The sequence below is a fragment of the Nitrincola lacisaponensis genome, from assembly GCF_000691225.1.
Taxonomy (GTDB): domain Bacteria; phylum Pseudomonadota; class Gammaproteobacteria; order Pseudomonadales; family Balneatricaceae; genus Nitrincola; species Nitrincola lacisaponensis.
Genome location: NZ_JMSZ01000016.1, coordinates 284,585 through 340,587 on the forward strand (window position 1 = coordinate 284,585; position 56,003 = coordinate 340,587).

The 56,003-nt window shown below is 54.1% G+C and carries 55 protein-coding genes, 5 tRNA genes and 1 riboswitch (2 of these 61 running past the window's edge); of the genes, 27 read left to right on the plus strand and 33 right to left on the minus strand.

From position 1 onward, the window contains the following. Positions 1-73, plus strand: partial view of a rhodanese-like domain-containing protein gene (locus ADINL_RS04630; RefSeq protein ID WP_036544423.1) — the 3' portion only. It extends 470 nt beyond the left edge of the window; 73 of the gene's 543 nt are visible here — the last part of the coding sequence; the start codon falls outside the window, past its left edge; it ends in the stop codon at positions 71-73. Here ADINL_RS04630 and ADINL_RS04635 read toward each other — a convergent pair. Continuing rightward, positions 70-2,739, minus strand: coding sequence for a DUF2339 domain-containing protein (locus tag ADINL_RS04635; protein WP_036544424.1), 2,670 nt, complete (start codon positions 2,737-2,739; stop codon positions 70-72). The two genes, ADINL_RS04630 and ADINL_RS04635, sit on opposite strands and share 4 nt — an antisense overlap. A gap of 197 nt (positions 2,740-2,936) precedes the next feature. Here ADINL_RS04635 and ADINL_RS04640 point away from each other — a divergent pair, with 197 nt between their 5' ends. Genes ADINL_RS04640 through ADINL_RS04650 form a run of 3 tightly spaced genes read left to right on the plus strand, consistent with a single transcriptional unit; the run spans position 2,937 to position 4,814 of the window. Further along, entirely contained in the window at positions 2,937-3,359 is a 423-nt protein-coding gene (locus tag ADINL_RS04640) for a ketosteroid isomerase-related protein (RefSeq protein WP_036544426.1), read from the plus strand. Then, on the plus strand, positions 3,346-3,933 hold the full coding sequence (locus ADINL_RS04645; RefSeq protein ID WP_036544427.1) for a GNAT family N-acetyltransferase: 588 nt from the start codon (positions 3,346-3,348) through the stop codon (positions 3,931-3,933). The genes ADINL_RS04640 and ADINL_RS04645 overlap by 14 nt, the downstream gene beginning before the upstream one ends. Then, positions 3,933-4,814 carry a carbon-nitrogen hydrolase family protein gene (locus tag ADINL_RS04650; RefSeq protein WP_239644333.1) on the plus strand — a complete coding sequence of 294 codons (882 nt, stop codon included), beginning with the start codon at positions 3,933-3,935 and terminating at the stop codon, positions 4,812-4,814. The genes ADINL_RS04645 and ADINL_RS04650 overlap by 1 nt, the downstream gene beginning before the upstream one ends. Here the strand turns inward: ADINL_RS04650 and ADINL_RS04655 are convergent. Both ADINL_RS04655 and ADINL_RS04660 read right to left on the minus strand, forming a co-directional pair. Continuing rightward, on the minus strand, positions 4,811-5,989 hold the full coding sequence (locus tag ADINL_RS04655) for a vWA domain-containing protein (protein ID WP_036544428.1): 1,179 nt from the start codon (positions 5,987-5,989) through the stop codon (positions 4,811-4,813). The genes ADINL_RS04650 and ADINL_RS04655 overlap by 4 nt on opposite strands. Before the next feature lie 17 nt (positions 5,990-6,006). Continuing rightward, positions 6,007-6,852 (minus strand): AAA family ATPase, encoded by an 846-nt coding sequence (locus ADINL_RS04660; protein WP_036544429.1) that lies wholly within the window; start codon positions 6,850-6,852, stop codon positions 6,007-6,009. Between the two features lie 173 nt (positions 6,853-7,025). Between ADINL_RS04660 and ADINL_RS04665 the strand changes: the two genes are divergently transcribed. Beyond that, a complete protein-coding gene (locus tag ADINL_RS04665) occupies positions 7,026-8,105 on the plus strand; it encodes an NAD(P)-dependent alcohol dehydrogenase (protein ID WP_036544430.1) in 1,080 nt (359 codons plus the stop codon). Here the strand turns inward: ADINL_RS04665 and ADINL_RS04670 are convergent. From ADINL_RS04670 to ADINL_RS04715, 10 genes are read right to left on the minus strand one after another with little or no spacing between them, the layout of a single operon-like run. Beyond that, positions 8,102-9,784, minus strand: a complete 1,683-nt coding sequence (locus tag ADINL_RS04670; protein ID WP_051632564.1) for a complex I subunit 5 family protein — start codon at positions 9,782-9,784, stop codon at positions 8,102-8,104. The two genes, ADINL_RS04665 and ADINL_RS04670, sit on opposite strands and share 4 nt — an antisense overlap. After that, positions 9,781-11,277, minus strand: a complete 1,497-nt coding sequence (locus ADINL_RS04675; RefSeq protein ID WP_036544431.1) for a proton-conducting transporter transmembrane domain-containing protein — start codon at positions 11,275-11,277, stop codon at positions 9,781-9,783. The genes ADINL_RS04670 and ADINL_RS04675 overlap by 4 nt, the downstream gene beginning before the upstream one ends. Then, a complete protein-coding gene (locus ADINL_RS04680) occupies positions 11,274-12,740 on the minus strand; it encodes a complex I subunit 5 family protein (RefSeq protein ID WP_036544432.1) in 1,467 nt (488 codons plus the stop codon). The genes ADINL_RS04675 and ADINL_RS04680 overlap by 4 nt, the downstream gene beginning before the upstream one ends. Further along, entirely contained in the window at positions 12,737-13,042 is a 306-nt protein-coding gene (locus tag ADINL_RS04685) for an NADH-quinone oxidoreductase subunit K (protein WP_036544433.1), read from the minus strand. Before ADINL_RS04685 ends, ADINL_RS04680 begins: the two co-directional genes overlap by 4 nt. Beyond that, a complete protein-coding gene (locus tag ADINL_RS04690; protein ID WP_051632565.1) occupies positions 13,032-13,985 on the minus strand; it encodes a hydrogenase subunit MbhD domain-containing protein in 954 nt (317 codons plus the stop codon). The genes ADINL_RS04685 and ADINL_RS04690 overlap by 11 nt, the downstream gene beginning before the upstream one ends. Further along, entirely contained in the window at positions 13,978-14,310 is a 333-nt protein-coding gene (mnhG, locus tag ADINL_RS04695) for a monovalent cation/H(+) antiporter subunit G (protein WP_036544435.1), read from the minus strand. The genes ADINL_RS04690 and mnhG overlap by 8 nt, the downstream gene beginning before the upstream one ends. Continuing rightward, a complete protein-coding gene (locus ADINL_RS04700) occupies positions 14,307-14,585 on the minus strand; it encodes an MrpF/PhaF family protein (protein ID WP_036544436.1) in 279 nt (92 codons plus the stop codon). The genes mnhG and ADINL_RS04700 overlap by 4 nt, the downstream gene beginning before the upstream one ends. Beyond that, complete coding sequence (locus ADINL_RS04705; protein WP_051632566.1) at positions 14,582-15,085, minus strand: Na+/H+ antiporter subunit E; 504 nt, start codon at positions 15,083-15,085, stop codon at positions 14,582-14,584. The genes ADINL_RS04700 and ADINL_RS04705 overlap by 4 nt, the downstream gene beginning before the upstream one ends. Positions 15,086-15,105: 20 nt before the next feature. Continuing rightward, positions 15,106-15,999 carry a ChaN family lipoprotein gene (locus ADINL_RS04710; protein ID WP_051632567.1) on the minus strand — a complete coding sequence of 298 codons (894 nt, stop codon included), beginning with the start codon at positions 15,997-15,999 and terminating at the stop codon, positions 15,106-15,108. Continuing rightward, positions 15,996-16,325, minus strand: a complete 330-nt coding sequence (locus ADINL_RS04715; protein WP_036544437.1) for a hypothetical protein — start codon at positions 16,323-16,325, stop codon at positions 15,996-15,998. Before ADINL_RS04715 ends, ADINL_RS04710 begins: the two co-directional genes overlap by 4 nt. A 106-nt stretch (positions 16,326-16,431) precedes the next feature. On the opposite strand from ADINL_RS04715, the gene parC reads away from it, so the two are divergent. After that, on the plus strand, positions 16,432-18,708 hold the full coding sequence (parC, locus tag ADINL_RS04720; RefSeq protein ID WP_036544440.1) for a DNA topoisomerase IV subunit A: 2,277 nt from the start codon (positions 16,432-16,434) through the stop codon (positions 18,706-18,708). A 4-nt stretch (positions 18,709-18,712) separates the two neighbouring features. Here the strand turns inward: parC and ADINL_RS15895 are convergent, their stop codons facing one another. Further along, the gene (locus ADINL_RS15895; protein WP_051632568.1) at positions 18,713-20,359 is read right to left on the minus strand and encodes a hypothetical protein; all 1,647 of its coding nucleotides are present in this window, start codon (positions 20,357-20,359) and stop codon (positions 18,713-18,715) included. A 184-nt stretch (positions 20,360-20,543) separates the two neighbouring features. On the opposite strand from ADINL_RS15895, the gene ADINL_RS04730 reads away from it, so the two are divergent. From ADINL_RS04730 to lipB, 10 genes are all read left to right on the plus strand, one after another. Next, entirely contained in the window at positions 20,544-21,800 is a 1,257-nt protein-coding gene (locus ADINL_RS04730) for a glutamate-5-semialdehyde dehydrogenase (protein ID WP_036544442.1), read from the plus strand. A 3-nt stretch (positions 21,801-21,803) separates the two neighbouring features. Then, positions 21,804-22,454 carry a nicotinate-nucleotide adenylyltransferase gene (gene nadD, locus ADINL_RS04735; RefSeq protein ID WP_036544444.1) on the plus strand — a complete coding sequence of 217 codons (651 nt, stop codon included), beginning with the start codon at positions 21,804-21,806 and terminating at the stop codon, positions 22,452-22,454. A 16-nt stretch (positions 22,455-22,470) separates the two neighbouring features. Beyond that, complete coding sequence (rsfS, locus tag ADINL_RS04740) at positions 22,471-22,818, plus strand: ribosome silencing factor (RefSeq protein WP_036544445.1); 348 nt, start codon at positions 22,471-22,473, stop codon at positions 22,816-22,818. Between the two features lies 1 nt (position 22,819). Then, positions 22,820-23,287: a 23S rRNA (pseudouridine(1915)-N(3))-methyltransferase RlmH gene (gene rlmH / locus ADINL_RS04745; RefSeq protein WP_036544447.1), complete on the plus strand. Its 468-nt coding sequence runs from the start codon at positions 22,820-22,822 to the stop codon at positions 23,285-23,287. A 9-nt stretch (positions 23,288-23,296) separates the two neighbouring features. After that, positions 23,297-25,195 carry a penicillin-binding protein 2 gene (gene mrdA, locus ADINL_RS04750; protein WP_036544449.1) on the plus strand — a complete coding sequence of 633 codons (1,899 nt, stop codon included), beginning with the start codon at positions 23,297-23,299 and terminating at the stop codon, positions 25,193-25,195. Further along, a complete protein-coding gene (gene rodA / locus ADINL_RS04755) occupies positions 25,182-26,324 on the plus strand; it encodes a rod shape-determining protein RodA (RefSeq protein ID WP_036544451.1) in 1,143 nt (380 codons plus the stop codon). Before mrdA ends, rodA begins: the two co-directional genes overlap by 14 nt. A gap of 19 nt (positions 26,325-26,343) precedes the next feature. Beyond that, on the plus strand, positions 26,344-27,222 hold the full coding sequence (locus tag ADINL_RS04760; RefSeq protein ID WP_084154394.1) for a septal ring lytic transglycosylase RlpA family protein: 879 nt from the start codon (positions 26,344-26,346) through the stop codon (positions 27,220-27,222). Between the two features lie 86 nt (positions 27,223-27,308). Further along, positions 27,309-28,466 carry a D-alanyl-D-alanine carboxypeptidase family protein gene (locus ADINL_RS04765; RefSeq protein WP_036544455.1) on the plus strand — a complete coding sequence of 386 codons (1,158 nt, stop codon included), beginning with the start codon at positions 27,309-27,311 and terminating at the stop codon, positions 28,464-28,466. Between the two features lie 18 nt (positions 28,467-28,484). Beyond that, on the plus strand, positions 28,485-28,760 hold the full coding sequence (locus ADINL_RS04770; RefSeq protein WP_036544458.1) for a YbeD family protein: 276 nt from the start codon (positions 28,485-28,487) through the stop codon (positions 28,758-28,760). Continuing rightward, positions 28,761-29,390, plus strand: a complete 630-nt coding sequence (lipB, locus tag ADINL_RS04775) for a lipoyl(octanoyl) transferase LipB (protein WP_036544461.1) — start codon at positions 28,761-28,763, stop codon at positions 29,388-29,390. 65 nt (positions 29,391-29,455) lie between these two features. On the opposite strand, the gene ADINL_RS04780 is transcribed toward lipB, so the two are convergent. From ADINL_RS04780 to ADINL_RS04815, 8 genes are all read right to left on the minus strand, one after another. Beyond that, on the minus strand, positions 29,456-29,842 hold the full coding sequence (locus ADINL_RS04780) for a CBS domain-containing protein (protein WP_036544463.1): 387 nt from the start codon (positions 29,840-29,842) through the stop codon (positions 29,456-29,458). A 15-nt stretch (positions 29,843-29,857) separates the two neighbouring features. Continuing rightward, positions 29,858-30,211, minus strand: a complete 354-nt coding sequence (locus ADINL_RS04785) for a P-II family nitrogen regulator (RefSeq protein WP_036544465.1) — start codon at positions 30,209-30,211, stop codon at positions 29,858-29,860. Then, positions 30,208-31,695, minus strand: coding sequence for a DUF1538 domain-containing protein (locus ADINL_RS16810; protein WP_036544467.1), 1,488 nt, complete (start codon positions 31,693-31,695; stop codon positions 30,208-30,210). Before ADINL_RS16810 ends, ADINL_RS04785 begins: the two co-directional genes overlap by 4 nt. 57 nt (positions 31,696-31,752) lie before the next feature. Beyond that, entirely contained in the window at positions 31,753-32,157 is a 405-nt protein-coding gene (locus tag ADINL_RS04795; protein ID WP_036544469.1) for a CBS domain-containing protein, read from the minus strand. A gap of 2 nt (positions 32,158-32,159) precedes the next feature. Further along, positions 32,160-32,516 carry a P-II family nitrogen regulator gene (locus ADINL_RS04800; protein WP_036544471.1) on the minus strand — a complete coding sequence of 119 codons (357 nt, stop codon included), beginning with the start codon at positions 32,514-32,516 and terminating at the stop codon, positions 32,160-32,162. Continuing rightward, positions 32,516-33,307 (minus strand): Na,Li,K/H(+) antiporter subunit UmpB, encoded by a 792-nt coding sequence (gene umpB / locus ADINL_RS04805; protein ID WP_036544473.1) that lies wholly within the window; start codon positions 33,305-33,307, stop codon positions 32,516-32,518. Before umpB ends, ADINL_RS04800 begins: the two co-directional genes overlap by 1 nt. A gap of 10 nt (positions 33,308-33,317) precedes the next feature. Continuing rightward, on the minus strand, positions 33,318-33,989 hold the full coding sequence (locus ADINL_RS04810) for a DUF1538 domain-containing protein (protein WP_084154420.1): 672 nt from the start codon (positions 33,987-33,989) through the stop codon (positions 33,318-33,320). Positions 33,990-34,091: 102 nt separating this feature from the next. Continuing rightward, positions 34,092-34,439, minus strand: a complete 348-nt coding sequence (locus ADINL_RS04815; RefSeq protein WP_036544475.1) for a P-II family nitrogen regulator — start codon at positions 34,437-34,439, stop codon at positions 34,092-34,094. Positions 34,440-34,647: 208 nt separating this feature from the next. Here ADINL_RS04815 and doeB2 point away from each other — a divergent pair, with 208 nt between their 5' ends. The 4 genes from doeB2 to ADINL_RS04835 all read left to right on the plus strand — a co-directional run bounded on the left by doeB2 (position 34,648) and on the right by ADINL_RS04835 (position 40,239). Continuing rightward, positions 34,648-35,817: a N(2)-acetyl-L-2,4-diaminobutanoate deacetylase DoeB2 gene (gene doeB2 / locus ADINL_RS04820; RefSeq protein WP_036544478.1), complete on the plus strand. Its 1,170-nt coding sequence runs from the start codon at positions 34,648-34,650 to the stop codon at positions 35,815-35,817. Between the two features lie 153 nt (positions 35,818-35,970). Further along, positions 35,971-37,245, plus strand: coding sequence for an aspartate aminotransferase family protein (locus ADINL_RS04825; RefSeq protein WP_036544482.1), 1,275 nt, complete (start codon positions 35,971-35,973; stop codon positions 37,243-37,245). After that, positions 37,242-38,612 (plus strand): NAD-dependent succinate-semialdehyde dehydrogenase, encoded by a 1,371-nt coding sequence (locus ADINL_RS04830; protein ID WP_036544484.1) that lies wholly within the window; start codon positions 37,242-37,244, stop codon positions 38,610-38,612. The genes ADINL_RS04825 and ADINL_RS04830 overlap by 4 nt, the downstream gene beginning before the upstream one ends. Before the next feature lie 136 nt (positions 38,613-38,748). Then, a riboswitch (glycine riboswitch) is annotated at positions 38,749-38,842 on the plus strand. A gap of 146 nt (positions 38,843-38,988) precedes the next feature. Further along, the gene (locus tag ADINL_RS04835) at positions 38,989-40,239 is read left to right on the plus strand and encodes a D-amino acid dehydrogenase (protein ID WP_036544486.1); all 1,251 of its coding nucleotides are present in this window, start codon (positions 38,989-38,991) and stop codon (positions 40,237-40,239) included. Here the strand turns inward: ADINL_RS04835 and ADINL_RS04840 are convergent. After that, complete coding sequence (locus ADINL_RS04840) at positions 40,236-40,730, minus strand: hypothetical protein (protein ID WP_036544489.1); 495 nt, start codon at positions 40,728-40,730, stop codon at positions 40,236-40,238. The genes ADINL_RS04835 and ADINL_RS04840 overlap by 4 nt on opposite strands. A 112-nt stretch (positions 40,731-40,842) precedes the next feature. Next, positions 40,843-40,928: transfer RNA gene (locus ADINL_RS04845), tRNA-Leu, on the minus strand. A 138-nt stretch (positions 40,929-41,066) separates the two neighbouring features. On the opposite strand from ADINL_RS04845, the gene queA reads away from it, so the two are divergent. The 7 genes from queA to serB all read left to right on the plus strand — a co-directional run bounded on the left by queA (position 41,067) and on the right by serB (position 50,151). Next, on the plus strand, positions 41,067-42,116 hold the full coding sequence (gene queA, locus ADINL_RS04850; RefSeq protein ID WP_036544493.1) for a tRNA preQ1(34) S-adenosylmethionine ribosyltransferase-isomerase QueA: 1,050 nt from the start codon (positions 41,067-41,069) through the stop codon (positions 42,114-42,116). Between the two features lie 14 nt (positions 42,117-42,130). Next, the gene (gene tgt / locus ADINL_RS04855) at positions 42,131-43,261 is read left to right on the plus strand and encodes a tRNA guanosine(34) transglycosylase Tgt (RefSeq protein WP_036544496.1); all 1,131 of its coding nucleotides are present in this window, start codon (positions 42,131-42,133) and stop codon (positions 43,259-43,261) included. A 46-nt stretch (positions 43,262-43,307) separates the two neighbouring features. Continuing rightward, positions 43,308-43,634, plus strand: coding sequence for a preprotein translocase subunit YajC (gene yajC / locus ADINL_RS04860; RefSeq protein ID WP_036544499.1), 327 nt, complete (start codon positions 43,308-43,310; stop codon positions 43,632-43,634). Between the two features lie 64 nt (positions 43,635-43,698). After that, positions 43,699-45,552 carry a protein translocase subunit SecD gene (gene secD / locus ADINL_RS04865; RefSeq protein ID WP_036544502.1) on the plus strand — a complete coding sequence of 618 codons (1,854 nt, stop codon included), beginning with the start codon at positions 43,699-43,701 and terminating at the stop codon, positions 45,550-45,552. A 9-nt stretch (positions 45,553-45,561) separates the two neighbouring features. Then, positions 45,562-46,488: a protein translocase subunit SecF gene (secF, locus tag ADINL_RS04870; RefSeq protein ID WP_036544505.1), complete on the plus strand. Its 927-nt coding sequence runs from the start codon at positions 45,562-45,564 to the stop codon at positions 46,486-46,488. Positions 46,489-46,543: 55 nt separating this feature from the next. Beyond that, positions 46,544-48,931, plus strand: coding sequence for a ribonuclease R (rnr, locus tag ADINL_RS04875; RefSeq protein WP_036544506.1), 2,388 nt, complete (start codon positions 46,544-46,546; stop codon positions 48,929-48,931). Further along, a complete protein-coding gene (gene serB / locus ADINL_RS04880) occupies positions 48,928-50,151 on the plus strand; it encodes a phosphoserine phosphatase SerB (RefSeq protein ID WP_036544508.1) in 1,224 nt (407 codons plus the stop codon). The genes rnr and serB overlap by 4 nt, the downstream gene beginning before the upstream one ends. Here serB and ADINL_RS04885 read toward each other — a convergent pair. The 9 genes from ADINL_RS04885 to ADINL_RS04925 all read right to left on the minus strand — a co-directional run. Next, a complete protein-coding gene (locus ADINL_RS04885) occupies positions 50,142-52,274 on the minus strand; it encodes an EAL domain-containing protein (protein ID WP_036544510.1) in 2,133 nt (710 codons plus the stop codon). The two genes, serB and ADINL_RS04885, sit on opposite strands and share 10 nt — an antisense overlap. A 154-nt stretch (positions 52,275-52,428) precedes the next feature. Beyond that, positions 52,429-52,504 (minus strand) — tRNA-Gln (locus ADINL_RS04890). A gap of 4 nt (positions 52,505-52,508) precedes the next feature. Continuing rightward, positions 52,509-52,585, minus strand: a tRNA-Met gene (locus ADINL_RS04895). A 6-nt stretch (positions 52,586-52,591) separates the two neighbouring features. Beyond that, positions 52,592-52,666: transfer RNA gene (locus ADINL_RS04900), tRNA-Gln, on the minus strand. A 23-nt stretch (positions 52,667-52,689) separates the two neighbouring features. Next, positions 52,690-52,766, minus strand: a tRNA-Met gene (locus ADINL_RS04905). Between the two features lie 96 nt (positions 52,767-52,862). Then, complete coding sequence (ychF, locus tag ADINL_RS04910) at positions 52,863-53,954, minus strand: redox-regulated ATPase YchF (protein ID WP_036544512.1); 1,092 nt, start codon at positions 53,952-53,954, stop codon at positions 52,863-52,865. A 20-nt stretch (positions 53,955-53,974) separates the two neighbouring features. Next, positions 53,975-54,562 carry an aminoacyl-tRNA hydrolase gene (gene pth, locus ADINL_RS04915; protein WP_036544515.1) on the minus strand — a complete coding sequence of 196 codons (588 nt, stop codon included), beginning with the start codon at positions 54,560-54,562 and terminating at the stop codon, positions 53,975-53,977. A 27-nt stretch (positions 54,563-54,589) separates the two neighbouring features. Then, positions 54,590-55,174, minus strand: a complete 585-nt coding sequence (locus ADINL_RS04920; protein ID WP_036544516.1) for a 50S ribosomal protein L25/general stress protein Ctc — start codon at positions 55,172-55,174, stop codon at positions 54,590-54,592. Between the two features lie 164 nt (positions 55,175-55,338). Further along, positions 55,339-56,003 carry the 3' portion of a ribose-phosphate pyrophosphokinase gene (locus ADINL_RS04925; protein WP_152547612.1) on the minus strand. The gene runs 277 nt beyond the window's last position, so only the last 665 of its 942 coding nucleotides appear in the window; its start codon lies beyond the right edge, outside the window — the gene reads right to left on this strand; the stop codon is at positions 55,339-55,341.

Here is a 56,003-nt window from a genome sequence, read left to right on the forward strand (position 1 = left end):
TGGCTGGCAGAATGCCGGGCTGCCCTGGAGCAGCCGTATGAATGCCGAGAAAATTTATCGTAGTCAACGTTAATCCTCAGGACTGGATGCAGAAACGTGCGCGGTACTCCTGCGAGTGCCCAGCCACTGATGCATAAAGGCCAGCCCCAGCAGGCAGAGCCCCAGTCCCATGAAAGAGGCGACTCTTAGCAGGCCGGTGAGATCCGACATGTCGACCAGGAAAATCTTGGCGATGGTGATCAGTAGCAGCAGCATACCGGCCTGATACAGGCGCTGCCATTGACGCAAGGCGCCTGCCAACATGGCCGCAGCAGCCATCAACAACCAGGCCAGCGAGTAGCTGTAGAGCTCGCCGCTGAGCAGGGGCTGGTTGATATCCAGCTGTCCCTGCCATAGATGGCGTACCTGCAGGGTCACAAATATCCAGCCACTGATGCCCGTCAGTCCCCAGAACAGCGTCCGATATTCTGCCAGATAGACACGGGCCGCCAGTGCAAAGAGCAGCACGGGTGCACCATAGGCAAGCAACAGGCTATTCAGGATGGGGGTGCTGCTCAGTGATAGCTGTGGATTGAAGAGCGGATTGAGGCTTGTGACCAGTAATGCATAGTTCAGACTACTGGCCAGGAGCAGCACTCGTGAGGCCAGCAGGCAAAGGGTGCGGGTGCTCTCTGCCAGAGCACTGCGGTAGTAATACACCAGCCCCAGTGCTCCCCAGATCAGGGTATTGAATGCCGCTTCGGTGAAGCTGTATCGACGGACAAACAGCGCACCGTCATAGAGCCAGTAGCGTAACAGCATGATCAGGAACAGCACCAGCAGATGCAGGCTGGCACCTTCCAGCCAGCGTGACAGATGGGCCTGTCGGTTCATCCGGCTGGCGATAACAACCAGGACCAAACAGCCAGCGTAGCTCAGTAGCGGCGTCTCATACTGGGGCACAATCCAGGGTTGTAGGGTCAGACGCGCAATAATCAGCATCAATAACAGTTTCAGGATACCGCTTAACAGTGGTTCAGGCTGTTGCTGATGCAACCAGGCCAGCGAGACTACCTGGGCTGCCAGTGCCAGTGTCAGATGAGCTGCATCAAGCAGAATGACCATGGACAGGGAGTAGCCTAAATGGCCAGCAAAAATCAGCCAGATGCGGCAGCGATCCCGCTGCTTGCGCAGCTGTGCCTGCCCTATATAGGCCAGGCCACACAGCAGTGATGCCGCTCCCCAGAACCAGTCCTGTAACAGGTCGCCTGTCAGTTGCCAGGCCAGTGCCAGCGCTATCAGTGGTACGATAATACCCAGCGACAGCACCAATGCCGGATAGCGGCTGGCGCTGCGGAGTTGCCAGAAGGCCTGTGCGATATACGCCAGGGTCCAGGCCAGCAGCAGTTGCAGGACCCAGGGTTGCTGCTCCGGTGGCAGACGTGAGAAATACAGCCGGAACTGCCAGTCACTGTGGAAATGAGCCAGCACCAGACTGCCAAACAGCAGTATGGCGCTGAACCAGGGCAGCAGTTTCAGGCTTTCATTAAAGCGGCTGGCAAACAGCAGCAACAGTAACAGCGGTGACCATAGCCAGAGTGCCGCTTGCCAGTCAGGATGCAGAAACAGACTGACGGCCTGTGCTGCCAGAATCAGCCCCAGCCCAATACAGACACGCTGGGCAGTCGGATTGTCAAAACGCAGGAACGCTCTGATGGAGTAGCGTTTCGGTTGGTCCTGAACCTGTTGTGTCAGACTGAAGTTCAGTTGAGGAATACTGAGCAGCAGATAGGCACTGACGGTGAGATACAGCCCTGTCCACTCGAGTGAGCGACCGCTGAGTTGTAAGAGCCACCACCAGCCCAGAATACCGGCCAGCGTCAGGCTGAACAGCCAGCTACGTTGTACGTAGCGCTGCAGATAGAGTGCAGAAGCGGTAATGATCAGAATATAGATCAGTACCGGTAGCAGGTCCTGACCGCTGCCACCCAACAGCAGAGGTACCAGGTATGCACCGAGGATGCCGATCAGGGCGAGCACCGGACCATGCCAGACAGCCAGCAGCATACTGCCGAGCGATACCAGTGCCAGCAGCACAAATACCAGCATGGGTGGCCAGAGCTGATACAGATGCAGTGCTGCCAGAATCACGCTGTAGAGCATCACACTGGCGCCTCCCGCCAGTGCCGCGACTGCGGCGTAGGCGGTTCCGGTTTTACGCCGCAGCCATTCAGCGCTGAACAGCAGTCCGAATCCAAGCAGAATGCCCAGTAGAATACGTGCCTGGGGGCCAAGCAGTCCCTGCTCGATGGAGTAGCGTGCCAGAAAAATCCCGGAGAGTGCCACACAAAGACCGCCTAGCCAGACCATCCAGTTCGCTTGCCACCCGGGAGGCTGTGAAGGTGGTTTGTCCTGCTTGACCTGTTTGGCTGGCTTCGCCGGGTGTCGGCTGCCCCAGGGATCTGGGGTGTTTTTGGCAGCAACAGCCGCGCTGACTTCGGCTTCATCTGAAGGGAAGTCTGCGTCCTCTGCCACTTCAATCGGGGGTGGTGTCTCCTGCGAGTCGACGGCGGTATGGTTGATAATCTCAGTGTTAGCAGTCGCAGCATCTTTGCCTGCGGCAGCTTTTAACTGCTGCAGTTCTGCCAGGGTTCGCTGCAGTTTGCGCAGCGTAAAAAAATTGGTCCAGCTCAGCACGATGCTGGAAAGAATCAACAGGCAGATGACGATCGCCATCAATAACCACGTCTGTGACACCATAACCGCTTCCCTAAGGTTTGTCCGAGGCTTAACTCTAGAGTGCCAGCCATTTAACTGCAAATGCTTTGATGAAAAACGACTTGGATATGGGTAAATGCGCCATGCAGGTGAAATCCAGTCAAAGGGTGGATTTTCAATCACCCTGAGGCTATGTCAGGATAACACTCAACCCTGGACCGATTGTTAGAGGATAGTGCATGCGTGAAACAACTGAAGCTTTATTAACCCGTTACTTTGAGGCCTTCAATGCTGGTGATACAGATGGCATGCTGGCATTGGTTGCGGATGATCTGCGCCATGATGTGAATCAGGGCGAAACCCGTCTGGGTAAAGAGGCCTTTACCGAGTTTAATGCACACATGACGGCCTGTTACAAGGAGCGCTTGAGTGATCTGGTGCTGATGACCGATGCAACGGGTGAACGTGCCAGTGCTGAATTTATCGTTCATGGTGAATATTTACGTACGGATGAGGGCTTGCCCGAAGCCAAGGGACAGACCTATTGCCTTCCGGCAGGAACATTTTTTGAGGTGTCGCAGGGTAAAATCCAGCGTATCACCACCTATTATAACCTGAGTGACTGGATTGTTCAGGTGGTGGGCCCCGATGGCGACTATTGAAATACGCTCACTGACAGGTGAGGATATCTGGCCCTGGCTGGATGCATTGGCATCCCTGCGAATTCAGATATTTCGCGATTTTCCCTATCTGTATCAGGGCAGTCATGCGTATGAGCATGAATACCTGAAACACTACCTCAACAGCCATTCCGTGATTGTTGGCGCGTTTGATGGCAAACAGTTGGTGGGGGCCGCGACTGCCGGTGTGTTGAGTGATCATGATGCATCTTTTGCTGAAACCCTGTCAGAGGCCGGATTCGATCCGCAAACGCTGCTCTATTGTGGCGAGTCGGTACTCTTGCCGGAGTACCGTGGTCAGGGCCTGGGACACAGGTTCTTTGAGCAGCGTGAGGCACACGGGCGGGCGTTGGGTTTGCAGTTCAGTTGTTTTGCTTCGGTAATCCGGCCTGAACAGCATCCACTGAAACCTTCCGACTATCAGCCTCTGGATGCATTCTGGTATAAACGTGGCTATATCCCGCTGGAAGGTGTCCAGGCCGGGTTCAGTTGGCAGGATATAGATCAGCCTTCGGAGACCGAAAAGCTGATGCAGATCTGGTTGAAGGTATTGTAATGCAGGTAATGACCCGTTATCGCGCAGCGGTGGCTGCCTATCCGCTTGACTGGCTGTCGGACTGGCAGGCATATGAGCGAAAACTGACTGACTGGGTCAGTGACGCCACGCGTCAGGGCGCGTCACTGCTGGTCTTTCCAGAGTATGCTGCAATGGAACTGGCGAGTCTGGCAGGTAAAGCGGTTGCCGCCGATCTGCAACAACAGATCGATGTGCTCAGTGAGCGGGCGGTGCAAATCGACGCGTTACACCAGGACCTGGCTCAGCGCTTTAATTGCTATGTACTGGCAGGCTCCTTGCCGTTACGCCTGTCGCCCAGCCGGGTCGTGAATCGGGCCCGGTTGTTTGGACCAGAGGGTTGTCTCGGCTATCAGGACAAACAGATCATGACTCGCTTTGAGCGTGAGCTCTGGCGGGTTGAATCGGGTGATGGGCTGCGTGTGTTCGATACCCCGTTGGGGCGTCTGGGTATCCTCATCTGTTATGACAGTGAATTTCCATTACTGGGACGACAGCTGGCTGAGGCGGGGGTGGAAGTCCTGCTGGTACCTTCCTGTACAGATACACTGGCAGGTTACTGGCGCGTCCGTATCGGTGCCATGGCACGGGCGCTGGAAAATCAGTGTTACGTGCTGCAGGCTCCGACCGTAGGCGAGGCAGACTGGTCTCCGGCTGTCGATGAAAATGTTGGTGCTGCCGCCATTTATGGTCCTCCTGATCGGGGATTTCCGGAAACCGGAGTGCTGGCTGAAGGTGAACTGAATCAACCTGGCTGGGTCATCGCCGAAATCGACCTGGAGGCAGTTGCCCAGGTCAGAGAGGCAGGCCAGGTACTAAACTTCAAACACTGGCCTGAGCAGTTCAAAAAAGACGAGCGTTAGTGCTTGCTCAACTCTCGCATTGCGGCATCCAGTCCTTCCAGCGTCATGGGAAACATCCGCTGCTGTACCAGCTCCTGGATCATGCCTATCGACTGGGTATAGCGCCAGTAGGCCGGATCAACCGGATTCAACCAGACCAGTGACGGCCATTGCTGGGTGAGCCGCTGTAGCCAGCGTTGTCCGGGTTCGGCATTCATGTGCTCAACACTGCCACCGGGTACGGCAATCTCATAGGGGGACATGGACGCATCGCCGACCAGAATGACCTTGTAGTCTGACGCATAGGTATTCAGCAGATCCAGTGTCGCAGTGCGCTGGTCAAAACGTCGACGGTTGTCGCGCCATACGGATTCATAGACACAGTTGTGAAAGTAATAGCTTTCCAGATGCCTGAATTCGGTACGGCAGGCGCTGAACAGGGCTTCAATGTGCTGTATATGTTCATCCATGGAACCGCCCACATCCAGTAACAGCAAGACCTTCACCGCATTGTGCCGCTCGCGTACCATCCGCAGGTCAAGGTGGCCGGCATTGCGTGCTGTGGCGCGAATGGTGGCATCCAGATCCAGCTCTTCGTGAGCACCGGTTCGGGCAAATTTACGCAGCCGTTTCAGTGCGACCTGAATATTGCGATTATCCAGATGCTGCTGATCGTCCAGGTTCCGGAATTCGCGGCGCTCCCAGACTTTGACAGCGCGTCGATGTCGGGACTGCCCGCCGATCCGTATGCCTTCGGGATGATACCCGCCATGACCAAAGGGTGAAGTGCCACCCGTACCGATCCATTTGTTTCCGCCAGCATGTCGTCCTTTTTGTGTTTCCAGCCTCTCCTTCAGGGTTTCCAGCAGTTTTTCCAGACTGCCCAGACTGCTCAGTTCAGCTTTCTCCGCATCACTCAGTTGGCGGGTAAAGGTCTGGCGCAGCCAGTCTTCCGGAATGAGCTGCTCCAGCGTCATCGGCAGTTCACCCAGACCGGAAAAATAATAGGCAAATGCCTGATCAAAACGGTCATAGAACTTTTCATCCTTGATCAGACAGGTGCGTGCCAGCAGATAAAAAGCATCCGTATCGGCAAAGGCCAGGTTGGCTTGCAGCGCTTTTAACAGGTCGAGAAATTCCCGTGGTGTGACGGGGATCTCGGCTTTGCGCAGGGTCTCAAAAAAGTCGATCAGCATGAACCGCTCCAGGGGGCTTAGCGTTGTTGGCGTCGGATCATAAACGCCAGACGCTCCAGCAACGAGGCATCCTGTTCATTCTTGACCAGTGCGCCACACAAGGGAGGCACGGCGCTGGCGGTATCCTGCTGCAACAGGACTTCACGTGCAAGGTCATCTGCCATCAACAGCTTTAGCCAGTCGACCAGCTCCGAGGTGCTGGGTTTCTTTTTCAGCCCGGAAATGTCGCGCAGGTCATAAAAAACTTCCAGCGCCCGTTCAACCAGTTGCTGTTGAATTGACGGAAAGTGTACATCGACAATACGGCGCATGGTGTCCCGGTCCGGAAAGCGGATGTAATGAAAGAAGCAGCGCCGCAGGAAGGCATCCGGCAGCTCTTTTTCATTGTTTGAGGTGATGATCACCAGTGGCCGGTGTCGTGCCCGGATCTGCTGCTGGGTTTCGTAAACATGAAATTCCATACGATCCAGCTCCAGCAGCAGGTCGTTGGGAAATTCGATATCGGCTTTATCGATTTCATCGATCAGCAGGACGGCTGGCTGCTCGCTGCTGAATGCCTCCCAGAGCTTTCCGGGAACAATATAGTTGCTGATGTCATGAACCCGATCATGGCCGAGCTGGGAGTCACGTAATCGGGAGACGGCATCATACTCATACAGACCCTGCTGAGCTTTGGTGGTTGATTTGACGTGCCAGGTGAACAGCGGTCGTTGCAGTGCGGTGGCGACTTCTTCGGCCAGCAGTGTTTTGCCCGTGCCGGGTTCGCCCTTGATCAGCAGCGGCCGTTGCAGGGTTAACGCCGCATTGACGGCGAGCTGAAGTTCATCAGTGGCCACATAACGTTCAGTGCCGGTGAATTGCATACGAATCTTCCATTCAGACGGTGACAGTAAACGGCCAGTTTACTGCGCTACATGATCCAGCTCAAATCGATATCAGGTCGCCATGGCAGCTCTCTGAACGCTGATCTACAGTTAAGGTATCGGGCCTGAGCGCTCGTCAGGAAGGATGAATTCTAAAAAATCAGGAGAACGAGATGGCGATGATGATGAAAGCGGCAGTGTTTGTTGAACCTGGCCGTATTGAACTGGATGATAAGCCGATCCCGGATATCGGACCCAATGATGCGCTGATCCGTGTGACCACCACAACGATCTGTGGTACCGATGTACACATACTTAAAGGTGAGTACCCGGTTGCCAAAGGGCTGACTGTGGGTCATGAACCCGTAGGGATTATTGAAAAACTGGGCAGTAATGTGCAGGGTTACCGTGAAGGCCAGCGTGTCATAGCGGGTGCGATCTGTCCCAGCTTTACCTCCTATGCCTGCCAGGATCACTGCAGTGCACAGGATGGTGGTAGCCATTCGCACGGTTATAAACCCATGGGTGGCTGGCGTTTTGGTAACAGCATCGATGGTGCGCAAGCAGAATATTTACGGGTCCCGGATGCCCAGGCCAACCTGTCACCGGTACCGGATGGGCTGACAGATGAGCAGGTGCTGATGTGCCCGGATATTATGTCTACCGGGTTTGCCGGTGCCGAATCGGCCAATATCCGCATCGGGGATACTGTGGCCGTGTTTGCCCAGGGACCGATTGGACTCTGCGCCACTGCTGGTGCCAAATTGCGTGGCGCCAGCAAGATTATTGTGGTGGATGGTATCGATGAACGGTTACAGATGGCCCGCCAGATGGGCGCAGATATTACCCTCGACTTCCGTAAAGTGGATGTGGTTGCCGAAATTCTGAAGCTGACCGGCGGGCGAGGGGTGGATGCATCCATTGAAGCGCTGGGGCTGCAATCGACTTTTGAAGCTGCGCTGCGTGTACTGAAACCGGGTGGCACTCTGTCCAGTCTGGGGGTTTACTCGACCGATCTGCGTATCCCGCTGGATGCCTTCTGTGCTGGTCTCGGAGATCATAAAATCGTTACCTCCCTGTGTCCCGGCGGCAAGGAGCGTATGCGCCGTTTGATGGATGTGATTGCGTCAGGACGCGTGGATCTGGGTCCTATGGTGACACACCGTTATCCACTGGAGAAAATCGTGGAGGCCTATGATCTGTTTTCGCATCAGCGAGATGGTGTGCTGAAGGTAGCGATCCAGGCGATCTAAAACCACCAGATCAGCAAGTTGGCCAGCAGTAGCAGCAGGCCAAATAGTGCTGCAATCTGACTTCTGCACCGGGGTTCAAGCCTGGCTAGCCAGGCTTGAACCGCCTTGGTTGACATCGCCGGTGCTGGCGCTTTATGACTGAAAGCTGTAGCTGTCAGTGCAGAGGCCAGCCATCGGCTGGCCTGCTCGAATACAATCACCATGTCTCCCTGGAGGATCTGCCAACGGGGGGCGTGGTGGCGCAGCCACAGACTGATCAACAGGGTCAGGGCGGGAACCCACCAGAGCTCAGCATACGCCAGGGGTTGTTGATAAAGTGGTGTGAACAGGTCAGCAGCAAACCATTGTGGCGCAAAAAAGCTGCACAGAACCAGTGCGGCCCAGCTCAGTTGCATCCAGGTATTGGTTGATTCAGTCGTATCCTGCTGGCGCTGCTGTTTAAGTAACCAGAGAAAGCGCAACATCAGACTGGTTGTCGCGGCGGCGCTCAGGGTGATCGCCAGAATCAGGCTGTTCAGCGGCAGGTCATAGAGTCCTGCTTTCAGCAGCAGTTTGGCGTGTGCACCACTGCCCAGTAAACCAATCAGTGACAAGGCAGGCAACAACATTCCCAGGGAAAAGAGCACGACTGGAATCGTCTGGTATTGTGCGTTGATGCCTGTGGATAGAAACAGTGCGCCTTTGGCCAGTGCATGGTGCAGAGCAAAGAATGTCAGCACGGGAAGCAAGGGTAGCAACAGGCTTGGCTGCAGGAAAATACACCCCAGTGTCAGTGTCATCAGCCCCATTTGACTAATACTTGAGTACGCCAATACAGCCTTGGGGGCGTTTTGCAGCACACCCAGCAATGCGGCACCAAAGGCGGCCGTAAAGCCCAGTATGATCAGTGTGGCCGCCCAGAGTGACGATTGAAATTCACCCAGCGGCAGTAATCCGAGCCAGGCAAAGAGTCCTGCCTTGATCATGGCACCACTGAGTACGGCACTGGCAGGAGTGGGGGCAACCGGGTGTGCCAGTGGCAGCCAGAGATGCAACAAGGGTATGCCTGCCTTGACTCCAAAACCAAAAAACAGACAGAACAGAATCAGCTGGGCATGGCTGGATTCGGGTATCGCGCGGGCCAGATCACTGCTCAGGATTGAAGTGTGTGCCGTTGCCGCACTGGCCAGAAACAGGCCGCTCAGAATCAACATTTCACCCATAATCGCCATGACCAGATAGATACGTCCCGCGCGCAGTGCCGAGGCACTGCGGTTGTGGATAACCAGGCCATAGCCTGCGAAGGTCATCAGAGCAAAGAACAGGTAGAAACTGATAATATCTGCGCTGACCAGCAAGCCAAGATTACCGCTCAGCGTCAGTAGCCAGAGGCGCCAGAAGCTCACTGCTCTGGAATCTTTTTGCAAATACCCCAGGCCGTAGAGTGCACTGAGCAGCCAGAGCAAGGCTGTAAACAGCAGGAAGGTCTGGCTGATCGGCAGCGTTTGCCAGACACTGCCCAGTAACAGGGTTGGCAGGCTGAGGTGAGTGTAGGCCAGTTGACTGAGCCACAGCGCCGGCAAGCATGCCAGTACTGCCGCCGTGCCTGCGTGTCTTTGTCCACCAGGTATGCAGGTGAGAGCGGCCAGCAGCAGAGGCCAGATGGGGGTGAGCAGCAGTAACCACTGGTCGAGTGTCATGGCAGATACTCCCTCAGGGTGATGAGTTCCGCCCAGCTCAGTGGGCTGAGCACCGAACTGGCAAATAATCCGGCCAACAGACTCAGGGTTGCAGTCACCAGCGCCGGAATCAGGAGAAGTGGTGTGGTATCCCGCCAGCGGGTAATCATTTCGTCTGGCCAGTCGCCCTGTTGCGGATTAAACCAGATGCGTTGCAGAACCGGAAGAAAATACGCCGCATTCAACAGGCTGCTGCTAATCAGCACCAGGATTACCCAGTCCATACCGGCTTCCAGTGCTCCGGTTCCCAGATACCATTTGCTGATGAAACCGGCAACAGGAGGCAAACCAATCATGCCCAAGGCACCCAGTGTAAAGGCTGCACTGGTCAGTGGCATACGCTTTCCGACGCCATCCAGCTCATGAATCTTGTGAATGCCCAGTGTTTCTGCATAGTTACCGGCGCAGAAAAACAGTGTGACTTTCATCAGCCCCTGATGCAGCAAATGCACCAGTCCACCAATGGTGCCCAGCGGACCAAACAGGCTGATGCCCAATATGATATAGGACACCTGACTGACCGTTGAGAAGGCCAGGCGTTTTTTGATGTCCACCTGCTGCAGCGCCCGCCAGGAACCATACAGGATAGTGAAGGAGGCGATCAGGGTTAAGGGCCATAGCAGACCCTGTTGCCAGGCCAGTTCGATACCATAAATATCGTATACCACGCGGACGATACCAAAGGCACCAGCCTTCACCACGGCGACAGCGTGTAACAATGCACTGACCGGTGCGGGTGCAACCATCGCTGTGGGTAGCCAGCCATGAAACGGGAAGATAGCGGCCTTGACTCCCAGACCGGCGATCAGCAGCGCAAAAATCAGTGCCATCCATCCGGGCCAGGTGCCAACCAGTGCTGCCGTCTGTTCGGTATTGCCAAAGGGAATATCACCTCCCAGCGCATAGAGTGCAGCGACGCCTACCAGTAACACCACTCCCCCACCGAGCGTATAGATCAGATAGGTACGACCTGCTCTTAATGATGCCTCTGTACCACGATGAACCACCAGTGGGTAGGTCGACAGGGTCAGGAGTTCATAAAAAATCAGGAAAGTGAACAGATTACCTGCCAGTGAAATCCCCATGGTGCTGGCGACACACAGGCTGAAATAACCGAAAAAACGGCTGCGGTTTGGTGAATTTTCCAGGTAGCCGATGGCATAGAGGGTGGTAAACAACCAGAGTACTGAAGATAAGCCAGCAAACAGCATCGCCAGGGCATCAGCCCTGAGAATCAGCGATAACCCGGGTAAGACTTCCAGACTGACTTCCGGATAATCCTGTCGCAGCACGACCTGCAGCAGCAGTATGATCAACACCAACTTCAGACAGGCGGCGGCAATATTAATACTGCTGCGTAACCGGTGGCGTGATTCCGGTAACATAAAGATGATCATGGCTGCCAGAAATGACGTCATGAGTACCGCCAGCGGCAGGCTGTTCGTCCAGTTCATGGCAGTGCCTCCATCAGCGGTCCGGGCAAGCTGATCAGCTGTAACGGCAACATGGCGGCAAAGCCAAGCAGAATGCTGGCCACAGAAAGCGTCAATGCAGTCAGCTCCATCGACAGAGCGGGACGGGCAAAGCGATCACCCTCTTCACCGGTTTCACGATAGGTGTAAGCAAACACGCGAAAAATATAGGCGGCAGAGAGCAGACTGCCGAGTACCAGTACAACCACCCACCACCATTGCCCGGACAGCAGGCTGCTTTGCAGTAACAGCCATTTGGCACTGAAGCCGCCACTGGGTGGTAATCCCATCAGGCTGACACCTGCCAGACCAAAGGCAAAAATTGTCAGGGGGCGGTAGCGGCTCATACCGGCCAGTGCCTGCAGGTCAGGTTTGCCGGTGCAGATCATCAGATTACCGGCAGCCAGGAACATACCGGCTTTGGCCAGCGCGTGTGCCAGCAGCATCAGTATGCCTCCCTGATACGCCAGCTGGCTGGCGTCGCTCTGTCCGGCGGTCAGCAGCGGGAACATCAGCAGCATATAGCCGATTTGCGCCACTGTGGAGTAGGCAACGACCCATTTCAGATGCTGCTGTCGCAATGCCATCCAGCCACCCCAGAAAATGGCACCGGCGCCCAGTATGCCCAGTAGCTGTGACAGGGAAGGCAGGTGGCGATAGATATCCAGTTCAATCCAGAAGCGTAACAGCATGTAAAAAGACGCTTTGATCACCAGTGCGGAGAGCAGTGCGCTGACAGGCGTTAACGCGCCTCCGTGAGCGGGAGGCAACCAGGTGTGTAGCGGAAATACAGCGGTCTTTAATAGCAGACCGCCGACAATCAGGGTCACCGCAACCTGACTGGTGGGTCCCCAATGCCAATGTTCGGCAAGACTGTCCAGTGCCAGGGTGCCATGAGCACCGTAGAGCAGCGCTACCCCGAGCAGATAGCCCATGGAACCCAGCAGGGCGGCATACAGATAGCGAATGGAGGCTTCCAGCGAACGTTCATCCGCCGCAAAGGCTACCAGCCCTACCGCTGCGAGGGTGAGCAGTTCCAGGCCGACATACAGGTTAAAGGTGTCGGCTGCCAGCCAGATGCCGTTCAGTGATGCCCAGAGAAACCAGAATAATGGCCAGAAGTTGGCGCGTTTCTCTGCTTTCAGATAAGACTGCGCATAGAGCGCACAGAGACTGCTGACCAGGGCACTCATGAGAATAAACAGCATTGCCAGACCATCGGCTCTCAGTGCAATACCCAAAGGCGCCTGCCAGTTACCCATGGCATAGATTTGCGGGCCCGATTGAATCACCTGATAGCTGAGCAGCAGGGCTGCCACTAATTGGCTGAGAATCCCCAGTGCCGAGGCAGCAGAGCGCCAGCGATCCGGTAGCAGCATAGTCAGTGTGGCACCCGCCAGCGGAATCACCAGAAGCCAGGGCATGGGGGACTGCATCAGACTCATGACTGGCTGTCCTCAGGTAGCTCAGTGGCCTGTTTAAGCTGAAACCAGCGGCGAATCAGGACCAGAGCCAAGGCCGTTGCAGCGACTGCCACGACGATTCCGGTCAGCACCAGTGCCTGTGGCACCGGATCACTGTTGCCTTGTCCTTGTTGTGCAAATCCGACCAGAATCAAAAAGGTGCCATTGCCAAACAGGTTAAAGGCGATCAGACGGCGCAGCAGATGCCGATGGTAGATAAAACCAAACAGTCCCAGGCCACACAGGCCAATGCCTCCAAAGGTGAAAATCAGGTCACTGCTCATCTTGCCTCCGTTTGCCTGGCAGTTGTGCAGGAGTGTGTGCAACTGTAAACAGGCTCAGCAGAATCAGCCCGATGGACAGCGTCAGAGCCAGCTCGATCAGCAGAATCAGCATGCCGGCGCTGCCATCCGGATATGTCAGGAAGGGGCGCCCGCCAATCAGGGTGCTGACCGCGACAGCGAGAAACACACCAAATCCCATCACCAGTCCTGCTTTCATCAGAAATTCACTGCGCCGGGGTGACAGACGGGTACCGGACAAGTGCAGCAGAATAAATGCCGCCGCCAGCATCGCACCAGCCTGAAAGGCACCACCTGGACGGTCAGCTCCAGCCCAGAGCAGGTAGGCCGCAGTAAGCAGCATGGCCGGAATAAGCAGTGTCAGGCAGGCATGCAGGAGCGGGTTGGGCAGCCCTGGCAAACTGTCTGGTGGTGCGTCCTTTGACTGCAGGGTGAGTCCGACCAGCACGGCCAGCACCAGTACACCAATTTCCAGTAGCGTGTCATAGCTGCGGAAGTTCAACAGTACCGCCGTGATGGGATGGTCTACACCGCTTTCCGGTAGTGCGTCAGCGACCTGCTGATGCAGGGCGATGGCTGGCTGAGGTTGATGTAGCACGGCCCATATCAGCAGGCCGACCAGCGTCAGGCTGGCCAGTAACGCCAGTCCCAGGCGTGCCCGACTCGGGCTGGGTTCTGTCGTCAGTTTGCCGGTTTTCTTCAGCTGTCCAAGCGTGTCCAATAGCAGAATGCCGGTGATACCTGCACCTATGACGGCTTCAGCCAGCGCGATATCAGGTGCATCCAGTCGTATCCACACCAGCGATAACAGCAGTCCCAGCAAAATAAAAAACACAACTGCCCGGAAAATACTTTGACTCATCAGGCTGGTAATAGCGACTGCACCCAGACCGAGCAACAGTAGCCAGTCGATCATTTCATTCATGGGTGCCCTCCGGGTTCTCTGTCTCTCCCGGTTGGCGTAATGGAACCTGCTGAGCACGAGCCTCCCAGGCAACCAGGTGACCACTTAACGCGCTGGCGAGCATGACCAGTAGCCAGATCAACAGTAACTTGAGGGTGATGCTGAGTGAAAAACTGGCCGGAATCAGTCCCAACACAATCAGTCCCAGTCCCAGGTTGTCGGCTTTGGTCAGGGCGTGGATGCGGGTGAAGGTATCCGGAAAGCGTACCAGACCGATAGAGCCAACCAGAAACATCAGTGCGCCACTGATCAGTAAGCCGCCCTGCAGCCATTCCAGCAGGCTCATTTGGTTTCCTCCCGCTCAGTGCCGGTTTGCCAGACCCTGCTGACAAATGCCACCGCTGCCAGCATTGCCAGCAGAGCCAATACCAGCGCTGTATCGCGGGCAGCGGGTAACTGCTGCAGCTCTGCCAGAATCAACAACAGCGCAACACCGGTCGTGCCGAACAGCTGTGCGGCCAGCAGTCGGTCTGCCAGGCGCGGGCCACGCAGTACCCTGATCACACCGACCAGTAGTGAACCGAGCAGAATCAGCAGCGTGGTGCCATAGATCAAGGTCATGTGCGCTTCTCCGAGATCAGCAACCGGGAGATCTGACCTTCCAGCTGTTGCAGGCTGTGATGGGTGGTTTCTGCATCATCCAGTGAATGAATCAGCAGGCCATCGGCCTCACTGCTGACGCTCAAAGTGCCGGGCATCAGACTCAGGCTGCTCATGAATAACCAGCGCGGCAGACCCTGGAGTTGGGTGTGGTAGGTGACATAGTGTGATTTCAAGGGTAAGGACGGGTGCAGGGTGCGGCGCGCAATATCTATTCCGGCAATCAGGGATGCCCAGAGAAAATAGAATAGAAATCCGGGCAATTCCAGCAGTCTCAAGCGGTGTTTGCTGGCCGGAGTCAGTTGAAAACTGATGATGACGGCCAGCGCAACAGCCGGGATGCCGATCAGCCAGCTGCCGGGTTCACCGCCTGTGAGGACCCACCAGAACGCCACGGCGCAGAACGTACGCCAGCCCAGTGCGGCTGGATGTGCGGCGAGTCGTGTGATCAGTCTGTCCATGGCGGTTAACTCCGTTGCGGTTACTGAAAGGCGGCACAATGATCCTGTTCAGGCATTGCAGGAGTAAAGAGTAGTAGATCGCTGCTGAGTTCCCCATTCGGGAAGTGCGGATACACTTCATCCCGATAATCGATGGCGTCTGTTGCCTGATCCAGAGGTGTCATAATCAGACTGGTATGCGCTGTAGATAGCCAGCGAGGGATGCCGAGATCCTTGCGGACATGCATGGCACCGGCGATCAACACATTGACCTTGAGAGGGTCTGCTGTCTCGATCATGCGTGCTGCCATATGCTGATCCCGACCCAGTTGTACCTGCAGCATCTGCACCAGGTTGGCACGAGGCAGGTGGCCGCAGTGGCTGGTGTAAATCAGTTCCATCATATAGCGACTGTGTGCATCATCCAGCTGGCCCTCAGCGGCACCCAGACGGTAGGCTTGCATTTGTGCTGACCTGGGCAGATCGGCTCCGACCACGCGTGAAGCCTGATTCAACGCCAGACGCACCTGAGATTCATAACGTTCCCAGGGCCAGCCCGGTGACCAGTTAAGTAGTTCGGCTGTCACCTCATCGCCACGCCCGGACCATTCATCCAGCTGGGTTTGTTGTTCAGTCTGTGCCATTTCCAGCGCAACCGTTCCCAATCTGCCGGTTTCCGCGAGCTGTTTCAGTATCCAGGTTTGCAGTTGATGATGGTCAGGGTTGTCGTGTCGTTCGCCCAGCAGCAGCCAGCTACCCTCGGGAAGCTGGTTCAAATACGTCTGCAGTGATTCAAAACGCTCTGTTTCTGTATGCCAGAGCTGACCTGCCAGCGGGTGCTCCCGGTGCTCCGGTGCCTGCCAGTCGATCTCCGTCTGTGCCACCAATGGCCAGGACAGCAGCGTGCAGAGCAAGATACACAGGCGTTTAATCATAGGCCACGGTCCCTGGATTTGACATCCAGATAGTCGCGTTGAATCACTGTTTCCAGTGCGTTGACTGCTTTGACCAGCTCATCGAAGGTTTCCCGACATTGACGCAGTTGCTTGATCTGGTCTGCAGAAGGCACTGTATCGGGCGATAGCTTGGCTATTTCCAGCAGCTCGGTGACATAGGCCGCACGCGAGTGGGCTACCATCGACAGCAAGGGTTTCAGATCTTCCAGACTTAATTCTGGAATCATTGGATTAATGATGGCGCGGTTGATTTCGCGACGGAATTTTTCCAGTTCCAACATCAGGCGGTTATTGCTGACGGTCATCGGGCTTTCCTCCAGACTAGTGATAGCCTTATTATGATGGCAGGGTTGCAATTGTGAAGCCTGTTTGTTGATATTTACGGAAAAAATGACTCCGATTGGAACTTAAATGGCCATAGAAACCACATTTAACGGTGAAACTGAAAGTCTTCCGCTGCGCACCTTCAGCGAGAAAGCGTATCTAGACTATTCCATGTACGTCATTCTGGATCGTGCCCTGCCGCATATTGGCGATGGCATGAAGCCGGTGCAGCGACGTATTGTCTATGCAATGTCAGAACTGGGTCTGAAAGCCACTGCCAAGTACAAAAAGTCGGCACGTACGGTCGGTGATGTGCTGGGTAAGTTTCACCCGCACGGAGATTCGGCCTGTTACGAGGCGATGGTGCTGATGGCACAGCCTTTCAGCTACCGTTACCCGCTGGTGGACGGCCAGGGTAACTGGGGTTCTCCGGATGACCCGAAATCCTTTGCGGCGATGCGCTACACCGAATCACGTCTGTCTCCCTATGCCGAAGTGTTGCTGAAAGAGCTGGGGCAGGGCACTGTGACCTGGCAACCCAACTTTGACGGCACGCTGGATGAGCCTGAAGTGCTGCCGGCACGCTTGCCGAACGTATTGCTCAATGGGGGTACCGGGATAGCGGTGGGTATGGCGACGGATATTCCGCCACATAATCTGCGAGAGGTAGCTTCCGCCTGTATTCACCTGCTGGACAATCCCCAGGCGGGCGTTGAGGAGCTGTGCGAAATACTGCCTGGACCGGATATGCCAACGGAGGCAGAAATCGTGACGCCGCGGGATGAGTTGCTGAAACTCTATACCACCGGGCGGGGCTCGTTGAAGATGCGAGCCATCTACACGCGTGAGGATGGCGATATCATTATTACGGCGCTGCCGTATCAGGTCTCAGGCAATAAGGTGCTGGAACAGATTGCGGCACAGATGCAGCAGAAAAAACTGCCAATGGTCAGTGATCTGCGAGATGAGTCAGATCATGAAAACCCGACGCGCCTGGTGATTGTGCCTCGCTCCAACCGAATCGATGCAGAGCAGTTGATGGCACACCTGTTTGCCTCGACCGATCTGGAACGCAGTTATCGCGTGAACATGAATATGATCGGTATCGATGGCCGTCCTCAGGTCAAGGATCTGCGTCAGATCCTCACCGAGTGGCTGAGCTGGCGTACCGAGATCGTGCGGCGTCGACTGCAGCATCGCTTACAGAAAGTGCTGGATCGTTTGCACATTCTGGAAGGCCTGATGATTGCGTACCTCAATATAGATGAGGTCATTCGCATTATCCGGGAGGAGGATAATCCCAAGCAGGCCATGGTCGCACGTTTCGGTATTACCGAGATTCAGGCGGATGCGATTCTGGACCTGAAACTGCGTCACCTGGCGCGTCTGGAAGAGTTCAAGATCCGCAGTGAGCAGAATGAGCTGGAAGAAGAGCGTCTGCGTCTGGAAGAAACGCTGGGCTCTGCCGAGAAAATGCGTCAGCTGATTCGTCAGGAAATTGAAGAAGCCGCTGCAGAGTTTGGTGATGCACGCCGCTCACCCCTGGTTGAGCGTGCTGAAGCGCAGGCTTTCAGTGAGAAAGATCTGTTGTCAGCTGATCCGGTGACTGTGGTGCTGTCCAAGCAGGGCTGGGTCCGTGCTGCACGAGGCCATGATATCGATGCGGCAGGGCTCAGTTATAAATCCGGCGATGCGTTCAAGCTGGCATGTCCGGGGCGCATGAATCAGCCGACTATTCTGCTGGATTCAACCGGGCGCAGCTACACACTGGATACCCATACGCTGCCCTCAGCACGTGGCCAGGGTGAGCCGGTGACCGGTAAGTTGTCGCTTCCCAAGGGCGCCACTATCGATGGCATGATCTGTGGGGCTGAAGGGGATCGGGTCTTGTTAGCCTCGGATGCCGGTTATGGCTTCGTCACCCGAATTGCCGACCTGAGCAGTAAGACCAAAAATGGCAAAGCTGCATTGAGCTTGCCGAAGAATTCCCAGGTGTTGAGTCCTGTGCGTATTCAGGATCCGCAACAGGACCTGTTAGTGGCGGTGACCAATGAGGGGCGTATGCTGGTGTTCCCGGTCAGTGAGCTGCCTGAGCTGGCCAAGGGTAAGGGCAACAAGATTCTCAATATCCCGTCAGCACGGGCGGCCAGCCGTGAAGAGTTGCTGGTGGCTGTTGCTGTTTTATCCCCGGATGATCAGCTGCAGGTGATTTCCGGACGTCAGCATCTCAAACTTAAAGGTGCGGACCTGGAACACTACCGTGGAGAGCGGGGGCGGCGTGGCAATAAGCTGCCACGCGGCTATCAGCGCGTTGACGGTCTGCAGGTGATCAAGTCAACAGCAGCAACCGAGGAATCAGCGTGAGGGCTTAAGCCTGCTCACGCTGGCTGAGTTTACTCATCAGGTGGCGCGACTGTTTCTCCAGTAGCGCCTGATAGGATTGGCTGATTTGCAGAATCAGCACCTTGTCCTCATCTTCCCGACGAATACTGGCACCCTCAAGCAGGGTGCCTTTCAGTTGAGGTGCCTCGGTCAGGGCGGTATGGCTGATCAGCTCGTTACTCTGGGTGGTGCGTGTCAGAAAACGTGCTTCTTCCAGCAAACGCTCCAGTTTGTCGGCCTTGCCGCGTACCAGCGCCATGTGCAAGTTCATCACCGGGCGGAACAGGCGTACGCGGGAGTGATTGTATTGCTTGTACAGATGTGTAAACAGCATGGCTGCACACATGGCATTGACACCATGGGTATCATCTTCCTGTGGCTGGTCAAAAATAATCTGCAGATCACCATTGCCTGCTTTGATGACCCGTCCGTTATAGATCACGGCCACTGAGTTGGCGAGCATGCGGTAGGTCTTGAGTAATGACTGATGTTCTTCTTCCTCAACCAGTTCGGAGTGTGCACTGGTGGTATCGATGAGCAGCAGATAGCCGGCTTCATTGGCTGGCAGCATCAACTCCAGATCTTGCTCAAACGCATAGAGATTCAACTGTTCTTCATCATCATCCAGAGCTGTCAGCAACGGATTGTGACGGCTGAGCGCGGGAGCAGCAGGCTCTGGCTGGCGCTCTTCCAGCTCGACCCAGGGCTCGTCATCAATAAACTCGGGTTCACGCGTACGACCCGCTGTGGCGGGGGTGAAGCGCGGCATAGGGGTTGTATCGCGCTCTGGCTTCAGCAGCGATACCAGTTCACTGTCATCCAGTTCTTCATCTCGTGCGCTCAGGTGTAGTGAGACTGTATCTGTACCGGCCGGTTTGTCGCGTTCGGCAACCAATTGCGGGCGTTGTACCGGTTGTGGTGCTGGCTTGGGTTGCTCAGGTACGGAAGGAGGGGGTGCTGGTACCATGGCTTCCAAGGGTTGTACTGGCGGTAAATCCAGATTGTCGAGATCGTCCGGGTCCAGAATAGGCAGACTGTCATCATCACTCTCACCGGGGTAGGCCTTTGCCAGTTCAGTGTCAAAGTCGGTTGCTGGCAGACTGTCGTCGGATTCGTCGCTGTGCAGACGGCGTGGTGCGCTGGCAAGCCAGAGCGCCAGTAACAGCGTTAACAGGGTGGCAGAGGCGCCGATAGCGACCAGAAACTGCTGGCGTTGCAGTAACAGCAGCAGGCTGCTGCTGTCTGCCCAGACCTCCAGCGTCCCGAGCGACTCATCATTGCGGATCAGTGCGACCTTAATCGATTCGCCCTGCTGCTCTCCACTGAGACCGAGGATGGTGCCTTCGGTGTCGGACAGGCGCATGCCCCGTATCACCGGCTGGCTGGTCATTTCGTTGAGCAGATAATTAATGCTGATGCGATCTTCATTGATCACCAGTGGCTTCAATAACAGGCTGGCACTTTCGGCCAGTGCACCGCTGCTCAGCAGCGCTTCCTCACCGGCGGTACGTGAATTATCCGTTTGTACCAGTATCCAGGTCGCGGCCAGGCCGATCAGGCAGATCAGCAGGGTAACCCAGATCAGGCGAAAACGGGGTGGTGCGATATCAGGCGTGACGGGTGCGGTATCCATGACAGAGTGTGTTCCGAAAGACCTCAGAGATTGTCTCGAATCATACCAGCTCATGGCTCAGAGTCACACAGAGGAATCGATACTTCTGTAAAGCACGGAAATGCGCATGACCCCCGCGGTCAGTCAGGCTATAATGCTGAGCTTGGATTAAGCACGAATATCACCGTTATCACGGACTCGCTGGATGAATACTGAAACCTACATGATCGAACTGGGTCAACAGGCCCGTCGGGCGGCCAATACCATGGCGCGCGCTGAAACCGGACAGAAAAATCGTGCGCTGCTGGCGATGGCGGCAGCTCTGGATGCAGCACGACCTCAGTTGCAGCAGGCCAATGCGGCAGACCTGCAGGCTGGTCGTGAAAAAGGATTGGATGCAGCTATGCTGGACCGTCTGGAACTGACGCCTGCGCGTATCGATAGCATGATCGAAGGTTTGCTTCAGGTGGCTGCGTTGCCGGACCCGGTGGGTGGTATCAATGCGATGAATTATCGCCCAAGCGGTATTCAGGTTGGCAAAATGCGAGTGCCGCTTGGCGTGGTAGGTATTATTTATGAGTCGCGCCCGAATGTGACCGTTGAGGCCGCCAGCTTGTGCCTGAAATCAGGCAATGCCACGATTTTGCGAGGCGGCTCTGAAGCGCTGCAATCGAATCAGGCGATTGCAGCCTGCATTGCTGCAGGCCTGCGTGAAGCCGGACTGCCTGAACAGGTGGTGCAGGTGGTGAATACCACAGACCGTGATGCGGTAGGGCAACTGATCACAATGCCTGAGTATGTCGATGTGATCGTACCACGTGGCGGTAAAGGGCTGATTGAGCGCATTGCCAAAGACGCACGTGTGCCGGTCATCAAGCATCTGGATGGTGTCTGTCATGTTTATATTGATCAGGCTGCAGACAAGGTCAAGGCGATCAATATCGCCCTGAACGCCAAAACACATCGTTATGGCACCTGTAACACCATGGAAACGCTACTGGTGCATCAGTCCATGGCAGCTGAAGTGCTGCCGGATCTGGCGGAGCGTTATCAGGCTTCTGGCGTCGAGTTGCGTGGTTGTGCGTTGACGCGTCAGTATCTGCCCTATATTCGAGAGGCTGATGAGCAGGACTGGTTTGCTGAATATTTGGCACCGGTTCTGGCTATTAAGGTGGTCGAGAATCTGGATGAAGCAATCCGGCATATCAACCATTACGGTTCACACCATACCGATGCGATTGTCACCGAAAACTATACCGATGCCAGGATCTTTTTGCGTGCGGTAGATTCCAGTTCGGTGATGGTGAATGCTTCAACCCGTTTTGCAGATGGTTTTGAGTATGGGCTGGGTGCCGAGATAGGCATCTCTACGGATAAAATCCACGCGCGTGGTCCTGTCGGGCTGGAAGGGCTGACGTCGGAAAAATATGTGGTGTTCGGTGACGGCCATGTACGGCAGTAATTCATGCCGTTGACAGAGCCTTTCGTGTTTATGGGCGGGACTTTTGATCCGGTCCATAATGGCCATCTTCGCACCGCGCTGGAGCTGCAGCAGTGGCTGAATGTCAGCCAGGTTACGCTGATCCCCACAGGGGAGCCGGTACACCGGCTGGCCCCGGGTTGTTCTGCAAAACACCGTTTGGCGATGGTTGAGCTGGCGGTTGCAGATGCCGCCAGCCTGTGTGTCGATGCGCGCGAAGTGGAAGCAGCAACACCCTCCTATTCTGCATTGACGCTGGCATCCTTGCGACAGTCATTGGGTCCGGACCGGCCTATCTGTATGGTGATGGGAATGGATGCCTATCTGGGGCTGCCGGGCTGGAAAGACTGGGATACTTTTTTATCACTCTGTCATATTATTGCCGTCGCGCGGCCAGGGTATACCTATCCCTCGGCAGATGCGATGGATGACTTTACCCGTCGTTACCGGGTGGAGTCGACAGAGGAGTTATGGCAGCGGCCCTGCGGAGCCGTCATGATTCATGAATTGACCCCTTTGGGGATCTCCGCAACACAGATTCGTGAACTGGTCGCACAGGGGCGCTCTCCGCGTTATCTGCTGCCTGATCAGGTCTGGGAATATATTAAACAACATCGGCTGTATGGCTATAAATGAGGTAAATGGATTAGTGATGCAAACAGAGCAACTGATCGACAAAGTGCAAACCATTCTGGAAGATATGAAAGCCCGTGATCTGGTCCTTCTGGATGTTAAGGGCAAATCCAGCGTGACCGATTACATGCTGATTGTCAGTGGTACTTCGCGCCGTCATGTGGTGTCGATGGCTGATGAGGTGATGCAGAAAATTAAAGCTGAAGGCGTGCGTCCACTGGGAACTGAAGGTCAGGAAAGCGGCGACTGGATACTGGTGGATCTGGGTGACCTGGTGGTACACGTGATGATGCCGGATGCGCGCAGCTTCTATGATCTGGAGCGTTTGTGGCGCCATTCCGCTGACGACGTGGAAACCTCTGCCTGAGATGCGGGTTCGGATACTGGCAGTTGGCCAGAAAATGCCAGCCTGGGTAGAGAGTGGTTATCAGGAGTACAGCAAGCGTCTGCCTGCTGACTTCCAGCTGGAGCTGATTGAACTGGCCCCGGGGTACCGTGGTAAAGGAGCAGATATCGCCCGTGCCATGCGCTCGGAAGGCGATGCCATGCTGGCCGCGATTGGCAAAAATGAACGTGTCATTGCACTTGATGTCAAAGGCAAGCCCTGGAGTACAGAGCAACTGGCCAGCCAGGCTGAAGACTGGCGCATGGCAGGAGCCAATGTCTGCTTGCTGGTCGGTGGCCCGGATGGTTTGGACCCGCGTTGTCTGCAACGTGCGGACCAGAAATGGTCCTTGTCCGCTCTGACCTTGCCACACCCGTTGGTACGGATTGTTCTGGCAGAACAGATTTACCGTGCGTGGACATTACTTCAGGGCCACCCCTACCACAAATAACAGGTCATTATGCAGCAGGAAACACTCAAGGATTACAGTCAGGATGCGCGTATATTCAAATTTCGCGCGGCCCTGGCGTTGGTCGTCGTAACGCTGGCATTTTCAGTGTTGCTGGGCCGGGTCTATTTTCTGCAAGTGATTGAACATGAGCGTTATGCGGCAATTTCAGATCGCAACCGCATACAGCTGCAACCGGTTGCGCCTCGGCGCGGGCTCATCTACGACCGTAATGGCATTCTGCTGGCTGACAATCAGCCAACCTTCAGTGTGACCTTGTTACGGGAAGAGATCCGTAACATTGATGAAACGCTGGAAGCGCTCGCTGAACTGATTGAGATTACAGACCGTGACGTGGAACGCTTTCGGCAGCGCCTGCAGCAACGTCGTCGCCCTTATGAATCTGTCCCGCTGCGTTTTCGTCTGACTGAAGAGGAAATTGCGCGTATTTCCCTGAACTATCATCAGTTGCCCGGCGTTCAGGTTGAGGCAGACCTGATCCGTTATTATCCCTATGGCGAATCGCTGGCACATGTATTGGGTTATGTCGGACGTATCAATGAACGTGACCTGGAAACACTGGACCCGGTCAAGTATGCCGGTACCCACTATGTTGGCAAGCTGGGCGTGGAGCGTTTTTACGAGCCGATCCTGCATGGCGATGTCGGATCGCGCAAGGTAGAAACCAATGCTCGAGGCCGTGTGTTACGCATTCTGGAGCAGGATGATCCGACCCCTGGTGTCGATATCCAGCTGAGCCTGGATTTGCGCTTGCAACAGTTCACGGAAAAACTGCTGGAAGGGCGGCGTGCTTCTGTTGTTGCACTGGATCCGAAAACCGGTGGCATCCTGGCGCTGGTCAGTACCCCTGCTTACGACCCCAACCTGTTTGTGATGGGCATTTCTGCAACGGATTACAACGCCTTGCGTGATGATATTGATTTGCCCTTGTTTAACCGTGCCGTACGTGGCGGCTATCCGCCGGGGTCGACCATCAAGCCGATTATTGCCATGGCCGCCATCGATTCGGAAACCGTACGACCGGACTACACCATCTGGGACCCGGGTTATTACCAGATTACACCGGGTGGACGACGCTATCGAGACTGGCGTCGAGGCGGGCATGGGCGCGTCAATCTGAATCTGGCGATCGCCCAGTCGGTAGACACCTGGTTTTATGATGTTGGACACCGCATGGGCAATGAGCCTATGGCACGTTATATGCGCATGTTTGGATTTGGTGAAATTACGGCACTCGATACGCCCGAGGCTATTCGTGGTGTTTTGCCGACTGTTGACTGGAAACGTGGAAGCCTCGGTGAACCCTGGTATCCAGGCGACTCAGTCAATATGAGTATTGGTCAGGGGTATATGGTCGCTACGCCGTTGCAGCTGGCGATTGCCGCTAATGTACTGGCCAACCGGGGACGCTGGCAGCAACCTCGAGTATTGAAAGGTGTGCTGGAAGAAACTGATGAAGGTAGGGTGTTAACTTTGCCGGATCTGGTCCATAGCCGCGAAGTGCCTGAAGATGTGGTAATTCGGCATCCGGAATTCTGGGACCCTATTATTCAGGGTATGGTCGACGTGGTTCACGGTCCAACCGGTACAGCGCGTCGCGTGGCTCAGGGGATGACCTATCGTATGGCCAGTAAGACCGGCACTGCGCAGGTGGTTGCAATACCGGATGATGGTCGTTATAACCCGGATGAACTCAGTGAGCGTCACCATGACCACGCCTTGTTTATTGCGTTTGCTCCTGTAGAAGATCCGCAAATTGCCATTGCAGTTGTCGTGGAAAACGGTGGTGGAGGCTCCAGTGTGGCAGCACCCATTGCGCGCCAGGTGATGGATGCCTGGTTGCTGAATGACTATGGTACTGAAGAGGAGCCTGATGATGACGGGGCGTGATTTTCAGCGAACCATGCCGGGTGCGAGCACTCACTTCCGCCAGGCACCCAGCTTGTGGAGCTACACGCATCTGGATGCCTGGCTACTGTTGCTGCTGATGCTGCTCTGTAGTTACGGCTTGTTTGTACTGTACAGTGCATCGGGTCAGGATATGGGTGATGTGACGCGGCAGGCGATCCGTATGGGGGCCGGTTTCTTTGTCATGATTGTGCTGGCACAAATGCGCCCGCGCATGTTGATGACCCTGACGCCCTGGCTTTACCTGCTGGGTGTCGGACTGCTTGTGGCGGTTATGCTGTTCGGGGTGTCCGCCAAAGGCGCACAGCGCTGGATTGCACTGCCAGGTTTTCGTTTTCAGCCATCAGAATTGATGAAACTGGTATTGCCCATGGCGATGGCCGCCTATTTGGTGCGGGATCAGTTACCGCCCAGATTTAAGCATATTCTGGTGTCACTGCTGATTATGGCGGTGCCGACGGCCCTGATCATGAAACAACCCGATTTAGGAACCAGTTTGTTAATTGCCTGCTCGGGCGTGTTCGTGTTGTTGCTGTCCGGCCTTTACTTGCGTTATGTTGTGTCCGCGCTGGTATTGATAGGTGCTGCACTGCCGGTGCTCTGGAGCTTTATGAAAGGCTATCAGAAACAGCGCGTCATGACGTTTCTGAACCCTGAGAGCGACCCGCTGGGTGCTGGCTGGAATATCATTCAGTCAAAAACAGCGATAGGCTCGGGCGGTGTCTCAGGTAAAGGCTGGCTGCAGGGCACACAGTCGCAATTGAACTTCCTGCCCGAATCACATACTGACTTTATTATTGCTGTTATTGGTGAAGAGCTGGGTATCTATGGTATCGGCTTCCTGATATTGCTGTATCTGCTGATTATTTTCCGTGGCATGTTGCTGGCTATGCGAGCACAGGATAATTTTTCCCGGCTGTTGGCGGGCAGTATCACGCTGACATTTTTTGTATATGTCATGGTCAATATTGGTATGGTGACAGGGTTGCTGCCTGTCGTCGGAGTACCCTTGCCGATGATCAGTTATGGTGGAACATCGATCGTGACACTGATGGCTGGATTTGGCATGCTTATGTCAGTTGCGGCCTACTCCCGGTCACCCAGGCGTTAATCCCTGATTGAGGTAGATGATGCGTTTTCTGTTGGTCCTGAGCCTGTTTTTTCTATTCTTGAGCGGATGTGCATCGCGCACCACTGATGCACCTCAATCCCGTCCGACAGATTCTTTTGGGCGTTACTCGATGCAGCATGACAAGGCACCGGTAAATCCGCCTGATGTCAGCAAGGTTCCAGATGCTGTGCCGCGTTATGAGCCTCATAGCCGGGGTGGTAACCGCAGCCCATATGAAGTATTTGGGCAAACCTATACGGTATTACCGAGTGCTGAAGGCTACCGTGAAACCGGCATTGCTTCCTGGTACGGGATGAAGTTCCATGGACACCTGACTTCCAATGGCGAAGTCTATGACATGTACGAAATGACGGCTGCACACAAAAGCCTGCCGCTGCCGACCTTTGCCCGGGTGACCAACCTGGATAATGGCCGTAGTGTGATTGTCCGGGTCAATGACCGTGGCCCTTTTCATGATGACCGGCTGATCGATTTGTCCTACGCGGCGGCCTATCGTCTGGATATTTTGCAGCAGGGTACCGGACGTGTGAAAGTTGAAGCGATTACCCCGCGGCCTGAAGCGCATATGCTGGCATCTGCCGGGCCGGTGTCACAAGCAAGCAGTTCAGTATCACCTGTCAGCCTGCGCGCATCACATGACCGGCGTTACCTGCAGGTAGGTGCCTTCGCTACCGAAGAGTCAGCCCGGCGGGCGCAGCAGCAGGTGCAATCTGTTGCAAATGGTCTGCCGGTAGGGATTTACACCGCAGCCCCCTCGGGTTCGGTGGTCTACCGTGTTAAGATAGGGCCTTTGACAGTCGGTGAGCCGCTGGATCAATTAATTGCCGGACTGGCTAATGCAGGCTTCCATAGTCCGCATCTGGTCAGCCAGCCCTGAGCTGCTCAGCATTGAACTTGAGCAGCTGGCAGTAGTCTATCAGCCGAACCCAAACAGTTGAGTCAATCGAAACGGATGCCTTACGGATGCTAATACGAACTTTCAGTCGCACTGTGTTATTGCTTTTGTTGAGCCTGCTGATCTTTGTACAGGTACAGGCATCGATGATCCCGGCACCGCCACAGATCGCCGCGCGCTCTTATGTGGTCATGGATGCTGCTACCGGTCAGGTGATTCTGTCGAAAAATGAGCATGACCGCTATCCGCCAGCAAGTCTGGTAAAAATCATGACCAGCTATATTGCTGAGCTGGAGCTGATTAACGGCAATCTGGCTGAAACCGATATGGTTAACGTCAGTGAAAAGGCCTGGCGTACAGGCGGCTCGCGCATGTTTATTCAGGAAGGTACACAGGTGCCTCTGATTGAACTGTTGCGTGGCATTATCATCTCATCAGGCAATGATGCATCTGTTGCTGTGGCGGAGCATATTGCTGGTAGTGAACGTGCTTTTGCTGACTTGATGAATCAGCATGCCCGCCGTTTGGGTATGCACAATACCCACTTCGAAAACTCTACTGGACTGCCAGCTGAGGATCAGTATTCATCTGCTTATGACCTGGCGTTACTGGCTCGGGCTCTGATTACCGACTCTCAGCAGTACTATCCGATTTATGCGGAAAAGCATTTTGAGTTCAATAATATCCGTCAGCCGAACCGGAACCGTTTATTGTGGCGGGATGACAGTGTTGATGGCATCAAAACCGGCCATACTAATGAAGCAGGCTACTGTCTGGTTGCATCAGCCGTACGTGATGGCATGCGTCTGATCAGTGTGGTCATGGGGTCAGCCAGTGAAGAAACGCGCGCTCAGGAAACCCAGCAGCTGCTAAACTATACCTACCGCTTTTATGAAACCAGCCAGCTTTATGCCGCGGGCCAGTCGATCAGCCAGCAAAGAGTCTGGGGTGGTGAACAGGATGAAGTTCAGTTGGGTGTTGCCGAAAATCTGGCGCTGACCTTGCCTCGCGGTCAACAGGAGCGTCTGGAAGTGGTGCTGGATCTGCCGCGCAATATAAAGGCACCTCTGCAAGCAGGTGAGAGTGTGGGCGCTGTGGTTGTGTCGCTGGATGGTGAGGTGTTGAGCGAGACGCCCCTGGTAGCCCTGCAAGCGGTTGAGCCCGGCAGCTTCTTTAAGCGCCTGTGGCACAGTATCTTGCAGTTTTTCATGAACCTGATCAGTTAAGACAACTGGGGTTGACGCATGACCGATTCGCCTGAAGCGCCAAAAATTATCTTTCCCTGTGCCGACTACCCGATCAAGGTGGTCGGCGATAACGCTGATGATTTCTATGGCTTTGTCGTTGAAACCGTCAAGGGCTTCGATCCACATCTGGATCTGGAAAAAGTGACCATGCAGGACAGCCGCAATGGTCGTTTCCGTTCAGTCCGTCTGAAAATGACCGCTACGGGTGAAGAGCAGTTGCAAGCGCTGTTCGAAAAGCTCAAGGCTTCGGGTCGCGTACACATGGTACTCTGAATGCCGGAACTGATTATTCGGCATTTGGGGTTGCAGCCTTATGCGCCGATCTGGCAGCAGATGCAAACCTTCACCGATCAGCGTCAGGCGGATACACCTGACGAAATCTGGTTGTTGCAGCACCAGCCGGTTTTTACGCAAGGCCAGGCTGGCAAGTCGGAGCATCTGCTTAACCCTGGTGATATTCCGGTGGTGCAGAGTGATCGCGGTGGGCAGATTACTTACCATGGTCCGGGTCAGCTAGTGGTCTACTTGTTGCTCGACTTGAGACGCCGCAAGCTGGGAGTGCGTGAGGTGGTCACGCTGATGGAAAATGCCATTATCCAGCTGCTGGCTGAGCTGGATATACCGGCTGAAGCGCGAGCTGATGCACCGGGTGTTTACGTCAAGGATTGTAAAATCGCTTCGTTGGGGTTGCGCGTACGCCGTGGCTGCTCCTTCCATGGACTGGCGTTGAATGTCGATATGGATCTGGAGCCTTTTTTGCGCATCAATCCTTGTGGTTACGCAGGAATGCAGATGACCCAGGTAAGTCAGCATGTATCGGGCGTTGAAATGGACCTGTTACAGACAGCTCTGCTGAGTCATCTGGTCACCCCGCTGGGTTATACCCAGATAGAGCACAGATAGAGCAGCAGCCTGTCATGCAGGGCGGATGTGCACAGCCATAGCCTGCACATCCATGCCTGAGCGGATTACTCGATATCGTTCATCAGTGTCTGAACAATATCATTCATGCATACCAGACCAATCAGATCGTTATCATTCAGTACCACAACACGTTTGACCCGATGACGGGTCATCAGGCTGGCTACATGCTTGACAGACAGACTCTGTCCGACTGAAATCACCGGCTTGGCACAAATGTCGTAGACATTGATGAGATCGATATCGCCACTTTCTGCAACTACCGTCTTGATAATATTGGTGTAGGTGATGAGACCATAGGCATCGTGCTCATTGGTTTTATCCACTACCAGTGACTTCAGTTGGTGGTGCTTCATCAGGCTGAGTGCTTCACGCAGGGTTGCAAAGGGTGATACGGTTACAACCTTGCTGATCATTACATCTTTTACCAGCATGAAATGCCTTCCTTTTTAAAAAGTGTCTTTCAGGTGTTGTTCAAATTTCGCCAGCTGTGACAGGTCGATACCACCGAGATGCTCCAGCGGAATAGTAAAGACTACACCATGAGAGTCATTGTGTTCCTTGTCGATGATCAGTGTCTGAATGGCTTTCAGAATCTCCAGCGACAAGCCTTTCTCCAGTACCATGATAATAATCGACTGACTGCCTTCATAGGTCATGCCAAAAAAGGTTTTCTTGGCATTGTTGCCGATACCACGGCCTGATAGCAGGGTGATACCGCCAGCACCTAGTTCTCTGGAAGCATCGATGACTTTTTGCTCATAGTCTTCGGAAACAATCGCGGCAAGCACGGAAAACTTCATGGTTCTGTCCTGTTGAATTTATTCAGCCAGTCCGCTGCAATGGCATAGCACATCACAGTGACAATGGGGAAAATAGACGCAAAGGCGATCAGGCCGAAGCCATCAATCAGTACATTACGCCCTTCGATGTGGGTTGCCAACCCGATACCCAGCGCCGTCACCAAGGGAACCGTAACCTCAGAGGTGGTCACCCCGCCCAGGTCGAAGGCCAGGGCGACAATATATTTGGGTGACAGTGCTGTCAGCAAAATCACCAGCGTGTAGCCGCCAATGATAAAGTAATGAATCGACCCCCCGGTAATCAGTCGGTAGACGCCGATCGTTATACCGACAGCCACGCCTGCTGCGACCAGAATGCGGATCATATTACCCTTGATTTTACCCGCCGCAGCTTCTTCGGCCTGCTGCCCCACGGCGATCAGAGCCGGTTCTGCCATGGTTGTGGCAAAGCCGATCATGAAGGCAAACAGGTAGATGAAGCCATAGCTGTTCAGGTTGATCAGCTGTTCCGCCATGCTGGTGCCGATCGGAAACAGACCGATTTTCAGCCCTACGACAAACGCATACAGGCCGATAATGACCAGGATAAAGCCAAATGCAATCTTTGGCGGGTTCGACAGCGGGCGTCGCAGAATAATATATTGGAAAAACAGGATGGTGATCAGGATCGGCAGTACATCCCTGAACATGGTGAGCAGATCCAGCAGACCCTGAACGACAGGGTGGGTGGTCGCCGCCTCGGCGGTTTGAATCAGTTGTGCTGAAGCGCTGTCGATTTCTGCGGCATAGACAAAAATACCGTACAACTGCACGCTGATCATCGGTACCATGACGGCCAATGCCACCAGACCAAAGCCGTCAATCAGCGGGTTTCGCCCACGAATGGAGGACGCTAGTCCGATGCCCAGTGCCGCAATCAGCGGTACCGTGACGATGTTGGTGGTGACGCCACCGGAGTCATAGGCCAGACCGACGATCTCTTCCGGTGCAAAAAATGTCACCCCGACCACAGTGATATAGCCAATAATCATGTACCAGTGTATCGGATGGCCAAAGATGATCCGGAATACACCCAGTGCGATTACCAGCCCCACGGAGGTGGCGACCAGTAGTCGCAACACCAGCGCATCAATTCGGCCCTCACTGATTTCCTGGGCCTGACTGGCGACAGCGATCAATGCAGGCTCTGCGACCACGGCCGAGAAGCCAAGAGCGAAACCGAAACTCAAGAGAACAGGGACAGAGCCTTTTTTGGCGAACTGGTTGGAGAGACTTTTGCCGACCGGGAAAATGCTGAGCTCAAGGCCTTGCAGAAAGAGTGCTACACCGACAGCAACAATCAGCAGGCCGAATGCCATGCTCAGGCTGTTATCCGGGACCTGTTGCAGAATCGCCAGCTGAAAAAACAGTACCACCACCAGAATTGGCAGTAGATTTTTCAATGCATGCAGAAAGGCATGGCTAAAACTTTTCAGATACAGCAAGTCGGCCTCACATCCATTCGGTGTTCAGGTCATCAGAGAGCAGGTGATCTGGATAAATCACAGGTTGGGCAGCCCACTCAAAACCAGATCATCATAATTAATAACCCCAATAATTTCATCCTCTTTGTTCACCACGGGAGCCAGTGTTAAACCAAATTTATCAAACAGCCGGGCGCAAAAGCGGATTTGCATTTGTGCCTTGATGGTCAGAGCCGGTTTGGACATGATCTCATAGAGGTTAACGCGTTCGGGCGACAGATTGCGTGCCAATACTTTTTTGGCGATATCTGACAGCAGTACAATCCCATACTCGTCCTGTGCGTCGCGCTTCTCCACAATTAATACTTGTGCCTGAGTACGGCGCATCAGCTCAACGGCATCCTTCACGGTGACCAGTCCATCAATAATGCGAAAGTTCTGATTCATGACATCGCAGACAAACTGTGCTTTAGGTTGTGACATGATCAAGTCTCCATATCCAGGTTCAGATGCTGTGCCAGGGATTTAATCTGATGCTTTACACCCAGGGCATCTTCAACATCCAGTTGCAGTGCAATGCCGGTTCCAGAGGTATCATCGAACTCACCGACTTCGGCTATTTTTTCCAGAATCTTGCGGCAGCGATGTTCCTCAACCAGCAGCAAGAGCACATCCCTGCTACTGGTAATTTCCAGACCAAAGACGCCGCGGGTTTTTTTCAAACCTTCACCTCGGGCATTATTGATGATTGTAGCTCCAGTGGCACCTGCATCACGTGCTGCATCCAGTAGGGCATCGGTTTTGTCATCTTCAACAAATGCGAGAATCAACTTGAAGCGCATCAGTTTTCTCCTTGAGTCCTGTGTGTTGACTCGCTGTATTGACGGTTACGTTTTTCCATCCATTCAGCAATTTGGGCATAGCCCATGACCGTAATAATTGGAAACAGGCATGCCAGTGCAATCATGCCAAATCCATCCAATAGTGGATCTCTCCCCGGAATCGAACTGGCAAGTCCCAGTCCCAGGGCAGCAATGATCGGTACAGTAATCGTGGAGGTGGTCACGCCACCGGAATCAAATGCCAGTGGAATAATACTGCGGGGTGAGCGCAGTGTTTGCAGTATCACCAGGACATAGGCTGCCAGAATAAAGCCGTGCAGCGGCAAACCCATGACAATACGCCAGCTGCCGAGGGTGATACCAATGGCCATACCCAATGCGACAGCTATGCGTAAAATAAACGGGTTGATGGTGCCACCGGATATCTCACCCGCCTTGATGGATACGGCAATGAGTGAAGGCTCGGCAATGGTAGTGCTGGCACCTATGGCGAATGCAAAAATATAGACCCAGTAATAGTCGCTCCAATGTCGCTGAGCTCCTTCAGCCAGCACTGGTAAAAAGGCTGCAGAGGTGAGTTGTTCGGCCATCATCCCGCCCATGGGGAAAAGTGCCATTTCCAGTCCGAGCAGGAACAGGCTGAGTCCGATCAGTACCAGGAAAAAGCCTGTGAGCACTTGAAACAGCCGTTGAACCTTTTTGCGAATTACCAGATATTGAAAGCCAAAGATGATTGCAATAATCGGCGCTATGTCCAGTGTGGTGCTGAAAAGAATCTTTATAAATTCCATTGTGTAGTTCTCACAGCATCAATAAGCCGAAGCCCAGTACAAAAATAATCGGCATGACTGAAGCCAGTGCGATTAACCCAAATCCATCCAGCATCGGGCTGCGCCCTTTGATGGAGGCAGCCAGTCCAACACCCAGCGCAGTGACCAGAGGAACTGTGATGGTTGAGGTAGTGACCCCGCCTGAATCATAAGCGATGCCAACTATCTCATCCGGCGCAACCAGTGTCAGCAGCATGACCAGTACATAGCCAGCAATAATCAGAAGGTGGAGAGGCCAGCCTTTCAGTATTCTTAAAACACCGAGTAATACAGCGCTGCCTACTGATACCGCCACTACCAGGCGCAACTGCAGGGCAAAGGCATTTTGGGAGGCCTCAGTTGTATCAATCAATCCACCCCCGGCAACCACTTCAGCGGCTTTACCTGCCACCGCAATCAGAGCGGGTTCTGCCACGGTGGTGCCAAACCCGAGGGCAAAGGCAAAGATCAGTAAACTGATGACAGATGATCTGCGTGCGAACGCGTGAGCCAGGCTTTCGCCCATAGGGAACAGACCAATCTGAAGCCCCTTGATGAACAGCGTCAGCCCAGCCAGAACACAGAGTAAGCCGATTATCAGATCAATGAAATCAATGCCTTCTGGCAAGGGTTGCCGTATGACAATTAATTGAAAAAACGCCATCACCAGTATGACTGGAATCAGGTCTCGAAAGCTGTCACGTGCTTGCCTGACAAATACCGATAGCAGGTTGGTCAAAAGGAGCTCCTGTACTGCAACGACCAATTAGTCGATAGGTAATTGTTTTTCCAGTGTTTCGATATGTTCCTTGAGTCCAAGGGCTTTATCCACATCAATCTGAATGGCGATGCCGGTGCTCAGCGATTCATCCAGCTGGCCAGCTTTTGCAATGGCTTCCAGAATAGCATCAGCTCGACGTGACTCAGCTAAAATCAATACAACAGCCCTGGGGTTGAGAATCTCAAATCCCAGAATACCTATCACCTTGTGAAGTCCCTGGCCCTGGGCGTTATTGATCACGGTTGCCCCGGTTGCCCCCGCATCACGTGCAGCGTGCATCACCTGATCAGTTTTGTCTGCATCGACAAATGCCATGATAAGTTTGAATTGCATAGTGGGCTCCTGTGTAGGTCTTTGTATTTACTGTACAGGTTAGCAGAGAACAACGCGTTAGGTATTGCGATAGCTCAACTTCTGCCTTCCGGCTTTAGCTGATTTTTTTGGAACTCGGGGCTGGTATGCGGAGTCAACTGTGCTACTTTTAGTGGTGAGAAATAAAATTTCACAAAAAGATGGGCCGACACCAATCAGGAGTTCAGATTTGACCGCACTCTGGGACCAGTATATTCAGCAAGCCATTTCGCTGCGACGTGATCTGCATAAACAACCCGAGCTGACCTGGCAGGAAGAAGCGACGGCGGCACGTATACGTCAGGAGTTGTCTGCGCTGGGTATTCCCTGGCAGGCCTGTGCCGAGTTCGGCACGCTGGGACGTCTGGCCGCAGATAAACCAGGCCCGCACATTGCGTTGCGTGGTGATATTGATGCATTACCGATTGTGGAAAAAAGCGGCATGCCCTGGAGTTCACAAAAGCAGGGCTGTATGCATGCCTGTGGTCACGATGGACATACCGCGACACTGATGATGGCTGCTTATTGGCTGAAGGCACATGAAGCGCAGTTGCCGGGTCCTGTTACCCTGCTGTTCCAGCCCGCAGAAGAGGGCGGGCATGGTGCATTGCGTATGATTGAAGAAGGTGCTCTGAAAGGTATCGATATGATTTATGGCTGGCATAACTGGCCTGCGATCCCTTTTGGTCAGGCGGTCTGCCCGGATGGACCGGTGATGGCTGGGAATGGCACTTTTCGTCTGACTGTAACTGGTCAGGGTGGTCATGCCAGTCAACCGGAAGTCTGCCATGATCCTGTATTGGCGGCCTCAGCAATTGTGTTGGCGTTACAGCAGATTGTCAGTCGGCGTTTGCCACCTCAGGACTCGACAGTGATCAGTGTGACTTCTATCGATGGTCGCAGCTCGCCTACCGTGACGCCGGATCAGGTGGTGATTGAAGGTGGATTTCGTATTGCCCAGCCTGAGAACCGTCAGCGTTTATCCGACTGGATTGAAGAAATCGCTGTGGCCACAGCCCGCAGCTATGCTACCCAGTGTCAGGTTGAGATGTTTCCCCGCTACGATGCAACTATCAATCATCCCGTGGCGGCTGCCAACTACCGGGAGCAGTTGCAAAGGGAATTGGGTGATCAGGTGCTGAGTCAGACAACTCCTCTGCCGATTATGGCGTCTGAAGACTTCAGTTATTACCTCAAAGAGATACCAGGGGCCTTTGCGCTAATCGGTAGTAATGATGGCCAGCTGCAGCACAGTCGGCCCTGCCACAATGCCCAGTATGATTTTAATGATGCCCTGATTTCACCGGTTGCCAGGGTCTTCGCCCGACTTGCAGGGGCTCCGCTACCGGAGCCATCCTGAGCCAGTTTGCAGTAGCCGCAGTGCTATTGCGAGACGTCCGGGTCTCTGAGTTCGCAGAGGCTCAATCCAAACCCTGCCGGGACAGAATAACGATAGCACGCCTGGCAGTTTCTATAACGGGTTCAACCCCAGTCATAATGAAGGAGGATTTCCATGCAGGTATTCGAGAAATGGGAATCAGAAATCCGCGGTTACTGCCGTATCTATCCAACCGTGTTCAAATCCGCTTCAAACGCCCGGCAGGTCGATGAAGCAGGCAAGTCCTATATCGATTTTTTTGCCGGAGCCGGGGTGCTGAACTTCGGACACAATAATCCATTGATGAAAGAGGCACTGATCGAGTTCATTCAGGCTGATGGCGTTGCGCACAGCCTGGATACCAGTACCACCGTGAAGCGGGACTTTATCCAGGCATTTGCCGACACGATTCTGGTGCCGCGTGGTATGAATCACAAAATGCAGTTTATGGGACCCACCGGTACCAATGCTGTCGAGGCGGCACTTAAGCTGGCTCGTCGAGTGACCGGGCGCAAAACTGTGGTGGCCTGTACCCATGGCTTTCATGGTATGACACTGGGGTCTCTGGCACTGACAGCTAACAGTTATTTCCGCAATGCCGCGGGTGTTCCGCTGGAGCATGTCGTACGCATGCCATTTGGCTGTCAGACGCCTTGCCGGGGCTGTGAAATGGGCTGTGGAACGGCTTCGGTTGATCGTTTGCGTGCCCAGTTCGAGGATAGCTCCAGTGGTCTGGAAGCACCCGCTGCGTTTGTTGTGGAGCCGATTCAGGCTGAAGGTGGTGTGCATGTGGCCAGTCAGGAGTGGTTGCTGGCTGTGCAGCAGCTGGCGAAGGATCTCGGGGCGTTGTTTGTGCTGGATGATATTCAGGCAGGCTGTGGCCGTACCGGATCTTACTTCAGTTTCGACGGCATGGGGCTGGATCCGGATATTATCACGCTGGCCAAGGGGATAGGTGGTTTTGGGACCCCGCTGGCAATGAACCTGGTGAAGCCTGAGCATGACCGCCACTGGTCGCCGGGTGAGCATACCGGCACCTTCCGCGGACAGGGGTTTTCCTTCGTCGCAGGCAAGGTGGCGATGTCCTATTTTCAGAATGACACATTGATGTCTGAGGTAAAGCGCAAGGGCGAGCAGATGGCTTCCGCCCTGAATGCCATTGCAGCCAGCAGTCAGGGTGCCTGGCAGGTACGCGGCAAAGGCTTGATGCAGGCGCTGGATGTAGGTGATAGCGCCTTGTCAAAAGCAATTGTGAGTGAATGTTTCCAGCGCGGCTTGCTGCTGGGTGGTTGTGGTACGGGCGGTATGGTTATCAAAATGATTCCACCTCTCACGATACCGGATGCAGATCTGACTGAAGGCTTGCAGATTTTTGCGCAAGCCATCAAAGCGGCACAGGAGGCGGTATGACAGAGACTCTGGTTGCTGTGATTAATCCTGCGACAGGTGAAAAGCTGCAGGACTCTCCTGTACTCGATGCGGCTGCGCTGGAAGCCGCCTTGCAACAGGCACGATCTGCCTATCAGGACTGGAAGCAGACCAGTTTTGCAGAGCGGGCCGCTCTGCTGAAGGCTGTGGCCGCCAAAATGCGTGAAGAGGTTGATAGTCTCGCACCGCTGATGACGCTGGAGATGGGTAAGCCAATCAAGGAAGCCCGGGGAGAGGTGCTGAAGGCTGCCTGGTGTGCCGAGCACTACGCAGAGCAGGCCGAGCAATATCTGCAGCCGCTGACGCTGGCGTCTGATGCGTCTCACAGTTATGTGCAGTATTTGCCACTGGGCAGTGTGCTGGGGATTCTGCCCTGGAATGCACCCTTCTGGTTGGCATTTCGTTTCTGTGCGCCGGCTTTAATGGCAGGTAACACCTGTTTGATGAAACATGATCTGCATGTACCCCGCAGTGCCCAGGCGATTGCAGATCTGTTTGTTCAGGTCGGTGCACCTGCCGGGTTGATGCAAAATGTGCCCATGGGCAATGCGGCGGTGGAAGCGGTCATTCGTGATCCGCGGGTGCAGGCTGTATCGTTGACCGGCTCGGATCGTGCAGGCAGTGCCGTGGCCGCGATTGCCGGGGCTGAGATCAAGCCGGTGGTGTTGGAGCTGGGCGGATCGGATCCCTGCATCGTCCTTGCCGATGCGGATCTGGATAAAGCTGCAGATACCATTACGCTGTCACGTATCATCAATGCCGGGCAGTCCTGTATCGCCGCCAAGCGCATCATCATAGAAGATCCGGTCTATGACACGCTGGTGGAAAAGCTGCAGACCCGTCTTGCCGCCTTGAAACTGGGTGATCCAGCACTGGAAACCACGGATGTGGGGCCTATGGCGCGTGATGATCTGCGCCAGAACCTGCACCGTCAGGTGATGGAAACACGCCAGGCAGGCGCACGCTGCCTGTTGGGCGGCGAGTTGCCGGATGGGCCAGGTTTTTTCTATCCCGTGACGCTGTTGGCAGATGTAACGGCGGATATGACGGCAGCGGTGGAAGAAACCTTTGGTCCGGTCGCCGTGGTGATGCGCGCGCGTGATGCTGAACATGCCGTGGCGCTGGCGAATGACAGTCGTTACGGCCTGGCGGCCGGGCTCTGGACTGAACGCAGCCGGGGTGAACAGCTGGCCCGGCGTCTGGAAGTCGGTCAGGTGGCGGTCAACGGTATTGTTAAAACCGATCCGCGTTTGCCCAGTGGCGGGATTAAATGTTCCGGTCTGGGGCGTGAACTGGGGCCCCAGGGGATTCATGAGTTTGTGAATGCCCAGCAGGTCTGGCTGGGATAAACCAGCGGGCTGCCATGGCTGTGACTGCGTTTGAACGCGTCATGTCACAGCCATGCATATGCATCTAAGGTCGAATCCTGCCTCATGGTATCTGGCGTCGCCCTTGTGTTATATTGAGGTCGTTTTTATGTTGGATACGAATTGATCGGGAGAGATCGCAGGCCAAGGCCCGCGGCGCCGAAGGAGCAACCGCCCCGGAAACTCTCAGGCAAAAGGACCGGTCCATTCTTCTGAACTCCGAAGAGTTGTCGTTTGAGCGGCACACCGAAGGAGCAAGCACTCTCAGCAGTGTGAATCTCTCAGGTACAGCGACGGAGGGGGTGGCGTGAATCCCGTATGGATGGCGTCTAACCTAACCTTGATTCGGAGTTGTACGATGCAATCTATTGCAGTCATCGGCGGCGGTATTACCGGCGTCACCTCAGCCTATGCCCTGGCGAAACGCGGCTATCAGGTCACCCTGTTTGAAAAGCAACGCTATGCAGCCATGGAAACCTCGTTTGCCAATGGTGGTCAGTTGTCAGCCTCCAATGCGGAAGTCTGGACCTGCTGGTCAACCGTGATGAAGGGGCTGAAATGGATGCTGAAAAAAGATGCTCCGCTACTCGTCAATCCCAAGCCATCCTGGCACAAGTTCAGCTGGTTTGCCGAGTTTATGGCAGCGATTCCGCAATATGAAGCGAATACTACCGAGACAGCGCGTATGGCAATCGCTGCACGTGAGCTGTTGTTCAGCTGGGCAGAAGCGGAAAATATCGATTTTGATCTGAAGCAGAAAGGCATTCTGCATATTTACCGCGACAAGGCCGGCTTTGAACATGCCCAGCGGGTCTCCCGGTTACTGGCGAAAGGTGGGCTGGTTCGTGAAACCCTCGCTCCCAGTGATATACAGCGTATTGAGCCAACGCTGAAAGGGCAGTATTACGGCGGCTTTTTAACGCCCAGTGATTCTACCGGTGATATTCACAAGTATACCCAGGGACTGGCCGCAGCCTGTGAGCGCCTGGGTGTACGTTGTCTGTATGAGCAGGATGTTGCAGATGTCAGCGCCGACGCACGAGGCGCTACGGTGGTGGTGCGTCAGGGGGATGAAACCCTTGCTCATCGCTTTGATGCGGTGGTGGTATCGGCGGGTGTAGCCAGTCGCAAGCTGGCTGCTTCATTGGGTGACCGTGTCAATATTTATCCAGTCAAAGGCTACTCGATTACCGTCAATCTGACCGATGCCCAGAGTCAGGCAGCCGCACCTCAGGTGAGTTTGCTGGACGATGAAACCAAGCTGGTGACCAGTCGTCTGGGTCAGGATCGCTTCCGGGTGGCGGGTACGGCTGAATTTAATGGTTACAACAAGGATATACGGGCAGACCGCATCAAGCCTTTGATTGACTGGGTGAACCAGTGCTTCCCTGAGGTGAGTACGCGCAGTGTTGTTCCCTGGGCAGGTTTGCGTCCGATGATGCCAAACATGATGCCGCGGGTTGGGCGTGGTCGTCTGCCGACTGTTTTTTATAACACAGGCCATGGCCATCTGGGTTGGACCCTGAGCGCTGTGACTGCCGATATGCTGGCCAGCGTAATTGACAGCGCTGCTACATCCGATCGATTTGTACCGGCTTCTGCCTCTTAACCGGGTGTTTCCAGCAAGGTCGACTTCAGCTTGCTTTGCATGGCTGAGTCGGCCGGCTCGCTGCTCTGAATGCTCCAGCCTTCCGCGTAACGATGAATCCAGACCTGATTGTCGCGCAGCTCAATACTGGTGACCGGTTTGAGATCGCGTCGGTCTTCTGCAGTATAGATATTCAACAGTTCATAATCCATTACCCAGACCTGATTGTCTGCCTCAACTGTGACCACAGTATGTGGCTCTATTTCAAAGCCACTGGGTGTGACATGCTGAGCATGGGTAATCATCATGCGCGCATCCGGGAACTGCTGACGTACCAGATGATATTTTGCCAGGGCAGAGTGACTGTAACGCTGTCCGGTTTGCTGGCTGCGCTGGTAGTCCAGATTCACTTGCTGGTTGATCATACGCAGTTGACGCAGGTCGACCGCTTCAGCCTGAGGACTATTTGAAACCAGTAACAACAGGGCAAATCCGAATACCGCTGTTCGCATTGCAGAATCCTTACTGAGCAAGCGTGAGTGTGAAGCGTTGGATTTTGAGTGGGTTTGAGACTAGTCACAAGGACTTTTTAACAGGATATTGATTTTTATCAATCTTCATGGATGGTAGCGGTGGGCGGACTCGAACCGCCACGCTTATTCAGCAACGGATTTTGAATCCGTCGTGTCTACCAATTTCACCACACCGCCATTGTTGCTGTGTTTGAGGTATTCTCCTCAGGCAACAGAGCGCACATTATAAGCACTTTATTGCAGCGGTCAATCAGGACTGAAAAAATCTTTTGTTTAGGATAAAATGTTCGCCCCTGTTTTGGATGATGGTTGATCATGCGTGTAAGTGATTTTTCCTTTGAGTTGCCAGATGAGTTGATTGCCCGTTTCCCTCTGGAGCAACGCAGTGCCAGTCGTCTGCTGTGTCTGGATGGTACAACGGGTGCATTGCAGCATCGGCAGTTCAGTGACTTGACCGGACTGTTGCGCCCGGGCGACCTGCTGGTGTTTAACGATACCCGTGTCATTCCTGCTCGCCTGTATGGTCAGAAAGCATCCGGTGGGCAGGTCGAGGTGCTGATTGAGCGCCTGCAGGGTGATCAGCAGGCGTTGGCACATATTCGTGCCAGCCGGGCGCCAAAACCGGGTAGCCAGTTGCTGCTCGAAGGTGGTATTCAAGTGGAGGTGACGGGGCGTCAGGGCAGTCTGTTTGTGCTGCAGTTTGATCCACTAGGTGATGTGATGGCCCAACTGGAAGCGCACGGCCATATGCCCTTGCCACCCTATATGCAGCGTGAAGATCAGCCATCGGACCGTGAACGCTATCAGACGGTGTATAATCGTCGCCCCGGTGCGGTCGCTGCGCCTACGGCCGGATTGCATTTCGATCAGCCGCTACTGGATGCCTTACAGCAGCAAGGAATCGAAACCGCTTTTGTAACCCTGCATGTGGGTGCCGGTACGTTTCAGCCAGTCAAGGTGGACCGGGTAGAAGAACACACCATGCATGCTGAGTACATCGAGGTGTCCGAGACTGTCTGTGAAGCAGTGCGTGCAGCGCGTGCGCGAGGCGGCCGGGTGGTTGCTGTCGGTACCACCAGTGTACGGTCGCTGGAAACAGCCAGTCAATCCGGTGAGCTGCAGCCCTTCAGTGGTGATAGCCAGATCTTTATCTATCCCGGGTACAGGTTCCGCAGTGTGGATGCCATGATCACCAATTTCCATCTGCCGGAGTCAACCCTGTTAATGCTGGTGTCAGCCTTTGCCGGGCAGGATAATATCCGTGCGGCCTATGCCGAAGCTATTGCCGAACGTTACCGATTTTTCAGTTATGGTGACGCGATGTTTATGACCCGGCAGTCAGCCGTGATCGAGGAGTCAGTGTGACTAGACAATGTTTTATGCAGTTTGAATGCCTGACCACAGAAGGCAAGGCCCGTCGCGGTCGCTTGACCTTTCCTCGTGGTGTTGTGGAAACCCCGGCGTTTATGCCGGTTGGCACCTATGGTACGGTCAAGGGTATGCTGCCACGCGATGTGAAGGCGCTGGGTGCACAGATTATTCTGGGTAACACCTTTCACCTGATGTTGCGACCCGGTACAGAGATTATCAACCTGCATGGTGACCTGCATGACTTCATGCAGTGGCAGGGGCCGATTCTGACGGACTCTGGCGGTTTTCAGGTGTTCAGTCTGGGTAAAATGCGCAAGATTACCGAGGAAGGTGTTTCTTTCCGCTCCCCGGTAGATGGCAGTAAGGTGTTTCTGAGTCCTGAACGGTCAATGGAGGTACAGCGTGCACTGGGCTCTGATATCGTGATGATCTTTGACGAATGTACACCCTATCCGGCGACTGAGGCAGAGGCCGCCAAGTCGATGCGCATGTCATTGCGCTGGGCTGAACGCTCCAAAGCCGCGCATGGTGACAGTCCCTCGGCATTGTTTGGTATCGTGCAGGGTGGTATGTATCCACACCTGCGAGACGAATCCCTGGCAGGACTGACCGCGATAGATTTTGATGGCTACGCCATCGGCGGACTCTCGGTGGGCGAGCCCAAGGATGAGATGATCAAGGTGCTGGATCATCTGGCCTATCAGATGCCGGCGGACAAACCTCGTTATCTGATGGGTGTTGGCAAGCCTGAGGATATCGTCGAAGCGGTGCGCCGTGGTGTGGATATGTTTGATTGCGTCATTCCGACACGCAATGCCCGTAACGGTTTTCTGTTTACCTCAACCGGGGTGGTGAAGATTCGTAATTCTGTCAACAAGACGGATACACGTCCGCTGGACGAAAACTGTGATTGCTACACTTGTAAAAATTTCAGTCGGGCTTATCTACATCATCTGGACAAGTGTGGTGAGATGCTGGGAGCACAGCTGAGTACCCTGCATAACCTGCATTATTATCAGACGCTGATGGCTGGTTTGCGCAATGCGCTCGAACAGGGTAAATTGTGCGCCTTCGTGGACGATTTCTATCGTGTCCGGGGGATGGAAACACCACCGCTGACAGATACAGCAAGCGATTGATAGATTCATTTTCGTAAACTTAATGACAATAACTGGAGAATGCTGAATGAGCTTCTTTATTTCACCAGCCTTCGCGCAAGAAGCGGGTGGTATGGACCCCGGCATGTTCAACATGCTGTTCCTGGTTGGTTTTGCACTGATTTTCTACTTTTTCCTGTGGAAGCCACAGTCCAAGCGTGCCAAGGAACATAAAGCACTGATCGGTGGTCTGAGCAAAGGTGATGAAGTGATCACCGCCGGTGGTATCATCGGCAAGGTCGTACGTCTGACAGATGATTATGTCGTGCTGGAAGTCAGTAACGGCGTTGAACTTAAGTTTCAGAAAGCCCATGTGGCGGCTGAGCTGCCCAAGGGTACCATCAAGGATATCTGAAGGCTGAATTCAGCTAGAGCGCCACTCCTGCAGTGGCGCTTTTGTTTACCGAGGATGGGGCACAATGCTCAACCGCTACCCTTTGTGGAAAAATCTGCTGATCGTGATGGTGCTGGTGATTGCCGGCATCTATGCAGCACCTAATCTTTACCCCGAGGACTATGCCGTCCAGATTTCCGGCTCCCGTGCGATTCATCAGGTTGATGACCGTGTTATGGCACAATCGGTCAGTCTGCTGGAACAGGAAGGCATCAGTTTTAAAAGTGCCGAGCTGGAAAATGAAGCTGGCATGATCCGCTTTGACAGCAGTGATGCGCAGTTGCGCGCACGTGCAGCCCTGACGCGTGGTCTGGGCGAAAACTATGTTGTGGCCATGAATCTGGCACCTACGACGCCTGACTGGTTGACAGCACTGGGTGCGCGTCCAATGACGCTGGGCCTGGACCTGCGAGGCGGGGTGCACTTCCTGATGGAAGTTGATACCGATCAGGCTGTGGCACAGCGTCTGGAAGTCTATGCCAGTGATATACGTACCACCTTGCGTGAGCAGCGTATCCGTTATCGCTCAGTGGACCTGGATGACAGTGGCCGCTTGATTGTCCGCTTTGCGGATGCTGAGGCGCGCGATCAGGCACAAAGCCGACTGCGTCGTGACTATCAGGAATTTGCTTTTGAATCTGCCCAGCAGGACGATGCCTGGTTCCTGCATGTGACACTGAACGAGCAGTCAGTGCGTGAAATAGAAGATTATGCCATCCAGCAAAACCTCACGACCCTGCGTAACCGTGTTAACGAGTTGGGTGTGGCAGAGCCGCTGGTACAGCGTCAGGGGCGTAATCGTATCGTGGTTCAGTTACCGGGTATTCAGGATGCGGCAGCCGCCAAGCGTGTGATCGGCCAGACAGCGAACCTGGAGTTCCGTCTGGAGGCGATGAGTGATGCCAGTCGTGCGGCGACAGAGGTGTTCCAGTTCCGTAATGATCCGGATCGTCGGGCAACGCTGGAGCGCGATATTATTATCACCGGTTCCAGCGTGGCGAATGCCAATGCAACCTTTGATGAAAACGGTATGCCGCAGGTGTCGATTACGCTGGATGCACGTGGCGGGCAGATGATGAGCCGGGTAACACGTAATGCGATTCAGCGGCGTATGGCGGTGGTGTTTGTTGAGCACAAAACCCGCACGGTGACGGAGCGCATTGACGGCGAGATGGTAGAACGTCGTATCCCTTATACCGAGAAGCGTCTGATCTCTCTGGCAACCATTCAGAGTGTGTTGGGGAATCAGTTCCGTATCACCGGTCTGGACAGTCCGCGTGAGTCATCCGAACTGGCTCTGCTGCTGAGAGCCGGAGCGCTGGCTGCGCCGATCTACTTTGTCGAAGAGCGTACCATCGGGCCGAGTCTGGGGGCTGCCAACATTGAAATGGGGGTAACCTCAGTCAAGATTGGCTTCGCGCTGGTGCTGGTGTTCATGGCGCTGTTCTACCGGGTATTTGGTTTGCTTGCCAATGTGGCGCTGACACTCAACCTGGTGATGATCATGGCGGTGATGTCGATGCTGGGAGCAACGCTGACCCTGCCGGGTATTGCCGGTATTGTGCTCACAGTCGGGATGGCGGTGGATGCCAACGTGCTGATATTTGAACGTATCAAGGAAGAGTTGCGCAGTGGTGCACCCGTGCAGAGTGCAATCCATTCAGGCTTCAGTCGTGCATTCAGTACGATTCTGGATGCCAACGTGACGACGTTGATTGCTGCGGTGATTCTGTTTGCCATGGGCACCGGGCCGGTGAAAGGCTTCGCCGTGACCCTGTCTGTCGGTATTGTTACCTCGATGTTCGCGGCACTGGTCATTACCCGGGCGCTGGTCAATCTGACCTATGGTGGCCGTAAACTGCAGAAGCTCGGGCTCTGAGGTGTATAGATGATACATATTAAACGTGAATTCAACTTTATGGGTGCACGCCGCATTGCGGCGATCATCTCCATTGTGTTGCTGCTGGTTTCTATCGGCTCACTGGCAATCAATGGCTTGAAGTTGGGGCTGGACTTTACCGGCGGTAGCCTGGTGGAAGTCACTTATGAACGGCCGGTTGAACTGGAAGATGTCCGTAGCCAGTTGCGTGCCGGTGGTTATGGCGATGCTGTGGTGCAGACCTTTGGTTCGGCCAATGACATCCTGATTCGTCTGGGTGAAGCGCATGATCCGCAGCTAGGTCAAAAAATACTGGAAGTGCTGCAGCAGGATGCGGATGCCGGTGTAACGCTGCGCCGTAACGAGTTCGTTGGCTCCCAGGTAGGTGAAGAGCTGCGTGAGCAGGGCGGCCTTGGATTGCTGGTCGCGCTGATCATGGTGATGATCTACCTGGCGTTCCGCTTTCAGTTCAAGTTCTCTGTTGGTGCAGTGCTGGCGCTGGCGCATGATGTCATTATTGTGCTGGGCTTCTTCTCGCTGATGCAGATAGACTTTGATCTGACGGTATTGGCAGCACTTTTGGCGGTTATCGGCTATTCTTTGAATGACACCATTGTGGTGTATGACCGTATTCGTGAGAATTTCCGTATTCTCAGGGTCAGTGAGCCGGTTGAGATATTGAATACATCACTGAACCAGACTTTGAGTCGTACCATCGTAACCTCCTTGACTACCATGCTGGTGCTGGTGGTATTGGCGATCTTCGGTGGTGAGATGATTTATGGCTTTGCTATCGCCTTGCTGGCAGGCGTGATTATCGGGACTTACTCTTCTGTGTATGTAGCAGGTAATATTCTATTACTGCTGAAGGTCACACGAGAGGATCTGATACCGCCTCCGCCGAAGGAAGAGGAAGAAGAGGAACTTGTTCCTTGAATGTATCCCCAAAGCCGGCCCAGTGCCGGCTTTTGTATTTTTAAATGGAAACTGTATGAAAAAGAAATGGGTTGAAAAAGATCCCAATGCAGCACAGGAAGCAAGCAAATATGAAAACCCTGTGCCCAGTCGAGAATTTATTCTCGAGTTTTTACAAAAATGGGGTGCGCCAATTGCACACCCTGATCTCTGCGATGAGCTGGGATTGCAGCATGAAGATGATATAGAGGCGATACGCCGTCGTTTGATTGCCATGTGTCGTGATGGCCAGTTGATCTCTAACCGCCGTAACGAATTTGGCCTGATTGAAAAAATGAACCTGATCACCGGGCGTGTGATCGGTCATCGTGACGGCTATGGTTTCGTTAAACCTGAGGACGGTCGAGAGGATCTGTTCCTGAATGCGCGTAATATGCGTGAAGTCTTTGATGGCGATAAAGTACTGGTTCAGGAAATTGGCCTGGACAGCCGTGGCCGTCGGGAAGCCAAGGTGGTTGAGGTTCTGGAGCGGGGCATCACCAAAGTGGTGGGGCGTTTCGATGGACACAATGGCTTTGGTTCTCTGATTCCGGAAAATCAGCGTATCACCAATCAGGTTATGATCATTCCGGATGAACAGTCGGACCTGAAGTATTCGGATGGTCAGCTGGTGGTTGCCGAAATTCTGCAATACCCGAATCGACGCCAACCTGCGCGGGCACGCGTGATTGAAGTGCTGGGCGAGCATCTGTCAGCCGGTATGGAAATCAAAGTGGCCATTCACAGTCACGATATTCCGCATGAGTGGCCAGAAGCGGTACATCAGCAGATTGCCGAGCTGGCGCCGGAGGTGGCAGAGAAAGACAAGTCCAACCGTGTGGATCTGCGTGATCTGCCATTGGTGACAATTGATGGTGAAGACGCACGTGATTTTGATGATGCCGTCTATGCCGAGAAAAAGCGCTTTGGCGGCTGGCGTCTGTGGGTCGCGATTGCGGATGTTTCCTACTATGTCCAGCCGGGTACGGCACTGGACAATGAGGCGATTATCCGGGGTAATTCGGTATACTTCCCTGAGTATGTTGTCCCGATGCTGCCGGAGCTGCTTTCCAATGGCCTGTGCTCGCTGAATCCGAAAGTGGATCGTCTGGCCATGGTGTGTGAGATGAACCTGTCACGTGCCGGCGTTCTGAAAGATTTCCGTTTCTATGAGGCTGTGATCAATTCCAAGGCGCGTCTGACCTATAACAAGGTGGCGACGATGCTTGGGCAGATCGGTGAAGCAGATGAGCGCCAGCAGTTGCGTAACGAATATGCGCATGTTGTTGCACCACTGGAGACACTTTACGGTCTTTACAAGGCGTTGCGCAAGGCGCGTGATGAGCGTGGCGCGATCGATTTTGATACGGTGGAAACCCGGATCGAATTTGGCCCTGAGCGCAAGATAGAGCGTATCGTGCCGATCCATCGTAATGATGCACACAAGATTATTGAAGAGTGCATGCTCTGCGCCAACGTGGCGACAGCACGGTTCCTGGAAAAGTATAAGCAACCCAGTCTGTACCGTATCCATGAAGGACCCAAAGATCAGAAGCTGAAAAACCTGCGTGCCTTCCTTGGTGAGCTGGGGCTGAACCTGCCGGGTGGTGATAAACCGGAACCCAAGGACTATCTGCGTCTGGCGGAAAGTATAGAAGATCGTCCGGATCAGCATATTATTCAGACCATGATGCTGCGTTCGATGCAGCAGGCGGTGTACAGCCCGGAAAACAAAGGCCACTTCGGTCTGGCTTATGATGCCTATGCGCACTTTACCTCACCGATCCGGCGTTACCCGGACCTGTTGGTACATCGCAATATTCGTGCGGCGATCCACTCAGGTAAACGGATCAAGGATATTGAAAGACCTTCAGGTTTTGTGGCTCGACCTGCGTTTGTCAAACACTACTCGACAGAGGAAATGCTGGCATTAGGTGAGCAGTGCTCCATGACAGAGCGTCGCGCTGATGAAGCGACACGCGATGTTGTGTCCTGGCTTAAGTGTGAGTATATGCAGGAGCAGATCGGCAACCAGTTCGATGGCGTGGTTGCGGCTGTGACCGGCTTTGGTCTGTTTGTTGAAATCAAGGATCTCTACGTAGAGGGTCTTGTGCATATCACTGGCCTTCCGAGTGACTACTATCATTTTGATGCCGCGAAACAGCGGCTGGTGGGTGATCGTACCCGGCGTGTTTTCAAACTGGGTGATGCACTGCATGTCCGGGTTGTTCGTGTTGACCTGGATGAGCGTAAAATTGACTTTGATCTTGCAGAGGCAAGCGGGCAAAATACAGCCACTCCGCCTAAGAAGCCTTCCAAGCGTGATCAGTTACGCCAGGGCAAGGTAGAGGAGCCGAAGGGCAAGCAGCGTAGTCGCAAGCCTGGTACGTCCGCATCTACAGCACGAAAAAAACGAGACAGATGAACGAAATTATCCTCATGACCATCTCCGGTAAAGATCGACCGGGGGTGACGTCTGCCATGACCTGTATTCTGGCAAATTATAATGTGAACATCCTGGACATAGGCCAGGCAGTGATTCATAACACCCTGTCACTGGGGATTCTGATTCAGGTGCCGACTGATGCAGGTGCCTCTAACTTGCTGCGTGATCTGTTATTTCGCGCACATGAGCTGGATATGCATGTGCGCTTCGAACCCGTGAATCCCTCCGATTATGAGCAATGGGTCGGTGGGCAGGGTAAATCACGTCACATTATCACGTTGCTGGGGCGCCGTATCAGTGCGCTGCACCTGGCTCGGGTGGCTGAAATTGCGGCAAATCACGGACTGAATATCGACAACATCAACCGTTTGTCGGGCCGGGTCTCTTTGCAAAGTCCGTCGGATACCGAGCGTACCAAGGCGTGTGTGGAGTTTTCGGTGCGAGGTATTCCTGCGGATGCGTCGGCATTGCGTCAGGAGTTCCTCAAAGCAGCCTCCGACCATGATGTTGATATTGCCTTTCAACAGGATGACATTTATCGCCGTAACCGCCGTCTGGTGGTATTTGATATGGACTCGACCCTGATTGAAGCTGAAGTCATCGATGAGCTGGCCAAAGAGGCAGGTGTTGGTGAACAGGTGGCCGCTATTACTGAAGCAGCCATGCGAGGTGAGCTGGATTTCAATGCCAGTTTCCGCCAACGTGTCGCGTTATTGAAAGGCCTGGATGTTGCTGTGCTGGAAACCATCGCTGCACGTCTGAAACTTACCGAAGGCGCAGAGACGCTGGTGTCTCAGCTGAAAGCGCTGGGATTCAAAACAGCAATCCTCTCAGGTGGTTTCAACTATTTTGCCAAAGGGCTACAGCAGCGGCTGGGCTTTGACTATGTGTATGCCAATGAGCTGGATATTGCGGATGGCAAGGTCACGGGTGAAGTCAGTGGTGAGATCGTCAATGGTGAACGCAAGGCACAATTGTTGCGTGAAATTGCGGCCAAAGAAGGTCTTAAACTGGAGCAAACCATTGCCGTAGGCGATGGTGCCAATGACCTGCCGATGTTATCGATTGCCGGTTTGGGGATTGCTTTCCGGGCCAAGCCTTTGGTCAGGCAGAGTGCCAAGCAGGCCATCTCGACACTGGGGTTGGATGGTATTCTGTATCTGATTGGCTTTCGGGATCGCGACGGCGTTCAGTCCTGACCCGGCTCAAAAAAAGCATAGTCCATATCGGCTTGCGGGGGCTGTAAATAATGCCCCTGCACCATCTGTATTCCCATTCGAAACAGCAGGCTCATTTGCCGGGTATCCTCCACCATGGGTGCGATAAGGCGCAGGCTCTTTTGCTTGAGTGGTTTGATGATCCTTTCCAATTGCGGTGCGGCCAGCGGGTTACGGCTGAGTTCCTTCAGATAGCTGCCATCAAGTTTGATAAAATCGACAGGTGCATCGGCAAGCACATATTCTGACTCGGATGTGCTGCCATAATGCTTCAGGCAGATCAGGCAGTGGAGTTTGTGCAGCGCCTGACAAAACGCCTTGTAATAGGCGGGTGCAGCCAGAGCGTCTACTTCACTGATCTGGAATACCAAATGATCAGCCGGAAGGCGCATGCTGCGTAATTGTTCCGCAAACCAGGGTAGCAGAGACTTGTTGCGCAGGGTGCGCCCGGTGACGTTGATAAACAGACGGCTGCGTTTGCCCTGATCCAGGGCCTGGCGCATCAGCATCACACACTCTTCCAGTACCCACATATCCATGCGCGCCAGCACATTGTCATCGGCAATGCTGCTCATAAAGATATTGGGTGAAACCTCTTTATCATCGTCGGTGATAAGCCTCAGTAATACTTCGTAATTAGCCAGGCTGATGTGAGTTTCCAGCGGTACTATGGGTTGAAACAGCAAACGGAAGCGGTTGTGGGTAATGGCATCGACAACACGCTGGACGGCCTTGGCATCCGTGCTGACTACCGGTTTACTCTGCTCCAGCTGATAGAAGCTGTAGCCGTTGCCGTGACGTTCATTCAGACTAAGGCTTCGTGCGGCTGTTTCTGCGCGGTGCAACAGCTCTGTTGCGCGGGGTGTGCTTTCACTGATGGTGGTGATACCAATGGAACAGGTGGTCTGTACACGATATTCGCCAAGTGACAGCTCCAGACTGGCGACTGACAAACAGATTTCCCGTGCCAGTGCCTTGGCTGTTTCCTGATGGGGATCGGACAGTAACAGGGTAAAGGTGGCATCATCAATACGTGCCAGGGTGTGGGCTTCATTCACCAGGCTGCGGAGTAACTTGCCAACTTCTTGAGCGAGCAGATCTGTACCTTCCTGGCCGATATTCTGGTGCAGGGTTTGATAGGCATCCAGTGAAATATAAAACAGGAAGCCATCATTGCCGCCCTGGCGTGCAAGTTCCAGTTGTTGCTCGAGCTGACGGGAAAAACCTGTTTGGTTCAACAGTCCGCTGATCGGATCGAGTTCATTGAAGATTTCGGTATCTGCGAGATGTTGGGTAATGTCGATCTGTACGGCATCTTTTTCGGCGTAGACTGCTGGATTGAGGGTCAGGGTGGCGTGAAAACGGGTGGTATCGGCGCGTAATATATCAGCTGTTGAGCTGGCAGTCAGTGTTTCGCCGGCTTCGATGCGTTGCAGTTGGTGAAACAGTGCTTCACGGTATGCAGGAGAAACCAACCGGTCCAGGTTCAGGCCGCTGAGGTCTCTGATCTGTCCATAGCCCAGTAGTTCAAAAAAACGTTCATTGGCGTAGCAGATTTGATTTTGATGAACGAAGCAGATGGCTGTCCGCGAGTCGTCAATCAGCGACTGGATGCGCCGCTCTGCTTTTTCCAGTAAGGACTCACAGTGACGCCATTGCTGCCGCTGTTGCAGGGCGCTGAAGCTTTGATGGATATAGGTGAGTGTCAGCTTTTCGTTTCCCGCACAGCAGGCTACAGTGATGCCTTGTTGTAACAGAGTCAGGTGAATCTCTGTGTCTGGCAAGGTGTCGCAAAGTAGCAGAAGCGGAATGTCTTTGTCGAGTTGTTTGATGATGGTTGCAGTGCGTTCAAAACTGATGTCCTGGGGTTGCATGCTGCTGAGCAGTACCAGATCCCAGCTGCGTTCAGCAAGTGATCCAGTGAGTTCGCGTTCATTGCCTATCAGGCGGCAGCGTGGCGCCATGCGAATACCCTGGAGTGATGCCTGTGTCGCGGCTGCGGCCTCTCGACTGAAGCCTATGAACAGAATGGATATATTCGTACGAGCTTCGCGCGCAGATACAGCAGGCTTGTTTGACTGGCGGACGGGGTTGTCTGCGTTCATAAGGTAATCAAGGGCTCAGGGTGCTTGAACACAAGGCTGTACCAAGCATGTTTGTTTAATACACTGCTTAAGTTATATCTGAAGTATAGCGGGGAGTCGGAAAAGGCGGTACTCGTAGAGCAAAAAATACACACAAAGGATGAGTTGGATCAAATGGCTGGGGTAGTAGGACTCGAACCTACGCATGCTGGAATCAGAATCCAGTGCCTTACCAACTTGGCGATACCCCAGTAATGGTGGCAATGGCGGGACTCGAACCTGCGACCCACGCATTATGAATGCGTTGCTCTAACCAACTGAGCTACATTGCCAATAGATGGCAGGGGTAGGAGGATTCGAACCTCCGCATGACGGGATCAAAACCCGTTGCCTTACCGCTTGGCGATACCCCTAAAACCTGAGTGTTTCTTAAAACTGGTGGCAATGGCGGGACTCGAACCTGCGACCCACGCATTATGAATGCGTTGCTCTAACCAACTGAGCTACATTGCCACGCACTTTCAAGGCCGCAAATTATTCGCTTTTTGGCCTTGCTTGTCAACAGTCTGGGCTCAAAAAACGCTGATTTTCAGGGCTTTTTAATCAGCATCAGACGTTGAAGCGGAAGTGCACTACATCACCGTCCTTGACGATATATTCTTTACCTTCCAGGCGCCACTTTCCGGCTTCTTTGGCCCCTGCTTCACCCTTGTACTGGATGAAATCGTCGTAGCTGATGACTTCCGCACGAATAAAGCCTTTTTCAAAGTCGGTGTGAATTACCGCGGCGGCTTTTGGAGCAGTATCGCCAATACGAATGGTCCAGGCCCGCACTTCTTTGACCCCGGCAGTAAAGTAGGTCTGTAAGCCCAGCAGGCTGTAACCTGCACGGATTACACGGTCAAGACCGGGTTCATCCATGCCCATTTCCTGCAGGAATTCAAGCTTCTCTTCGTCGTCCAGTTCAGCGATTTCGGATTCCAGCTTGTTGCAGATGGCGACTACTTCGGCACCTTCAGAGGCCGCCAGTTCACGCACTGTATCGAGGTGCGGGTTGTCTTCAAAGCCATCTTCGGCCACGTTGGCGATATACATTGTTGGCTTGGTTGTCAGCAGATGAAAACTTTGAATCAGCTTCTGTTCGTCATCATTGAGTTTCAGTGCACGTGCCGGTAAACCTTCGCTCAAGTGCGGCAGCAGTTTTTCCAGCAGTGCTTTGGCAGCAACCGCTTCTTTGTCACCGCCCTTGGCATTGCGGCTGACACGCTGTAGTTGTTTCTCGACTGAATCCAGGTCGGCCAGTGCCAGCTCCAGATTGATGGTTTCAATGTCGCTGAGCGGGTCAATCTGGTTGGCGACATGAATGACATTGTCATCTTCGAAACAGCGTACCACGTGAGCGATCGCGTCGGTTTCACGGATGTTGGCCAAAAACTTGTTGCCCAGGCCTTCCCCTTTGGATGCCCCTGCAACCAGTCCGGCGATATCCACAAATTCCATGGTGGTGGGTACGACGCGTTCAGGCTTGACGATCGCTTCCAGCGCTTTCAGGCGTGGGTCCGGCATGGGAACAACGCCCGCATTCGGTTCAATGGTACAGAAGGGGAAGTTCTGTGCCTCAATGCCTGCTTTGGTCAGTGCGTTGAATAGAGTCGATTTGCCGACATTGGGTAGCCCGACGATGCCACATTTAAAGCCCATGGTCTGTTCCTGTGTATTGATCAGCCTGAAAAGCTGTGTAGTTGATTCATAGCGCGTTGCCATTGGCCTTCGACTGCCAGTGGCAGATAACGAAGTGATTCATCCATGGCTGCTTGTGTCTGGTTGCGTTCCTGGAGTGGTGCCTTGTTCAGTACAAAGCCGGACACCTGGCTGGCATGGCCGGGATGGCCGATACCGATACGCAAGCGGTAAAAATTCTTGTTATTGCCCAGTTGGGAAATAATGTCTCTCAGGCCGTTGTGGCCGCCATGTCCGCCACCTTTTTTCAGGCGGGCAGTGCCCGGAGGTAGATCCAGCTCGTCGTGAGCCACCAGAATATGTTCCGGGGCAATTTTGTAAAAGCCTGCCAGTGCGCTGACGGCTTTGCCGCTGAGGTTCATGTAGGTAGCTGGAATGAGTAGATGTACCGGATGGCCGTTGATCAGTATCTTGGCATACAGACCATGAAAGCGGGCTTCAGGCTTGAGAGGGGTGTTCTGGTGGGCAGCAAGCTGCTCCACCAGTTGTGCACCGGCATTATGACGGGTTTCTGAGTACTGGACCCCGGGGTTGCCGAGGCCGACAATCAGTTGAATGCTGTCAGTCATGCCGGTTTCGATCAGCCTTAAGGCTGATTATTTTTTAGCGCCACGTGGTGCGTAGCAGTAGCCGATACCCTGGTCATGGTCAGCGCCACGACGCAGTGCAACGATTTCAACACCGGCTGGCAGAACAATGTCTGACAGGTGGGCAATCTGACCCATTTCGATGTTGGACAGATCAACATCCAGCGCTTCTGGCAGATCTTTCGGCAAGCACAGCACTTCAACTGTTGATGCTTCGGGTGCGAACTTGGCAGCTGCTTTGGAAGCAGCAGACTTCTCGAAGTTGACGAAGTTCAGTGGCACCTGGATCTTGATCTTCTGCTTGTCGTCGATGCGCTGGAAGTCAGCGTGCAGAACAACAGGCTTGGCCGGGTGGCGCTGCAGATCTTTGATGATGACAGATGTTTCTTTGCCATCCAGACTGATAGTCAGGATGGACGAGTAGAAGCCATCTTCCAGCAGCATGCGGTACAGATCTTTACCCACAACAGAAACAGCTACCGGAGTTTCGCTTCCGTATATGATACCGGGTACCATGCCCTGACGACGCAGGCGGCGGCTCGCACCCTTCCCCTGATCTTCACGGCTGACAGCATTGATTACAAATTTGGACATGAGTATTACCTTATAAAATTAAAAAACTGCAAATTCCCGCGACCAGGAGTTTGCAGTATTCAGTTACCCTGATATTCAGGGATTGTAACGCGATCCATCTGTATCGCGTTTATTTCAGGCCAGTAGCGACCTGTCCGCGTGATGTTGTCAGGAATACTGGATTCTTAACGGAACATCGCGCTAATGGATTCTTCGTTGCATACCCTGCGCACAGCTTCGGCCAGCATGGGTGCCAGTGTCAGCTGGCGAATCTTGCTGCATTTTTGTGCAGCGGCTGACAGTGGGATTGTGTCGGTGACGACCAGTTCATCCAGTACGGACTTGTTGATGTTGTCAATTGCCGGGCCTGACAGAACAGGGTGGGTCACGTAAGACACTACGCGCTCAGCGCCTTTGTCTTTCAATGCCTGAGCTGCTTTGCACAGTGTGCCGGCTGTGTCGCACATATCATCCACCAGGATGCAGGTACGGCCAGCAACATCACCAATAATGTTCATCACCTGGGATTCGTTGGCTTTCTCACGACGCTTGTCGATGATTGCCAGATCGCAATCCAGTTGCTTGGCAACTGCGCGTGCACGTACTACGCCGCCAACATCGGGGGATACAACGATCAGGTTGTCATATTTCTGATCAGTAATATCGTCCAGCAGTACTGGAGAGCCGTAGACGTTATCAACCGGAATATCAAAAAAGCCCTGAATCTGGTCAGCGTGCAGGTCAACGGTCAGTACGCGATCAACACCGGCGCTGGTCATCATGCTTGCCACTACTTTGGCGCTGATGGGTACGCGGGTGGAGCGTGGACGACGGTCCTGGCGAGCATAGC

What these genes read in the sequence shown, in the direction of transcription:
- ADINL_RS04645 (WP_036544427.1), top strand. Translation starts at nt 3,346, where the DNA reads ATGGCGACTATTGAAATACGCTCACTGACAGGTGAGGATATCTGGCCC.
- ADINL_RS04795 (WP_036544469.1), bottom strand. Translation starts at nt 32,157, where the DNA reads ATGTCACAACCTAAAGCACAGTTTGTCTGCGATGTCATGAATCAGAAC.
- queA (WP_036544493.1), top strand. Translation starts at nt 41,067, where the DNA reads ATGCGTGTAAGTGATTTTTCCTTTGAGTTGCCAGATGAGTTGATTGCC.
- ADINL_RS04665 (WP_036544430.1), top strand. Translation starts at nt 7,026, where the DNA reads ATGGCGATGATGATGAAAGCGGCAGTGTTTGTTGAACCTGGCCGTATT.
- ADINL_RS04705 (WP_051632566.1), bottom strand. Translation starts at nt 15,085, where the DNA reads ATGGACAGACTGATCACACGACTCGCCGCACATCCAGCCGCACTGGGC.
- ADINL_RS04830 (WP_036544484.1), top strand. Translation starts at nt 37,242, where the DNA reads ATGACAGAGACTCTGGTTGCTGTGATTAATCCTGCGACAGGTGAAAAG.
- ADINL_RS04660 (WP_036544429.1), bottom strand. Translation starts at nt 6,852, where the DNA reads ATGCAATTCACCGGCACTGAACGTTATGTGGCCACTGATGAACTTCAG.
- ADINL_RS04730 (WP_036544442.1), top strand. Translation starts at nt 20,544, where the DNA reads ATGAATACTGAAACCTACATGATCGAACTGGGTCAACAGGCCCGTCGG.
- ADINL_RS04760 (WP_084154394.1), top strand. Translation starts at nt 26,344, where the DNA reads ATGCGTTTTCTGTTGGTCCTGAGCCTGTTTTTTCTATTCTTGAGCGGA.
- ADINL_RS04675 (WP_036544431.1), bottom strand. Translation starts at nt 11,277, where the DNA reads ATGAACTGGACGAACAGCCTGCCGCTGGCGGTACTCATGACGTCATTT.
- ychF (WP_036544512.1), bottom strand. Translation starts at nt 53,954, where the DNA reads ATGGGCTTTAAATGTGGCATCGTCGGGCTACCCAATGTCGGCAAATCG.
- ADINL_RS04835 (WP_036544486.1), top strand. Translation starts at nt 38,989, where the DNA reads ATGCAATCTATTGCAGTCATCGGCGGCGGTATTACCGGCGTCACCTCA.
- ADINL_RS04670 (WP_051632564.1), bottom strand. Translation starts at nt 9,784, where the DNA reads ATGACACTCGACCAGTGGTTACTGCTGCTCACCCCCATCTGGCCTCTG.
- ADINL_RS04810 (WP_084154420.1), bottom strand. Translation starts at nt 33,989, where the DNA reads ATGGCGTTTTTTCAATTAATTGTCATACGGCAACCCTTGCCAGAAGGC.
- secF (WP_036544505.1), top strand. Translation starts at nt 45,562, where the DNA reads ATGATACATATTAAACGTGAATTCAACTTTATGGGTGCACGCCGCATT.
- ADINL_RS04655 (WP_036544428.1), bottom strand. Translation starts at nt 5,989, where the DNA reads ATGCTGATCGACTTTTTTGAGACCCTGCGCAAAGCCGAGATCCCCGTC.
- ADINL_RS15895 (WP_051632568.1), bottom strand. Translation starts at nt 20,359, where the DNA reads ATGGATACCGCACCCGTCACGCCTGATATCGCACCACCCCGTTTTCGC.
- ADINL_RS04650 (WP_239644333.1), top strand. Translation starts at nt 3,933, where the DNA reads ATGCAGGTAATGACCCGTTATCGCGCAGCGGTGGCTGCCTATCCGCTT.
- ADINL_RS04700 (WP_036544436.1), bottom strand. Translation starts at nt 14,585, where the DNA reads ATGACCTTGATCTATGGCACCACGCTGCTGATTCTGCTCGGTTCACTA.
- ADINL_RS04770 (WP_036544458.1), top strand. Translation starts at nt 28,485, where the DNA reads ATGACCGATTCGCCTGAAGCGCCAAAAATTATCTTTCCCTGTGCCGAC.
- ADINL_RS04800 (WP_036544471.1), bottom strand. Translation starts at nt 32,516, where the DNA reads ATGCGCTTCAAGTTGATTCTCGCATTTGTTGAAGATGACAAAACCGAT.
- ADINL_RS04765 (WP_036544455.1), top strand. Translation starts at nt 27,309, where the DNA reads ATGCTAATACGAACTTTCAGTCGCACTGTGTTATTGCTTTTGTTGAGC.
- ADINL_RS04785 (WP_036544465.1), bottom strand. Translation starts at nt 30,211, where the DNA reads ATGAAGTTTTCCGTGCTTGCCGCGATTGTTTCCGAAGACTATGAGCAA.
- ADINL_RS04825 (WP_036544482.1), top strand. Translation starts at nt 35,971, where the DNA reads ATGCAGGTATTCGAGAAATGGGAATCAGAAATCCGCGGTTACTGCCGT.
- ADINL_RS04885 (WP_036544510.1), bottom strand. Translation starts at nt 52,274, where the DNA reads ATGAACGCAGACAACCCCGTCCGCCAGTCAAACAAGCCTGCTGTATCT.
- ADINL_RS04710 (WP_051632567.1), bottom strand. Translation starts at nt 15,999, where the DNA reads ATGATTAAACGCCTGTGTATCTTGCTCTGCACGCTGCTGTCCTGGCCA.
- rlmH (WP_036544447.1), top strand. Translation starts at nt 22,820, where the DNA reads ATGCGGGTTCGGATACTGGCAGTTGGCCAGAAAATGCCAGCCTGGGTA.
- ADINL_RS04815 (WP_036544475.1), bottom strand. Translation starts at nt 34,439, where the DNA reads ATGCAATTCAAACTTATCATGGCATTTGTCGATGCAGACAAAACTGAT.
- ADINL_RS04640 (WP_036544426.1), top strand. Translation starts at nt 2,937, where the DNA reads ATGCGTGAAACAACTGAAGCTTTATTAACCCGTTACTTTGAGGCCTTC.
- mnhG (WP_036544435.1), bottom strand. Translation starts at nt 14,310, where the DNA reads ATGAGCCTGCTGGAATGGCTGCAGGGCGGCTTACTGATCAGTGGCGCA.
- rodA (WP_036544451.1), top strand. Translation starts at nt 25,182, where the DNA reads ATGACGGGGCGTGATTTTCAGCGAACCATGCCGGGTGCGAGCACTCAC.
- parC (WP_036544440.1), top strand. Translation starts at nt 16,432, where the DNA reads ATGGCCATAGAAACCACATTTAACGGTGAAACTGAAAGTCTTCCGCTG.
- ADINL_RS04680 (WP_036544432.1), bottom strand. Translation starts at nt 12,740, where the DNA reads ATGAGTCTGATGCAGTCCCCCATGCCCTGGCTTCTGGTGATTCCGCTG.
- secD (WP_036544502.1), top strand. Translation starts at nt 43,699, where the DNA reads ATGCTCAACCGCTACCCTTTGTGGAAAAATCTGCTGATCGTGATGGTG.
- serB (WP_036544508.1), top strand. Translation starts at nt 48,928, where the DNA reads ATGAACGAAATTATCCTCATGACCATCTCCGGTAAAGATCGACCGGGG.
- ADINL_RS04715 (WP_036544437.1), bottom strand. Translation starts at nt 16,325, where the DNA reads ATGACCGTCAGCAATAACCGCCTGATGTTGGAACTGGAAAAATTCCGT.
- mrdA (WP_036544449.1), top strand. Translation starts at nt 23,297, where the DNA reads ATGCAGCAGGAAACACTCAAGGATTACAGTCAGGATGCGCGTATATTC.
- pth (WP_036544515.1), bottom strand. Translation starts at nt 54,562, where the DNA reads ATGACTGACAGCATTCAACTGATTGTCGGCCTCGGCAACCCCGGGGTC.
- ADINL_RS04690 (WP_051632565.1), bottom strand. Translation starts at nt 13,985, where the DNA reads ATGAATGAAATGATCGACTGGCTACTGTTGCTCGGTCTGGGTGCAGTC.
- rsfS (WP_036544445.1), top strand. Translation starts at nt 22,471, where the DNA reads ATGCAAACAGAGCAACTGATCGACAAAGTGCAAACCATTCTGGAAGAT.
- ADINL_RS04635 (WP_036544424.1), bottom strand. Translation starts at nt 2,739, where the DNA reads ATGGTGTCACAGACGTGGTTATTGATGGCGATCGTCATCTGCCTGTTG.
- ADINL_RS04780 (WP_036544463.1), bottom strand. Translation starts at nt 29,842, where the DNA reads ATGCTGGTAAAAGATGTAATGATCAGCAAGGTTGTAACCGTATCACCC.
- yajC (WP_036544499.1), top strand. Translation starts at nt 43,308, where the DNA reads ATGAGCTTCTTTATTTCACCAGCCTTCGCGCAAGAAGCGGGTGGTATG.
- rnr (WP_036544506.1), top strand. Translation starts at nt 46,544, where the DNA reads ATGAAAAAGAAATGGGTTGAAAAAGATCCCAATGCAGCACAGGAAGCA.
- lipB (WP_036544461.1), top strand. Translation starts at nt 28,761, where the DNA reads ATGCCGGAACTGATTATTCGGCATTTGGGGTTGCAGCCTTATGCGCCG.
- umpB (WP_036544473.1), bottom strand. Translation starts at nt 33,307, where the DNA reads ATGGAATTTATAAAGATTCTTTTCAGCACCACACTGGACATAGCGCCG.
- ADINL_RS04920 (WP_036544516.1), bottom strand. Translation starts at nt 55,174, where the DNA reads ATGTCCAAATTTGTAATCAATGCTGTCAGCCGTGAAGATCAGGGGAAG.
- ADINL_RS04840 (WP_036544489.1), bottom strand. Translation starts at nt 40,730, where the DNA reads ATGCGAACAGCGGTATTCGGATTTGCCCTGTTGTTACTGGTTTCAAAT.
- tgt (WP_036544496.1), top strand. Translation starts at nt 42,131, where the DNA reads ATGCAGTTTGAATGCCTGACCACAGAAGGCAAGGCCCGTCGCGGTCGC.
- nadD (WP_036544444.1), top strand. Translation starts at nt 21,804, where the DNA reads ATGCCGTTGACAGAGCCTTTCGTGTTTATGGGCGGGACTTTTGATCCG.
- ADINL_RS04685 (WP_036544433.1), bottom strand. Translation starts at nt 13,042, where the DNA reads ATGAGCAGTGACCTGATTTTCACCTTTGGAGGCATTGGCCTGTGTGGC.